Source organism: Pseudomonas sp. yb_2 (genome assembly GCF_043103905.1).
Lineage (GTDB): Bacteria > Pseudomonadota > Gammaproteobacteria > Pseudomonadales > Pseudomonadaceae > Aquipseudomonas > Aquipseudomonas alloputida.
This window is the reverse complement of sequence record NZ_JBICKH010000034.1, coordinates 1-57,671: the sequence shown is the minus strand read 5'-3', so window position 1 is coordinate 57,671 and position 57,671 is coordinate 1. Positions and strand designations below refer to the sequence as shown.

Below are 57,671 nucleotides of genomic sequence, written 5' to 3'. Positions count from 1 at the left end.
AGCTCGCTGTGCCAGCCGATGGAGGCTGACCTTTATGGTTGTTCCGACCCTTGCTGGTGGCCGGCCCAGGTGCCGGACATGATGAGCACCTACCAGGACTGGAACGCCCAGGCGTCCAATTCGGCAGAGGACTGGCGCAACCTCGGCACCGTGTTCCCGAAAGACAAGTGACGGCCCAACAAGAATGACAAGGGGAAACCGCATGAAAGCTGGACGCTGCGCGCCATTGGCGCTCACCATCGCCGCCATGGCTTGTGCCGGGCTGGCACAGGCCGACGATACTGGCCCGGCACTCAAGGCTGGCCACGAATACATGATCGTGACCAACTACCCGAACAACCTGCATGTGGTCGATGTGGCCAGTGACACGGTCTACAAGAGCTGCCGGATGCCCGACAAGTTCGGCCCTGGCACCGCAATGATGGCGCCGGACAACCGCACCGCCTACGTGCTCAACAACCATTACGGCGACATTTACGGCATCGACCTGGACACCTGCAAGAACACCTTCCACGCCAACCTGTCCAGCGTAGCCGGTGAAGTCGGCCGGTCGATCTATTCGTTCGCCATCAGCCCAGACGGCAAAGAGGTGTATGCCACGGTCAACCCGACCCAGAGGCTGAACGACCATTACGTGGTCAAACCACCGCGGCTGGAGGTGTTCAGCACCGCTGATGGCCTTCAGGCCAAGCCCGTACGCACCTTCCCGATGCCGCGCCAGGTGTACCTGATGCGCGCCTCCGACGATGGCAGCCTGTACGTTGCCGGGCCGGACATTTACAAGATGGACTTGAAGACCGGCAAATACTCGGTAGCCCTGCCGCTGCGCAACTGGAACCGCAAAGGCTACAGCGCCCCGGACGTGCTGTACTTCTGGCCGCACCAGAGCCCGCGCCATGAGTTCACCATGCTGTACACCATTGCCAGGTTCAAGGATGACAAGCAGGACCCGGCCACCGCCGAACCGCTGTATGGCTACCTGAGCATCGACCTGAAGACCGGCAAGACCCACACCCAGGAGTTCGCCGACCTGACCGAGCTGTACTTCACCGGCCTGCGCTCGCCCAAAGACCCGAACCAGATCTACGGCGTGCTCAACCGCCTGGCCAAGTACGACATCAAACAGCGCAAGCTGATCAAGGCGGCTAATCTGGAGCACACCTACTACTGCGTGACGTTCGACAAGAAGGGCGACAAGCTTTACCTGGGCGGCACCTTCAATGACCTGGCGGTGTTCAACCCGGATACGCTGGAAAAGGTGAAGAACATCAAGTTGCCGGGTGGTGACATGTCTACCACGACGCCGCAGGTGTTCGTTCGCTAAACCGGTGTGTGCTTCTTCGCGGGTAAACCCGCGCCGACGAAAACCTCCACAGGCCCCAAATGTGGCGCCTCCTGTGTAGGAGCGGGTTCACCCGCGAAGAGGCCAGCACAGAAAACACAAGAACAGCAAGAGAACGCCCATGCCCCAGCCAAGCTACACCCAGGGCACCCAGGACAAGCCCCTGCTGACCCAATGCATCGGCGACGCCTTCGACGCCACCGTAGCCCGCTTCCCCGACCGTGAGGCGCTGGTGGTTCACCATCAGGCCCTGCGCTACACGTGGCGGCAACTGGCCGACGCCGTCGACCAGCACGCCCGCGCGCTGATGGCCCTGGGCGTGCAGCCCGGTGACCGTCTTGGTATCTGGGCGCCCAACTGCGCCGAGTGGTGCATTACCCAGTTCGCCAGCGCCAAGGTCGGCGCGATCCTGGTCAACATCAACCCGGCCTACCGCTCCAGCGAACTGGACTATGCCCTTGGCCAGTCCGGCTGCCGCTGGGTGATCTGTGCCGACGCATTCAAGACGTCCGATTACCACGCCATGCTGCAGGGCCTGCTCCCGGGCCTGGCCAGCAGCCAACCGGGTGCGCTGATCTGCGAGCGGTTCCCCGAACTGCGTGGCGTGGTCAGCCTGGCGCTGTCGCCACCGCCGGGGTTTCTGGCCTGGCACGCATTGCAGGCCCGTGCCGAGGTTGTCAGCGGCGAGGCCCTGGCCGCGCGCCAGGCACAACTGCGTTGCGACGACCCGATCAACATCCAGTACACCTCAGGCACCACCGGTTTCCCCAAGGGGGCCACCCTTAGCCACAGCAATATCCTCAACAACGGGTACATGGTCGGTGAAAGCCTGGGCCTTACCGAGCACGATCGGCTGGTGGTGCCGGTGCCGCTGTACCACTGCTTCGGCATGGTCATGGCCAACCTTGGCTGCATGACACACGGCAGCGCACTGATTTACCCCAGCGATGCCTTCGACCCGCTGGCCACGCTGCGCGCAGTGGCGCAGGAAAAAGCCACTGCGCTGTATGGCGTGCCGACCATGTTCATTGCCGAACTGGACCATCCACAGCGTGGTGAATTCGACCTGTCGAGCCTGCGCACCGGGATCATGGCCGGTGCGACCTGCCCGATCGAGGTGATGCGCCGGGTGATTGGCGAGATGCACATGGCCGAAGTGCAGATTGCCTATGGCATGACCGAGACCAGCCCGGTGTCCTTGCAGACCGGTGCCGCTGACGACCTGGAGCGTCGCGTGACCAGCGTCGGTCGCACCCAGCCCCGGCTGGAGAGCAAGGTGGTGGATGCTGAAGGCAACACTGTCCCGCGTGGCGAGATCGGTGAACTGTGCACCCGCGGCTACAGCGTGATGCTGGGTTACTGGAACAACCCCAAAGCCACCGCCGAGAGCATCGACGCAGAGGGCTGGATGCACACCGGCGACCTGGCGGTGATGGACGAGCAGGGCTATGTGCGTATTGTCGGGCGCAGCAAGGACATGATCATTCGCGGCGGCGAGAACATTTACCCGCGCGAGCTGGAGGAGTTCTTCTTCACCCACCCGGCTGTGGCCGATGTGCAGGTGATTGGCGTGCCCTGCAGCAAGTACGGTGAAGAGATCGTGGCCTGGGTGCGGCTGCACCCGGGGCATGCTGTCAGTGAGGTTGAGTTGCGTGAGTGGGCGAGGGCAAGGATTGCGCACTTCAAGGTGCCCCGGTATTTCCGTTTTGTCGACGAGTTCCCGATGACGGTGACGGGCAAGGTGCAGAAATTCCGGATGCGCGAGATCAGTGTCGAAGAGCTGAAAGCAACGGCCTTGCCCAAGATTTGAACCGCCTGTGCGCTCGCCCGTAGGAGCGGGTTCACCCGCGAAAGGGCCGGCCCTGCTGGCCAGTGAACTACCTGTGTTAACGGTGTCATGCCCTCAGTCCTGCAGCCGCTCCGGGCTGTTGAAGTTGCTTAGCCGGCGATCACTCTCGGCGCACTCCAGCCCTTGCACCGCCTCGCGCAGCAAGGCCTTTTGCAAACTCCGCTCACCCGCTGCCCAGGCCTGCTCCAGCACCGGCAACACCCGCTTGGGCAGTACGCTGAACATCGGCTGCCAGAAACCACCCTGACGCACCATTGCCGCGCTGTTACCGGCCACTGCCAACCGCAGCAGGCCCTCGATCAATTCGCGATCAACCAGCGGCGCATCGCAAGCCAGCACCACCACCCACGCATGACGTGCCACCCTGAGCCCGGCAATCACCCCCGCCAGCGGCCCGGGGAAGTCGGCTTCCGCATCGCCCACCAACCGGTCGCCGTATGCCCGGTAAGCCGCCTGGTTGCGATTGCAGGAAATCACCAGGTCGTCGCTCAGTGGCCGCACCGCTCGATGAACATGTGCAATCAACGGCTCGCCTTGCCAGTCCACCAGGCCCTTGTCACGGCCGCCCATGCGCTGGCCGCGGCCACCGGCGAGAATGAGGATGGAGCAGGGGGGGAGTGCGTCAGGCATGAAAAAGGGTTCCGGGCAGTCATTGCCGAGAACCCTCCCATTTCAGGCGGGGCTTGTCCAGTCAGCTTTCGCGGGGCACGGGTTGCCCGTCGCTGTCATGCGCCTGGCGTCGCCCGGACAGGCGCATCACCACCACGAAGAACACCGGCACGAACACCACCGCCAGGGTGGCGCTGAGCATGCCGCCGATCACCCCGGTGCCAATCGCCTGCTGGCTGGCAGAGCTTGCGCCGCTGGCGATGGCCAGGGGCACCACGCCGAGGATGAACGCCAGCGACGTCATCACGATCGGCCGCAGGCGCAGGCGGGCCGCTTGCACGGCGGCGTCGGCGGCGTCCACGCCCTGGTCAACCAGATGCTTGGCGAACTCGATGATCAGGATGGCGTTCTTCGCCGACAGGCCGATCAGGGTAATCAGGCCAACCTTGAAGAACACGTCGTTGGGCATGCCGCGCAAGGTCACTGCCAGCACCGCACCGAGCACACCGAGCGGAACGACCAGCAGCACCGCAGTCGGGATCGACCAGCTTTCGTACAGCGCTGCCAGGCACAGGAACACCACCAGCAGCGACAGCGCCATCAGCAGGGGGGCCTGGCTACCGGACAGCCGCTCCTGCAGTGACAGGCCGGTCCATTCCAGGCCGGTACCGGCCGGTAGCTGCGCCACCAGCCGCTCGACTTCGGCCATGGCCTCGCCCGAGCTGTAGCCGGCGGCAGGCTCGCCTGAGATCGACACCGCCGGGTAACCGTTGTAGCGGGTCAGTTGCACCGGGCCGCTGACCCACCTGGCCTGCACGAACGCACCCAGTGGCACCATCTTGCCGCTGTCGTTGCGCACGTGAATGTTCAGCAAGTCTTCGACCTGGCTGCGCTGGTCACCTTCGGCCTGCACCACCACCCGCTGCATGCGGCCCTGGTTGGGGAAATCGTTGACGTAGCTGGAGCCCACGGCCACGTCCAGCACCGTGCCGATATCGGCAAACGACACACCCAGTGCATTAGCCTGGCGGCGGTCGATTTCCAGTTGCACCTGCGGGCTTTCCGCCAGCGAGGCTTCGCGCACGTTGGTCAGCACCTTGCTTTTGCTGGCGCTTTCGAGCAGCTGGTCACGGGCTGCCATCAGCTCGGCGTGGCCCATGCCGCCACGGTCCTGAAGGCGAAATTCGAAACCGGTCGACTCACCGAGGCCGTCAATGGGGGGCGGCAGTACCGAATAGGCAATCGCGTCCTTGAGCTGGGTGAAGGCCATGGTCGCGCGGTCGGCGATCGACTGGGCGCTGTCGTCGGCGCCGCGCTCGGACCAGTCCTTGAGGGTGGTGAAGGCCAGCGCCGCGTTCTGCCCGCTACCGGAGAAGCTGAAGCCGAGGATCAAGGTGGTGTTGCCCACGCCCGGTTCTTCGGCGTTGTGCGCCTCGATCTGCGCGGCTACCTGTTCGGTGCGCATGCGGCTGGCGCCCGGCGGCAGCTGAATGTCGGTGATGGTGTAGCCTTGGTCTTCGGTAGGCAGGAACGCCGTAGGCAGCTGGCTGAAACCGTAGCCCAGCACCGCCAGCAGCACCGCGTACACCAGCAGGTAGCGGCCACTGCGCTTGAGCGCCTGCACCACCCAGCGCTGGTAGCCGTTGCTCATGCTTTCGAAGCGGCGATTGAACCAGCCGAAGAAGCCTTTGCGTTCATGGTGCTCGCCCTTGGCCACGGGCTTGAGCAGGGTGGCGCACAATGCCGGGGTCAGGCTGAGGGCGAGAAACGCCGAGAACAGGATCGACACCGCCATCGACAGCGAGAACTGCTGGTAGATCACCCCCACCGAGCCTTGCATGAAGGCCATGGGCAGGAATACCGCCACCAGCACCAGCGTGATGCCGACGATTGCACCGCTGATCTGGCCCATGGCCTTGCGCGTGGCTTGCTTGGGCGGCAAGCCTTCTTCGGCCATGATGCGCTCGACGTTCTCCACCACCACGATGGCATCGTCGACCAGAATACCGATGGCCAGCACCATGCCGAACAGTGTCAGCACATTGACCGAGAAGCCCATGGCCAGCATCACGGCGAAGGTGCCCATCAATGCCACTGGCACGACCAGGGTCGGGATCAGCGTGTAGCGCAGGTTCTGCAGGAACAGGAACATGACTGCGAACACCAGCAGCATGGCCTCGAACAGGGTGTTGATGACCTGCTCGATCGACACCTTGACGAACGGCGAGGTGTCGTAGGGGATGTCGTACTTGACGCCTTCCGGGAAGTAGCGCGCCAGGTCCTGCATCTTCGCCCGTACCAGGGTAGCGGTTTCCATGGCGTTGGCGCCGGGTGACAACTGCACGCTGAAGGCCGTGGCCGGCTTGCCGTTCAGGCGCGTGCCGTACTGGTATTCCTGGGCACCGATTTCAACCCGGGCGACATCCCCGATGGTGACCGTGGAGCCGTCCGGGTTGGCACGCAGGACAATGGCAGCAAACTCTTCGGGGCTGCTCAACTGGCCTTTGACCACCACGTTGGCGGTGATTTCCTGGGTGCTGCGGCTGGGCAGATCGCCGATGCTGCCAGGGGCGACCTGGGCGTTCTGCGCGGCGATGGCTTCGGCCACATCGTTGGGCGTGAGGTTGAAACCGATCAGCTTGCGCGGGTCGATCCAGATGCGCATGGCCCGTTCGGAGCCATACAACTGGGCCTTGCCGACGCCCTTGAGGCGACGGATCTCGTCCATCACGTTACGTGCAAGGATGTCCGACAGCGCGGTTTCATCGAGCTTGCCGTCTTCGGAGGTGAGGGTCGCCAACAGCAGGAAGCCGGTGGACACTTTCTCCACCTGCAGGCCCTGCTGAGTGACCGGGCGCGGCAGGCGCGACTCGACCACCTTCAGGCGGTTCTGCACGTCGACCTGGGCCAGGTCCGGGTGGGTACCCGGGGCGAAGGTGGCGGTGATGGTAGCGCTGCCCAGGCTGCTCTGCGACTCGAAGTACAGCAGGTTGTCGGCGCCGTTGAGCTCCTGTTCGATCAGGCTGACCACGCTTTCGTCCATGGTCGCCGCCGAGGCGCCCGGGTACACGGCGTAGATTTCCACCTGCGGCGGTGCCACGTTGGGGTACTGGGCCACCGGTAGTTGCGGGATGGCCAGCGCGCCGGCCAGCAGGATGAACAGTGCGACCACCCAGGCGAATACCGGGCGATCGATGAAGAATTGCGGCATGAATCAGGCCCTCACTGGCCGGTATGCTGTGCGATGGGTGGGGCAGCGGGCGTGTTGTCGACCTGCACCTGGTCACCGGCCTTGACGTGCTGCAGGCCCTCGACCACCACCCGCTCACCGGCCGCCAGGCCCTCGCTGACGATCCAGCGGTCACCCTGGGCGCTGCCCAGTACAACCTGGCGGTCGCTGACCCGGGCGTGCTGGTCTACCACCAGCACCTTGGGCACACCGGCGCTGTCGCGCAGGATGGCGCGTTGCGGCACGCTCAGGCCCTTGGGTTGCACCGCTTGCTCCAGGCGTACCCGCACGTAGCTGCCAGGCAGCAGGTCGAGGTCCGGGTTGGGGAACTCGCTGCGCAGGGTGATCTGGTTGGTGCTGGGATCGACACTGATGTCGGAGAACAGCAGCTTGCCCGGCAGCGGGTAGGCGCTGCCGTCATCCTGGATCAGCGTGGCGCGTGCCTGGCCGTCGCCCACCTGCTGCAATTCGCCGGCGCGCAGGGCGCGGCGCAGCGCGTTGAGCTCACGGGTAGACTGGGTGACATCGGCATGGATCGGGTCCAGCTGCTGGATGGTCGCCAGCGGGGTGGTTTCGTTTTGCCCGACCAGCGCGCCTTCGGTGACCTGGGCGCGGCCGATACGGCCGGAGATCGGCGCGGTCACGGTGGCATAGCCGAGGTTCAGCCGGGCGCGCTCCAGCGCCGCCCTGGCTTCGGCCACTTCGGCATCGGCCTGCAGGAAACTGGCCTTGGCGTTGTCGTATTCCTGGCGGCTGACGGCTTTGTCGTCGACCAGCTCGCGGTAGCGCTGCTCTTGCAGGCGCGCCTGGTACCGGGTGGCTTCGGCCTTGGCCAGTGTGGCGCGGGCGCTGTCATGGTCGGCCTTGAACGGCGCCGGGTCGATCAGGAACAGTACATCACCCTGCTTGACGTCGCTGCCTTCGCGGTACACCCGCTTGAGCACCACGCCTGCGACCCGCGCACGCACTTCGGCGGTGCGTGGCGCGAGGATACGGCCGCTGAGTTCACTGCTGATGGCCAGTGGCTGCAGTTGCAGGGTTTCTACGCGCACTTGCGCGGTGGGGGCCTGTTCGTCTGGCTCGGCGCTGTCGCTGCAGCCGGCCAGGGACAGGCTCAGCAAGGCCATGAGCGCCAACGGGCGCAGGCACGGGGAGAGGGTAGTAGGCATGCGGATCTTCCGATGATGACCGTGTATATGCTAAGGCAGACGCTGCCTGGGCGGCTGTTAATACCTGTAGGGCGAGTGTGAAAAAGTGTGAAGAATGATCCTGTCGAGTGGTTGGGTTCTATATTCTGCATGGGCCTGTGCTGGCCTCTTCGCGGGTGAACCCGCTCCTACGGGGACCTGCAGCAGCGGGTTTACCCGCGAAGCGCTCGCCACAGGCTTAATTCAACCCAGACGCCAAGCACCTATGCCGAACATTTTCCTGGTCGAAGACGACAGCGCCCTGTCCGAGCTGATCGCCAGCTACCTGCAACGCAACGACTTCCATGTCCAGGTGATCGCCCGGGGCGATCATGTGCTGGACGAGTACCGTCGGCAAAGGCCTGACCTGGTCATCCTTGACCTGATGCTGCCGGGCATCGATGGCCTGCAGCTGTGCCGGCTGCTGCGCCAGGAGTCGCAGACCCTGCCAATCCTCATGCTGACGGCCCGCGACGATAGCCATGACCAGGTGCTAGGCCTGGAAATGGGGGCCGACGACTACGTGACCAAACCCTGTGAGCCACGCGTGCTGCTGGCCCGGGTGCGCACGCTGCTGCGCCGCAGCAGTGTGAACGAACCGCGCCTGGACAACGACCTGATCCTGATTGGTGGCCTGCGTATCGACCTGGCCGAGCGCACGGTGAGTTGGCGCGGCGAGGAGGTGGAGCTGTCCAGCGGTGAGTACAACCTGCTGGTGGTGCTGGCGCGCAATGCTGGTGAGGTGATGAACCGCGACCGTATCCTGCAACAGCTGCGTGGCATCGAGTTCAATGGCACCGATCGCTCCGTTGACGTGGCCATTTCCAAACTGCGGCGCAAGTTCGACGACAACGCCGGCGAAGCGCGCAAGATCAAGACCGTGTGGGGCAAGGGCTACCTGTTCAGCCGTGTCGAGTGGGAGTGCTGATCGGCCATGCTCAAGATCCTGGTGCGGTTGTACCTGGTGATCATCGTCGCCTATGCCGGTGCATTGCTGTTCATCCCTGACACCATCGTCGGCCTGTTCCGCGACCGGTTCATGGCCTACAACCTGGATCAGGCCAAGGGTGTACAAGCGTTGATCGTGCGCCAGTTCCGCCAGGCCCCGCGCGAGCAGTGGCCAGCGGTGGAGCAGGAACTGGCCAGTGATTTCGCGCCACTGGAACTGCAGCTGCTGCGCAGGGATCAGGCCGGTTTGAGCGATGAGGAGCAGGCGCGCCTGGAGCATGGCCTGTACGCAGTGCGCATTGCCGAGTGGGGCTATTACGAGACGGTGCTGGCGCCGCTGGACAAGGAGTGGCTGGTACGCCTGCATTCCCCGCCAGACCCGCTGGACATCAACGTGCTGTCGTGGGGCGTGACCGTATTGATTGGTGCAGCCATGCTGGGTTGCCTGCTGCTGTGGGTTTGGCCGCACTGGCGTGATCTGGAGCGCCTCAAGGAGACCGCTCGGCGCCTGGGCCAGGGGCAGATGGCCGAGCGTACGCACATTTCGCCTCACTCCAACATTGGTGAACTGGCCGGGGTATTCGACACCATGGCCAGTGACCTGGAACGCCACGTCAACCAGCAGCGTGAACTGCTCAATGCGGTATCGCACGAGTTACGCACGCCACTGACCCGGCTGGACTTCGGCCTGGTGCTGCTGTTCGACGAAGTGCCGCCAGCCAGCCGCAAGCGCCTGCTGGAACTGGTCGGGCATGTGCGCGAGCTGGATGAACTGGTGCTGGAGCTGCTGTCCTATAGCCGGTTGTACAACGCCGACCAGGCGCGGGAGCGGGTGGAGGTATCGCTGCTGGAGCTGGTCGACAGTGTGCTTGGGGGCTTTGCCGAGGAACTCGATGGCCGGGGTATCCAGTGGGAAGTGCGGGCCGAGGGTGAGTTGCCGCGCTTTGTACTGGACCCGCGACTGACGGCGCGCGCGGTGCAGAACCTGGTGCGCAATGCCATGCGCTATTGTGATGAAAGCCTGTTGCTGCGCTTGCGCCTGGAAGCCGATGGCGCCTGCCTGCTGACGGTGGAGGATGACGGGATTGGCGTCCCTGTGGAGGAGCGCGAGCGGGTTTTCCAGCCGTTCTACCGTCTGGACCGCAGTCGCGATCGCAACACCGGTGGTTTTGGCCTGGGGTTGGCCATCAGCCGGCGGGCGATCGAGGGGCAGGGTGGCACCTTGACCCTGGCGCAGTCGGCGCTGGGTGGGGCGCAGTTCAGGATTCGTTTGCCCGCCGGCGGATAGGGGCGCTGCAACCGCGAAGAGACGGGCCTGCTAATCCTGCTCTGCCAGCTCGCTGGACCACGACACAAAGCGGTCCTTGCCAGTGTGCTTGGCTTCATATAATGCCTGATCGGCGCGGACCAGCGCGGTGGTCAGGCTCTCTCCCCGGTCGACCTTGGCCAGGCCAATGCTGATGGTGACCGGGTGCTCGCCAGCGTCCTCGCGCACGCGCTGGCACAGCGCGGCCACTCGCTGCTCGGCCCCTTGCTGATCCAGCCCTTCGAAGAAGATCGCAAACTCTTCACCTCCCAGCCGGGCAAACGCCTGATCGGCCATGCTTGTCTTGATATGCAGGGCCACGCGCTTGAGCACTTCGTCGCCCACGTCATGGCCGAAACGGTCATTGACCCGCTTGAAATTGTCGATATCGATCATGGCCAGGTACTGCCCGGACGTCGCCATCCGCAGCTGGCGGTCGGCCTGGGCCATGAACGAGCGGCGGTTGGGAATGTCGGTCAGGGCATCGACGTAGGCTTGCTCCAGCAACACCTTGGACAGGTAGAAATTGTGCAGCTTGGCCTTGCGGATCTGCAGGTAGCTGTAGCTGACCAGGCCGCTGAGAAACACGGCATAGCTGATCAGCATGGCGCCTTCGAGCGCATCGGGCTCGATGCGGGTGTGGTAGAACGGATTAAGCATCACCCAGGTGATGACCATGGCGCAGAAGAATGACCACCGCCGCACCGGTAGCACCGACATGGCATACAGCACGGTGGACACCCCGAGCACCAACCACACCGGGCGCAGGGCTATCGGGATGCCTTCGATCACCAGGCGCATGCCCAGGGTGATGACGGTAATGAACAGCAGGTTGAGCACGTCGAAGTGATGGCTGCGGCGGGTGAAATGCAGCACTACGATCAGGCTGCCGAGCAGGGCGATGAACAGGAAGGACAGCCAGGTGAAGCCTTGGTCGCCGAGGAAGCTGACGATCAGGTCGAAGACCAGCCAGATCAGGACGCTGATCGAGAATACCAGCAGGCAGAACGAGCGCATGGACTCGAATTCGTGCTGGCGGAACTCGGCGCGCAGGGCGGCGGGCGCGACCTGCTGGCGTACGTGGGCTTCGATGGTCTTGAACATCGGTGGGCTCCTGAGGCTACTACCTTTTCAGGCTTGGACCTTTCGCGGGTAAACCCGCTCCTACAGGGACCGTACGGTGTGGGGGACCTGTGGGTTTATCCGCGAAGAGGCCGGCCCTGGTAATTCATTGCTGTGGCAAGATACCCCGGGCCCAGGGCCGGTAGCGCAAGGCAAACACTGCCTCGGCATGGCACCCGCTACCCACCCTGGGCTCGGCGGGCTCCGCCCGAAACGCCTGCTCCGGCGCGCTCACCTGGCGGAACGCCTCGCGCACCACACCCACCCGGCACGGCAACGCCTGCTCGTAACCCTGACGCACCAACGCCGGCAAACGCCCGGTGCCGGCGCCATCCTGCCACCACACAGTCAAGCCCAAGCCGGCCAGTTGATCCAGCCAGACGGCATTGACCCGCGGCGTCAGCTTGCCTGTGCTGAAGGCGCTGATATGCAACGGCTTGTCCAACTGGCGGTTGAAGGCCTGCAACTGGCCGTACAGCGCATCGCGCTGTTCGGTCTCGCGCAGATGCTGGTCGTCCAGCTCCATGGGCAGGTACCAGCCGTCCACTGGCAACTGCCAGGCCTGGCGCAGTTGCTGGTACTGGCTGAGCGAGCGCCCCAGCTGCGCTTTCCAGTAGCTGTTCAGGCCCTCGCCATCCAGCTCGTCGAGGCGCTGGTAGTAGGCCGGGTCCATGTACAGCCCCAGCACCAGCTGCAAGCCCTCGGCACGCGCGGTGCGCAGGCTGTTGGCCAGCCAGCCCTGGGCACCGCCGAAATCGCTGTCGCCATAGGCACTCCATTGCACGATCAGGGTTTTGCCACCTTGGGCCGCGGTGGCTTGCCACAGTTGCTGCCACTGGGCGGGTGTGAGGCTGGCATCGCGGTTAAGGGGTTGGTAGAACAGGCGCTGGTCAGCGGTGGCCGGTAGGCACAGGGCCAGCAGGCAGAAGGCGATGAGCGTACGCATCAGAAGGTCATCTCCGCACCGACCAGCACACCGTTGGCGCGCTCGTAGAGGTTACCGCCCAGCGATTGCTGGTACTCGGCACGCACTTTCAGCGAGCCGCGGTAGGCGTTGTAGCGGTCGTCGTCGAACCACCATTGCCAGCGCACGCCAACCCCGGCGCGGGCATCCTGGCGCCAGTCGTTGCTGGGGTCCTGGCTGGAGAATTCGACAAAGCCGTAGGGCATGAGCGTCTGCGGCGAGCTGCCCGGCAGCTTCCAGGCGTGGCCCTGCTGGTAGCGCGACAGCCAGGCATGGTCGCCGGCGCGGGTCCACCAGGCAGCATCGAGGTAGAGGAACCGTTCGTTCCAGTCGTCCTCATCGATGCGCCAATCGTTGCGCCAGCCTCCCTGGTCGAGGAACGAGGCGGTGGCGCGCAGCAGCAGGTCATTGCTCGATTCGGCGTGGTGGCGCAAATCGCCCCAGTTGCCGCCGACCTTGGCCGGGCTCAGCAACTGGCCAAGGCTGAGGCCGCGATAGTGTGCTTCGTCGATCTGCCGCTGGTGGTAAAGCTCGGCATACAGGTTGAGGTTGGCCTGGCCGAGCGGCTTGTAGCGCAGGCCGACACCGGTTCCCATGCTCTGGGCATAGTCGGTGCGGCTTTGGCCGCCGAACAGTACCCGGCCATACACTGACAGGGTGCTGCCATTGCGGCTGGGCTCCTCGCCCAGGGCATGGTCCCACATGGCCAGTTGCACGTTCTGCGATTGCGCCCGGCGCGAGCTGCCGCTGCGCTGGCCGTTGTCGAGAAACTTGTCGTTGGTCGAGGTGCCGGCCGGCGACCAGGTGCTGGCCAGGGTAATGGTGTCGCGACGTGACAGGCTCTCGTGGGCGCGGCGCTGGCGGTACTTGCGGGCCTCCAGGCTGCCGTACTCGTCATCACCGTCGACCAGGTTCTGCTCTACGTCGAGGATGCGGCGCAGTTCGCGGCGTGCCGCAGCGCTGTCGGCATGTTCGTCGTAGCGCAAGGCGAGTGTTTCGCCAAGGCGGTAGTCCTCGGGGAAGTCGTGAGTGGCGTGTTCAAGGTAGGGGATCGATTGCATGCGCTGAGCCTTGTCTGTCGAGCCAGCCAGGCGCATGCCGTAGTCGGCGCGATAGCGCGGCTGGTTGGGGGCCAGGCGCACGGTTTCGGCCAGCCAGGCGGTGCTCTGCGCACTGTCGCCGGCCAGTTGTGCGGTGCTGGACGCGGCGTAGTAGTGGTCGGGGCGCGGGCTGTGCGCCAGAGCCTGGCGCTGGAAGCCCAGCGCGGTCTGCGGGTCACCTTGGCGCTGGGCGATGGCGGCGCCCAGCGCCCAGTCATCAGCGCTCTGGTGCGCGGCAGCGTCCCAGTAGCGGCGTGCTGCGTCGGCGTCGCCTGCATTCAGCGCGCCGCGGGCAGCGGTGAGGCGGGCATTATCGGTAAAGGCGCTGTCTGGCAGGCTGCGCCAGATCGGCTGGGCGGTTTCGGAGTCGCCGGCCGCTTCGAGTGCGTAGGCCAGCGGTAGACGGTTGCCAGGGTCGCCCAAACGCTCGGCAGCCTGGTAGTAGACCACCGCCGCACCCGGTTGGTCGGGCATGGCGCAACGGCCGAGGGCGCGGTACTGGCCCGGTTCGCTCGGGGTGGCCGGCACTGCCTGGCGCACGGCATCGCACTGGCCGGCCTCGGCCAGCCGCCCGAGCAACTGGGCGCGGGTGTTGGCGTTGACCCGGGGTATCAGGCCGAGCATGCGGCGGCTGTCCAGGGGCCCGTCGTCACGGGCATACAGGTTGGCCAGACGCTGTAGCAGCGATGGGCCGAGGCGGCCCTGGCGGCGGTCGTAGGCTTGCTCCAGCAAGTGCCGTGCGTGATCGCCGTGGCCCTGTTCGGTCAACAGGAAGGTGGTTTGTTCCAGGGCGGCGAGGTCGCCGGTCTGCTGATAGCGTTGTTCCCATTCTGCGGCGGTGCGCGGCTGCGGGGGCGGCGGCGGGGCGCCATACAGGCGCTGCTTGAGCACGGCATAGGCCCGAGGGTCGGCGCTGGCGGAGCAGGCCTTGAACTGTTCCCGGGCCAGGTCCGGGTCTTGATGTGACAGCCAGTCGACCGTTTCAAGGCAGGGGCGCTGCAGGTCGTTGCTCAGGCGCCGCACCAGCGCTGCATCGTCGCCTTCGCGGGCCAGTTGCCAAAGTTGCTGGCGCTGCTCGGGTTGCTGCAGTTGATCAGGCGGTAGCGACTGCAGCCAGCGTTGGGCCTGCTGGTGGTGGCCGACGGCAATGGCGCGGTTGGCCATGGCCAGCCGCGTCTGGTTGGCCGCTGCGGGGGAGGGGGCGTGGGCCAGCAGCGCAGTCAGGCCCTTTTCGTCGACTTGCTGGATATAGGCATTGGCCAGGCGTTGCCAGTCCTGGGCAGGCAACTGGCCTGTGTCGGCCAGCGGCTGCAGTTGCTCGATGGTTTCTTTCCAGTTGCGCAGCTGTTCGGCGAAGGTGGCCCGGGCCAGGCGCAGGACCTGGCCGTCCCCACCGGGCGGTAGTTGGTTGAGCCAGTCCAGCGCTTTGGCGGCGCCACCAAACTTGGCCAGGCTCAGGCTGTAGGCCTGCCACAGCTGTACCCGGTGGTTGCCGTCGCTGGCGGCCAGCCATTGTTCCACCTGGCTGGCCGGTGGCGGGTCCTGCTCGATCCAGGTCAGGCGCAGCTCCAGCAGGGCATCGGCGTATTCGGGGCTGTCGCCTAACTGTTCAGCCAGCGCTTGGGCCTCCTTGTAACGGCGCTGGTGGGCCAGGGCTTCGATCAGCAGGGCGCGGGCTTCGTCGTTGTTCGGTACCCGGCCCAGCACATGGCGGGTCAGGCGCTCGACTTCAGCCCAGTTGTCTTTCCTGGCCTCGCGATAGCTGCGGTCCATGAACGGAAAGCTGGTGAACCGCTGGAAGTCGGTCATCGGCGCCGAAGCGGCAACGGGCAGGGCGGCGGAGCACAGCAGCAGGCCAGTGAAAGCAAGGGAAAAGCGCGGCTTCATGCCACCTCCCGGGTCAGATCAATCGCCACTTGTTGTTCACTGGCCTGTTCGATCAGGGCCTGCTCCAGCACCTGCCTGGTGATGATGCCGCGGGCAATCAGGTGCTCGCCGAGGCTTTGGTGTTCGGGGTCGAAGTCGATCAACGCCTGGTTGAACAGGGTGACAGGGACCATGCCGCGCACCTGCAGCAGCGCGCCTAGCATGACTTGGTGATGGCTGACCCGCTCCAGCAGCGCTTCATCGTCCTGGTGGCGTTCAAGCACAGCCAGCATGTCTCGGGTTTCTTGATGCTGCCAGGGGCTCGGGTAGTGGTAGCGAAGGCCCAGCGTGACCCGGCCCTGGGGGGCCAGGCGTGCCTTGACCGGGCGTTTCAGCTGGCGGCTGATCACACCCAGCGACACCTGGCTGACCGGGCTTTCACTGGCCAGGATCAGGGTGTCGCCGTCTTCGTCCACGGGCAATACGCCGTAATGGGTGGCCAGCTTGCGCGGCAATTTGGCGATCAGTTGCGGGCTGAGCTTGAACGGGTTCAGCGGTGCCCAGGGCAGGTCCAGTTGTTCGGCCAGGGTGGCCACCAACTGCTCACTGTTCAGCCAGCCACGCAGCAGCAACTCGCGGCCCAGGCGCCTGCGAACCGGGCTGGTGATGGCCTGCTGCAACTGTTCGTCGGTGATCAGGCCCTTGGCCACCAGGCGCTGGCCCAGTGGTGTGCGAGCCGGGGTGGCGATGGCAGGGAACTCGTGGGTGGTCTTGTCCCAGGCCACGCGCCGCGAATCGCCCATTTCCATTACCTGGCGCAGTGCACGCAGGTTGGCGAAAAAGTTGACGAAGTTGCTCCACATCATCCGCGGTGCCGACAGCAGGCCCTCGCCGATGCCATAGAAGCGGGTGACGAACCAGGCGCGCTGGAACAGCCGGTTGAGCAGCATCAGGCCGTTCAGCCACAGCAGGGTCGACAGCAACCAGCTGTCGCTGAGGATCGACATGAAGCGCCACGACTCCGGCGCAATGACCGTGACTAGCCACATGGCCAGCAACACCAGCAGTAACAGGTTGACCAGGAAGCTCAGCAGGTAGGCGAACAGCCCGCGGCGGTCACGCCAGAGGAAATAGTTGAGCGCGCCCTTGCGGCTCCAGCCAAGGTTGCTGGTGCCCTGGAACACGATGCCGACGATCCAGCGCGATTTCTGCCGGATGGCATGCTGCCAGTCACGCGGGAAGTGCTCGCGCACACAGATCACCTGGGAGAATTCGCGGCTCATGCCTGGGCGCCAATCCTGCTTCAGGGTCAGTGCCGGGTCGGTGATGGAGTAGCGGGCGAAAATGCACTTCATGCCTTTTTGCTTCAGGCGAAAGCCGATGTCGTAGTCTTCGGTCAAGCTCTGAACGTCAAAGGCAATGCCGTCGCCGTCCTCGAGCAGTGCGCTGATGGCGCGGCGGCTGAAGCAGGTGCCGACGCCGGCACTGGGCACCTGGCCGGTCAGCGCTTCGCGCACGATCACGTCCTTGCCGTGGTTTTCGGCAAACTCGTCGACATAGTGGCCGGCAGTAAAGCCCTTCCACTCCGGTGCGTAGGGATACACCGGGATCTGGATCATGTCCTTGCTCGGCAGCAGGTAGTTGAACAGGCGCAGCTCCATCGGCGAGATCACGTCTTCGGCGTCATGCAGGATGAAACCGGCGAACTCGATGCCGGCGTCCTGCTGGAAGCGCAGCAGCGCGTCGATGATGTTGTTCAGGCAGTCGGCCTTGCTGGTGGGGCCGGGGCGGGCGCAGACCACTTTGTGCACGTTGGGGAAGTGCAGGCACACCGCGTCCACGTCAGCCTGGGTTTGCGGGTCGTTGGGGTAGGTGCCGACAAAGATTTGATAGTTCTCGTAGTCGATGGTCGAAGCGGCCAGGCGCGCCATTTCACCGACCACGCCAACTTCGTTCCAGGCAGGGACCATGATGGCCAAAGGTTTTTCCGGGACTTCGTACAAGCGCTTCTCATCGGCCTTTTCGAACTTGCCGTAGATGCGAAAACGCCGGATCAGCGTGCGCCCCCAATAGCACAGATCGATGAACAGGTCGTCCAGGCCCAGCAGGAACATCAACGAGGCAAGGGTGATCGCCAGAAGCTTCAGGCCGAACAGCAGGTAAGTGAGAAAATCGATAAATACCAGGCTCATGTGTCAGCCACCGGCAGGGCAGAGTGGGCCATCGTCTTATCCTCGCTCGTTCCCTCGACGAAGGTGCAGGAGATGTCACTGTCATGTACGGAATAGATACAAGCAGCCGAACGCGGGATTGTCCAAATTTCGGGCTGTTTCTTGCGGGCTGCATCTTGTAGCTTTACAGGTCGTTCATTCAGGGAGCTGAACATGCAAGGTAAGGCCCGCAAGATCGTCCAGGCCATTCTCTATGAGGCCATCGCCGTCGCCTGTGTGGCGCCCGCACTGGAGCTGGCGTTCGGCGCCGGCATGGCGCAGTCGACCGTGCTGTCGGTGCTGATGTCAGGCATCGCGATGAGCTGGAACATGGGTTACAACTGGGTATTCGAACGTTGGGAAGCGCGCCAGCCCAAACGTGAGCGCACCTTCCTGCGGCGCCTGCTGCATGCGCTGGGCTTCGAGGGTGGGCTGGTGGTGATCCTGTTGCCGCTGGTGGCGTACTGGCTGGACGTGAGCCTGTGGGCCGCACTGCTGACCAATCTGGCGTTGTTCGTGTTCTTCTTCGTTTACGCCTTTGTCTTCCAGTGGGGCTTCGACAAGCTGTTCGATGTGCCGCTTTCGGCGCAGCAGGCCAAGTGTTGACTTTCGGCTGCGAGGCAGGCTAAGTTCCTACCCCATGAATACATTCCCGCACGTGAACGCCATTATTATTACCGCCATTATCAGCTTGGCGGGCTAGCGCGTACGTGCACCGAACCCGCCCTGGAGGCGGGTTTTTTCTCTCTGACTCTTGGGCAACGTAAAAATAGCCAAGGAGTCATCGATGACCAGCTTCAGTGTCCCTCGTACTACCGTCACCCCCCAGCAACTGCTGTCGGAGCAGGTGCGGCGCATTCTTGCCGCGCCGGTGTACGACCTGGCCATTGAAACGCCCCTGCAAGCGGCCCCGGCCTTGTCTGCCGCCCTGGGCAACCAGGTGTTGCTCAAGCGCGAAGACCTGCAGCCTACGTTTTCGTTCAAGATCCGGGGTGCCTACACCCGCCTGTCGCGACTGACCGATGTGCAGCGTGAGCGCGGGGTGATCACCGCTTCGGCGGGCAACCATGCCCAGGGCGTGGCCTTGGCCGCATCGCATCTGGGTATGAAGGCAACCATCGTCATGCCCACCACCACGCCATCGTTGAAAGTGGAAGGCGTGCGTTCGCGCGGCGGGCATGTGGTGCTGCATGGCGAGAGCTTCCCGCATGCGCTGGCCCACGCACTGAAGCTGGCCGACAGCGAAGGCGCGACCTTCGTGCCACCGTTCGATGACCCGGATGTGATCGCCGGGCAGGGTACCGTGGCCATGGAAATCCTCCGTCAGCGCCCTGGGGCGTTGGACGCGATCTTTGTGCCCGTGGGCGGTGGCGGCTTGATCGCCGGGATCGCCGCCTATGTGAAGTACCTGCGCCCTGACGTGAAGGTGATCGGTGTCGAGCCGGCAGATTCCAACTGCCTGCAGGCTGCCATGGCCGTCGGCGAGCGCGTGATCCTGCCGCAGGTGGGCACCTTTGCCGACGGCGTGGCGGTGGCGCAGATCGGCGCCCATTGCTTCGAGCTGTGCCGCCACTTCGTCGACGAGGTGGTGACGGTGAGCAGTGACGAGCTGTGCGCGGCGATCAAGGATATCTACGACGACACCCGTTCGATCACCGAGCCGTCCGGGGCCTTGGCCGTGGCCGGTATCAAGAAGTACGTGGCGCGTGAAGGTGTGCATGGGCAGACCCTGGTGGCCATCGACTCCGGGGCCAACGTCAATTTCGACCGCTTGCGCCATGTGGCCGAGCGGGCCGAGCTGGGTGAGCAGCGCGAGGCGATCATCGCCGTGACGATTCCGGAGCAGCCGGGCAGCTTCCGGGCCTTTTGCCACGCACTGGGCAAGCGGCAGATCACCGAATTCAACTACCGCTTCTACCCCGGGAAGGAGGCGCGCCTGTTCGTGGGCGTGCAGACCCACCCGGTGCACGACCCACGTGAGCAGTTGCTGGCCAGCTTGCGGGAGCAGGGGTACAGCGTGCTGGACCTGACCGACAACGAGCTGGCCAAGCTGCATGTGCGCCATACCGTCGGCGGACATGCCGCGTCAGGGGCTGATGAGCGGGTACTGCGCTTCGAGTTCCCCGAACGGCCAGGGGCGTTGCTGGGGTTTCTGGAGCGGCTGGGCAAACGTTGGAACATCAGCCTGTTCCATTACCGCAACCATGGTGCGGCGCAGGCGCGGGTGTTCGCTGCCTTGGAAGTGCCAGCGGACGAATTGGCGCGCTTGCCGTTGACGCTGGACGAGATGGGGTACCGGTATTGGGACGAGACTGACAACCCGGCGTACAAGCTGTTCCTGGGTTGAGGCACCTGTGCGGCCAATGCACCCTTGTCTAGCCGCTTGCCGCCTGTGTTCGCTGAGTGACCGCCCCGCCCGAAGGGCAGGGCGATCTCCTGCAGGGAACTGCGCGAGTCAATTTCAACGCTCGCGCATGAAAAAGCCCGCAACGAACTTGCGGAACGTTTCCAGGCTTTTGAAGTCGGCGTAGCGCTTGAAGTTCTCGGTATCCGGCTCGGGGCCGATGGGCTGTTCCAGCAGCGACACTGACAACACCCGGTCCTGGTCCGAGGTCAGCACCAGCTCATCCATCACCTGCCCACCGATCACGGGGCGACGCATCTGCACTTTCACCCCTTTACTGGCCATCCAGTCGATCAGCGATACCAATGCCTTGAGCGGCTCGCGCTCTTCATCGCGGTACACCGGGAACAGGTGCGCGCGCGACAGCACGGGCACACTGGCCACATGAATCAGCTCATAGAAATGGCTACCGGCGCTGGTCGGCGAGTAGATCATCAGCGCCAGCAACGGCCCGCTGGTGCGGCTCCCGCCCCAGTACAGGTGATGCCCCTGGAAGTCGAAGCCGTCCTCGCTGCGGTTGTTGAACAACTTGCGCCCTTTTAGCTGGTCGATGCAGTCCAGCAGCAGACCGTGGCGGCGGTGGTTGCCGAACACAGAGGCTTCGCGCAGGCGGGACTTGAGCATCATCATGTGCTTCATGTCCAGGCGGGTTTCCAGGTAGTTGCTGGCGGGCACCCGCTCCAGCAGCGGATAGCGGCTGGCCACGCTGCGCAACTCGGCAAACTGTGTGGTCAGGTCTTTCTTCAGGTGGGTGGCGTAAAGGTTGAGTCCGCTGGTTTCAATCCAGGTCAGCAGCAGTGACAGCAGGCGCTGCTGTTCGCGTCTGTCGTTGCCATCGCCGGCGCCACCGGCCGTGCCAGCACGGAAGTCGCTGATCAGGCGCAAGGGTGTATCGGGTGGCAGCCAGGCGGCGGGTGGGGCGGGGTCGTTTTCACGTTCGGCGGCTTCCCGCTCGTCCTTGGTGAACGGGCAGCCAGGCGCGTGCTCGGCGGTGCCCGGGTTGTTCTTGAGGAAAAGTGTGCCGGTGCTGCCGTTGAGGGTGACATTGAGCACCGGCAAGGCATCGTTGCGGCAGTCGCAAGCCAGCCATTGGTTGGCGTTGCGTACTTTCATCAGTAGCTGGTTGGCCTGTAGCAGGCGCGGGCCGGCGAGGCTGCCGGTGGCAAAGCCGACCAGCAGTTCCTCTTCAGCGGGGGTCAGGCTGCGCACCTGGGTGGCGGTTTTGTCGATGATTCGCATGAAGCAGCTCCAAGCTACGAGCCTCAAGCTTCAAGCAAAGTCGCGCGGCTTTCAACTCGTCGCTTGGCTACCGCCGAACATCTTCGCGGCACGGGCGCGAATCTCGTCGGGGGTCAGGTCCTCTTTGTGGGTGGACACGAACCAGATGTTGCCAAACGGATCTTTCAGGGTGCCGCTGCGGTCACCGTAAAACTGGTCGGTCAAGGGATGTAACTGGATGCCCCCGGCGGCCAGGGCCTGGGCGTAGACCTTGTCGCAGTCCTCAACATACAAGTGCAGGCCAACACCCGCACCGTTGAGCTTCTGGCTGGCGGTGAGGCCGCCTTCCATGTCGCAAGGGTCGCCCAGCATCAGCGACGAATCGCCGATTCTCAGTTCGGCATGGCCAACGCGACCGCCTGGGGCATCGAGGCGGAACATTTCCACCGCACCAAAGGCTTGCTTGTAGAACTCGATGGCCTTGGCGGCGTCGTTGATGGCCAGGTAGGGCGTGATGCTGTGCTGGCCTTCGGGGATGGGTTTGACTGCCATGTTCGACTCTCCTGTGCAATGGGCGCCGAAAGGCGCCCTGTTGCTTAGAGTCGTTCGCCCAGATGGAAAATCGACAGTGACGCTAGATCGATTGTCTATAAGCGCGGCGGTCAGAAGATGTAGTCGGTGGTCAGGAAGCTCGACTGGCGGTTGCGAATGATCTCGCTGATCAGCGCTTTGTTGGCCTCCTGGAAGCGGGTGGCGACCAGCGTCCGGATGGAGAACACACGCAAAGCGTCATCCACCGAGAGCGTGCCCTCGGCGCTGTTCTTGCGGCCGTTGAACGGGTAGGTGTCAGGGCCGCGTTGGCACTGAGCATTGATGTTGATGCGCCCGACCTGGTTGGCGAAGATGTCGACGAGGCTGCCGATGGTGGCCGGGTCGTTGCCGAACAGGCTCAGTTGCTGGCCGTAGTCGGAGTCCAGCACATAGTCGATCACTGTCTGCAGGTCGCGGTAGGGCACCACCGGTACCAGCGGGCCGAACTGCTCTTCGTGGTACACGCGCATTTCCCGGCTGACCGGGTACAGCAAGGCCGGGTAGAAGAATGAGCCGCGGCTATTCCCGCCATTTTCGTTGAGTACGCGCGCGCCCTTTTCCGTCGCATCGGCAACCAGGCCATCGAGGTAGTCGACCTTGCCAGGCTCGGGCAATGGAGTCAGCGCCACGCCAGGTTCCCACGGCATACCGGGCTTGAGCGCCGCCAATTTGTGCTGAAACTTGTCGAGGAAGGCCTCGACCACATCCTCGTGCACGAACAGGATCTTCAGTGCCGTGCAGCGCTGGCCGTTGAACGACAACGCCCCGGTGACGGCCTCTTCGACAGCGTTGTCGAGGTCGACCTGGGGCAGCACGATGCCCGGGTTCTTGGCGTCCAGGCCCAGTGCGGCGCGCAGACGATGCGGGCGTGGGTGCAGTTTCTTCAGGTCGCTGGCGGCCTTGTGGGTGCCGATGAAGGCGAATACATCGACCTTGCCGCTGGCCATCAGCGCGCTCACCGTTTCCCGGCCGCGTCCATAGATGACATTGATCACGCCTGCCGGGAAGCTGTCGCGGAACGCTTCGAGCAAGGGGCGGATCAGCAGTACGCCGAACTTGGCCGGCTTGAACACCACGGTGTTGCCCATGATCAGCGCCGGGATGAGCGTGGTGAAGGTCTCGTTCAGCGGGTAGTTGTAGGGCCCCATGCACAGGGCCACGCCCAGCGGGGCGCGACGGATCTGGCCGAGGGTGCCTTGTTCCAGCTCGAAGCGGCTGGAGCGGCGGTCCAGGTCCTTGAGGGCGTTGATGGTGTCGACGATGTAGTCGCAGGTGCGGTCGAATTCCTTTTCCGAATCCTTCAGGTTCTTGCCGATCTCCCACATCAGCAGCTTGACCACGGCCTGGCGCTGTTCACGCATGCGGGCAAGGAAGGATTCCACATGCTGGATACGCTCGGCCACGCGCATGTTCGGCCAGGCGCCACGGCCTTTGTCATAGGCCTGTACGGCGGCATCGAGGGCGGTAAGCGCGGTCTCGGCATCCAGCAGCGGGGCGCTGCCCAGTATGACCTGATGCTCTTCGTCGCCTTGCTTGAGCCACACCGGGCTGCGCACCGTGGCCAACGGGCCGTCCCAGCGCCTGAGCTCACCGTTGACCAGGTAGTCGCGTTGTTCCAGTGGGGCTCCCAGGCGCCAGGTTTCCGGGATGTTCTCGGCGCTGGGGAAGAGTGAATCGAGCAAACGGTCCATGGGTACTGCACCTCACATCAAAGGGCGGTTTTCAAGTCAGTTGAATCGTTTCAGCTACGAGCATGCACTGGCTGCAGGAAAAACACCAGTCTGGTTCAACATGGCCGCCAATGCCTACCCGGCAAGCAGTCAGCGAACTGAAAGGCGTTGATGCAAAGTAGGCTTTAAAGGTTACTCATTGATAACGAAGTAGCCAGCGGACGCTTGATGGGCATGGTTATAGCAAAAGTTGTGTTGAGCATTGGTCTGATGCGGGGAATTTGACGCCATGAAACTTGATCAAAAGTCAGCCAGAAGCCGCTTGCCAAAGCGTTTGCAGGCATCTTAAATTGTTACTGAATGTGATAGCAAAGTTTCAAGTAAAACAATAAAAATCAAAGTTTTAAGTGTTTTTGCCGGGTTTTTTCTCTTGTTCCGATTGGCCAATAGTGCACTTCAAAGGACGTCGAAGAAGAAATGAAAAAGACCTTGACGACTGTGGCGCGCAAGCTCCTGTCGCCCTCCCTGCGCTACGAAATCAGGCTGCTGGCCAGCAAAGTGCGAGAAATGTTGGCGCGTGCCTGTCTCTGGCGTTGGGAAGTCGCCAGGTTCCGCCCGCAACAGGAGAGCCCGTACGAAATCCTCTACATCGGCCGCAAGCAGCAACGGGAAATGGCCAAGCTGCTGATCGGTGGCAAGGGCCAGGGCAGCGCCTCGATCGTGGACAGTGCAAGTGCCACGGCGGCTGCCAGCCACGTCGTGGTCATCAGCGAAATGCCCACATCGGGGTCGCTGTCAGTGCCGCACTACCTGAGCGCCGTGGTGCCGCTGGGGCGCCCACTGGAAGACATCACTGCCCGCTACGACAGCGAACTGCGGCGCAGCATTCGCAAGAACCGGCCGCTTTATCACATGCGCCAAGCCCTTTCGGACGAAGAAATCGCCATGGCCGACCGGGATCTGCTGCGCCCTTATGCTTCGGCCCGGCAGGGCATTCATGCCGCGCAGTTTCCTACCGAAGAGGTGTTCCGTATTGCCAAGAGTGTCGGCCGGCTTGACTTGATCATGCTGGGCGATGAGGTGATTGGCTGCCACCTGGGGTGTGAAGTGGTACGCAGCGGCAAGCGTTACTGGAGCACGTTGCGCTTTGGCTATTGCGAGGCGGTGTTTTCCGATGCGAAGAAACTGCGCGAGGTGAATTCGATCACCACTTTCATGGCGCTTGAATGGGCACTGGAACAGGGCTTCGATTATTACGACATCGGCCTGTGTCTGGCGCGCCCGGACGACGGCCTGCTGAAGTGGAAACGCCGCCGCGGTGGTGATATCGACTCGCTGGGTAACCATGCGTACCTGTTTGTCCGCCTGCCCAAGACCGGTACGGCAAAGTTCCTGTGGGACACGCCGATGTTCGCGGTCGAAGGCGACAAGCTGACGTTGCATCTGGGGCTCCCCGATGGCCCAAGCGATGAGGAAGTTGCCAGCCGCTATCACGAAATGGTGTTTGGTGGCCTGCACAAGATTTATCTCTACGGAGGCAGCGGGGCAGGCGAACCGTTTGTGGAAACATTGCGCAGCCGTTACGCCAGCTTGCAGTCACCGCCCACCATGGAAAGAGTCACGAGTAGTTGAGTAACTGCCAGGGATGCTTTGATCTGGCGCCGGGCGCCGGGCTCCAGTCTTCGTCATCAGGGGGGGACGCTTCATGGGAAGCGACATCTCGCAGTTCAGTGCATCGCCCGCAGCCAGGCAACACACCTGGACCTTGGCCGCCTACCGATACATGGCGCGCAAACGGCTGGGTGGAAAAACGGCGATCGATCTCAAGAGCGTCGCCACCAAGAGTTGGGACATTGCCCCGGGCGAAGCCACGGTTTCACCGCCGGCCATTTTCCTGCCTGGCCAGCTGGATCGGGTGACGGGCTGGGAAGGCAAGCGGTTTTACCCCTACGTGCACCCGGCGCAGACCATGGCGGGAGGTATCCACACGTTGCAAGGGCCAACCCGTGGCTACCTGATCAAGGATGTATGGCTGGTCGATGGGGCATTGTACAAGGGCAAGGCCAGCCACTGGCTGTCACAGAAGCCGAGTACCTTCCCGACCATCCTCATCGACCATGAAATCGACCGCGCTGCGATCTACTGCACGCTAAACGGTAACGCCTGGTTCGGCACCTGGCTGATGGAAGATTGCCCGACCTATGCGCTGGCCTGCAACGAGGGCATCCCGGTGACCACCGCCCCCTCTGCCAGGTATCCGCTGTTCACCCAGGCACCGGCCTATGAAGACTGGCTGGACATGAAGCCTTTGCGCCTGCGCAGTGCGTTCTTCCGTGAGCTGGTGCTGTTCGATGACCAGAGCAACAACCGCAGCCGGCATGCTCGCTACCGAGCCATGGGTGACAAGCTGCTGTCGCATGTGACGCACACGCAGCACCCGGGGGTTTTCCTGTTGCGGGGCGGTGATGGTGATCTGCGCCTGTTGCGCAACGAGCTGGAGCTTGCCGAACACCTGCGCACGACCCGCGGTTTTCGCATCGTCAACCCGCTGAAGTCCGATGTGCCGAGTATTGTCGCGGCCTGCGCCGGGGCTAAAGTGGTCATCGGGGTGGAGGGTAGCCAGTTGGTGCATGGCGTGAATGTGCTGCAGGCGGGAGGCTGTCTGCTGACTTTGCAGCCGCCGAACCGTTTCGTCAGTTACTACAAATACCTGACGGATCGTGATCACCAGCATTTCGGCTTTGTGGTAGGCCTACCGGAAGGCGATGGTTTCCGGATCGATATTGACGAGGTGGAGCGCACGTTGGATCTGTTCCCTCGATAAATGTGTAGCATCCGTGCATGGATCAGCGGCGGGCAGGGCAGTAGAGGATGATCGAGGTATCACGGTTTTGGCGCGACCCTGCCTTGCCGTTCGTCGAAGCCCGACAGGTAGGGGACGGGCGCAAGGTGTGCTACGCCGCGCACTCTCACGAGAGTTTCTCCATCGGGGTGATCACGGGGGGACGTAGCACTTACATCAACAGTGACCAGTGCGTTGAGGTTGGGGCGGGTACCACGGTGTTGATGAACCCAGGCGTGGTGCACACCTGCAACCCTGTTGCCGGGGAACCCTGGTCTTACCTGATGCTGTTCGTCGATCAGCCTTGGTTGCAAGCAGTGGGTTTTACCCTGCCCACGCAGACCTGGAGCCGCTCGCCTGTGTTGTATCGGCGGCTGTTGCAGGCCTTTGCCGACCTGTTCGATGCCAGGCTGCCTGATCGCGAAGCCCGCCTGGCGGCCCTGTTTCACGAGTTGCCGGGCATGCTTGGCGGTAATGCCAGCGAGGGTGGCGAGGGCAACCCACGGCTGGATGCAGCGGCAGCGTTCATACGCGCCCATCGCAGTGACCCGCTCAGCCTCGAGGACATCTGCGGGGCTTGCGGCCTGTCTCGGTCCTACCTGATTCGTGCCTTTCGCCAACGCTTCGGCCTGACGCCGCATGGCTACCTGCTAGACCAGCGCGTGCAACTGGCCCGGGCGCAGTTGCGCCAGGGCCGCTCAATTGCTGAAGTTGCACAGGAGGCCGGGTTCGCTGATCAGGCACACCTGCAGCGGGCATTCAAACAGCACCTGGCGGCGACACCGGGGCATTACAGAAATGCCGTCGCTAGCCTGGGCGCTCCTGCAGGAGCCGTGCAAGCCTTAAAGGATCAGGTAAACCGCGCTGGCGACCAGTAACACGGCCAGGCTCCGATTGAGCATGCGCAGGTGGCGTGGGTTGTCCAGGTACTGGCGAATCACGCTGCCGGCCCAGGCCCAGCAGGCTACCGAGATGAAACAGATCGGCCCGTAGATCCAGGTAAACAGCCACAGCAAGTGCTGTTCACCGCCGGTGTAGGCACCCACCCCGGCAACGGCTGCCAACCAGGCTTTGGGGTTCAGCCACTGCATCGCTGCGCCGTGCCAGGCTGAAGGGGCTTGGCTAGGCTGTGCGTTGTTCAGGTTACCGTCGTCACTGGCCAGCTTCCACGCCATGTACAGCAGAAACGCTACACCGCCCCAGTGCAACATCAGGCCCAGCAAGGGCCAGCGTAACAGTAGTTGATGCAGGCCCAGCCCGACCAGCACCAGCAACAGGCAGAACCCCAGCGTGGCGCCGGCCACATGGGCAACGCTGGCGCGCAGGCCATGGCGGGCACCGCTGCCAAGGGCGACGATGTTTACCGGGCCGGGGGAGATCGAGGCCGCAAGGGCGAAGGCGGCCATGGACAGGTATAGGCTCATGAGGAAGATCCGCGTGGTTGGGGAGGCCTTATCCTCGCGTGGCTGGCGTTCTGATGTATTGAACAAAAGTACCTGCGCACAACCCGCGCCTGCAGGGCTAATGGCGATGCAGGGTTGTTACAGGTTTTGTAATAGTTTTGCGCTACTACAGAAACCTGCTGTGCTTGTAGTATCGTTCTCCCAATTTGTTATCAAGGTCTATATGAGCACCTTCGCGGAGCCCCCCAGTCTTCGGCCTTTCTGGCCATCCTTCCCCCGTCCTTGTGACGTGTCCCACGTGAGTACCCACTAATGGAATGGCTAGCCGACCCCACGGCCTGGCTAGGCCTGTTGACGCTTATCGTCCTCGAGCTGGTGCTGGGTATCGACAACCTGGTGTTCATCGCCATCCTTGCCGACAAGTTGCCGCCCCATCAGCGCGACCGCGCGCGGGTCATTGGCCTGAGCCTGGCGCTCATCATGCGCCTGGGCCTGTTGGCCAGCATTTCGTGGATGGTCACCCTGACCGCACCGCTGTTCGAAGTGTTCGGCAAGAGCTTCTCTGGCCGTGACCTGATCATGCTGTTCGGTGGTGTGTTCCTGTTGTTCAAGGCCACCATGGAGCTGCACGAACGCCTGGAAGGTCACGTAACCCAGGCCAGTGGCACGCTGCGCCATGCCGCGTTCTGGCCGATCGTTGCCCAGATCGTGGTACTGGACGCGGTATTCTCGCTGGATGCCGTGATCACGGCGGTCGGCATGGTCGATGAGTTGTCCGTGATGATGATCGCGGTGATCTTCTCGATCGGTATCATGATCGTTGCCAGCAAGCCGCTGACCCGCTTCGTCAACGCCCACCCCACGGTGATCATGCTGTGCCTGGGCTTCCTGATGATGATCGGTTTCAGCCTCACCGCCGAAGGCCTGGGCTTCCATATCCCCAAAGGCTACCTGTACGCGGCCATCGGCTTCTCGATCCTGATCGAGCTGTTCAACCAGCTGGCCCGTGCCCGCCGCAAGCGCAGCCTGCAACAGCACAGGCCGTTGCGCGAACGTACTGCCCATGCCGTGCTGCGCCTGCTGGGCGGCCGCCGGGTCGAGGCTGACGAGGTCGGCGAGGAGATTGCCGACCTGGTCGAGGGCGGCGGGGAACAGGTGCTGTTCGACCGCCGTGAGCGGGTCATGATCAGCGGCGTGCTGAACCTGGCCGAGCGGCCTATTCGTACGGTGATGACTGCCCGTGCCGAGGTTGATGTGATCGACCTGGCGCAACCGGCCGACGCCATTGCCCAGGCCCTGGCCAATTCGCCGTACTCGCGCCTGCCGCTGATCCGCGATGGTCGCGTGGACGAGCCCTTGGGCTTTGTGCACAAGAAGGAACTGCTGAAGGAACTGCTCTCGGGCAGCCAGCCCGACCTGGAAAGCATGGCCCGGGCGCCGTTGAACCTGCTGGAGAGCTTCAGCATCCTCAATGCCCTGGAGCAAATGCGCGGTCAGTCGACCCATATTGCCTTCGTGGTCAACGAGTTCGGTGACTTCACCGGGCTGTTGACCATGACCGACATCCTTGAGTCGATTGCCGGTGAGCTGCCGGATGCCAGTGAGGTTGAAGGCCCGGGCATCGTTCAGGAGGGGGAAGGCTTTGTGGTCAGCGGTGCGCTGAACCTCAGCCAGGTGCAGGCGCGTACTGGCTTCAGCGCCCGTGCTACCGAGGATTACCAGACCCTTGCGGGCCTGGTGATGAGCTTGCTGGACCGCCTGCCGATGGTCGGTGACCGGCTAGCCTGGAATGGCTGGATGCTGACCGTGGAGGCGGTTGAAGAGCGACGGGTACGCCAGGTTCGGCTTACACCGAACGGCGACGCTGACGTAGCAGGTGCTTGAAGCCCTCAAGCACCAGCACCAGTACTGCGGCCCAGATTGGCAGGTAGGTCAGCCACTGATCCGGGCCGATGGTTTCGCCCAGCAGCAACGCCACGCCTACCAGCAGCACGGGTTCGACGTAGCTGAGCAGGCCGAACAGGCTGAATGGCAGCATGCGGCTGGCCAGCACGTAGGCGATAAGCGCCGAAGCGCTGATCGCGCCAAGGATCGGTACCAACACGTACAGCCCGGGGTGTGCTTGCAGGTCAGCACTGGACAGTGGGCTCTGGATCACGAAGTACAGCGCCCACGGCAGCAGCAGGCACATGTCACACCACAGGCCGCCCAGGTTGTCGGTGCGGCAGCGTCGGCGCAGCACGAAGTAGACCGGGTAGCCGATCGTTACCAGCAGGGTTTCCCAGGCAAAACTGCCATTTTGGTACAGCTCGTGGCCCACGCCCAGTGCGGCGCAGGCCACGGCTACCGTCTGCAGGCGTGACAGCCGCTCGCCATATACCAGCCGCCCGGTCAGGACCATGGCCAGTGGCAGCAGGAAGTAACCCATCGACACTTCCAGGCTGCGCCCATGCAGGGGCGCCCAGAGAAACAGCCACAGTTGCACCCCCATCAGCCAGGACGTGCCGACCATGCCGAGCAACAGCACCGGCGTGCGTTTTACCCGGCCCATCAGTTCGCCCACCCGCTTCCAGTCTTTCGAGACAAGCATGAACAAGGTGAGGCAGGGCAGTGTCAGCAGGGTGCGCCAGCCAAAGATTTCTTCGCCATCGAGTGGCTTGAGCAGGGAGGTATAGAAGTACATCACAGCGAACAGGCAGGACGCCATGACCGATGAAACAATGCCTTTTGACACGAATGCCTCGAATACGGGAATTGAGCGGGTTGATCAGCCGCGCATGATCTCAGGGGGCGCATCTTGCGGCAACTGCGTTGCGCCCGGGCGAGTGGCCAGGGCTTCGAGGAACTGGGCGGCCGGCATGGGTCTGGCGAACAGGTAACCCTGCTGGAAGTCCACCCCGTGCGCGGCCAGGTAGTCGCGCTGCAGGTCGGTTTCCACACCCTCGGCAACGATGCCCAGGTCCAGCTTGCCCGACAGCTCGATGATGGTCTCGAGTATGTGCACTGACAGCGCATCGGCGCCGATCATGGCAACGAAGCTCTGGTCGATCTTCAGGTAGTCGACCTTGAATTGCCGCAGGTAGTTGAGGCTCGACTGGCCGGTGCCGAAATCGTCGAGGGCAATCATCACGCCCATGGCATGCAGCTTTTCGAACAACTCAAGGGTGACCGGCGTAGGCTCGATCAGCTTGCGCTCTGTCAGTTCCAGGGTCAGCACCACCCGGCCGGGCGGAAAGTGCTGCAGGAACGTGCGGCAGTCATCCAGCAGGCTGAGGTCGCGGCAGTGGTCAGCGGTGATGTTGACACCAATATGGAAGCCGTCTTCCAACAGGCCGGCATAGGGCGCCAGGCTTTGCGCGGTATGTGTCAGCAGCGCACGGGTCATGGCGACAATCTGCCCGCTATGTTCGGCATAGGGGATGAACAGGTCGGGACGAACCAGGCCTTCGCGTGGGTGGTGCCAGCGCATCAGCACTTCCGCACCGGCCCAGCGGTAATCGCCCTTGCGCACCACTGGCTGAAAATACGGCAGGAATTCATCGGCCTGCAGGGCACGGTCCAGTTCGGCACGCGGTGAGGTGGCGCGGCGAATCTGCCAGCGGCATGCCAGCGCCGCCAGGGCACCCAGTATCAGCAGCAGGCTGAGCAGGCCAGGGTAGTGGCTGCGTAACAGTTGGCCTTGCTTGTCGGCACTGTAGCCGCCCTGCACGCTGAAAGGGTAACGCGTCGAGCCTATCAGCACGTTGGCACTGGCGGCGGCAGGGGAGGCGCCTTTGTGGACCACGCCGTCCTTGCCCATCCAGGCGTCGCCCACGCGGATTTGCAATTCTTCATCGGGGCCGATCAGGCGCAGTGCTGTCAGCAGGTGGTCGCCATCCACCGTGGTGATTGCACCGTGGTCGCCGTCGCTGGCACGGTAGACCAGCAGCGGGTGGCCCGGGGTAACCGAGTTGCCGTCCATCAGCCATAACTTGCCGTCGACGTAATCGCCAGGATTGACCGGTTCTTCGAACTCGCCGAACAGCGAGGAGCAATAAAGGTTGTTGTGCCTGAACAGGTTGGTCGAGCGCACGAAGGCATTGCGGGTAACCTGGGCCCGCAGCATGAGCTGGGCCTGCTCGCATGGGCTGTCAGTCAGTGGAAGTAGCGAATTGGCGGCACGGGACAGGTTGTCGAGGATGTGTTCGACGTGCTCCAACGCCTGGCGGGTGGTGGCGTGGCTGCTGGCCTGCATTTCACGTTCGACCTGCCAGTTCATCACGGCCAGGCCGCACATGACCGGCAGCACGCCGACGACCCAGGGCAAGAGCGTGCGCCAGCTGAGTGCGGCGCGGCGTTTGACGGTAAGGGGCATGCTGATCTGACTATCATGGAGTAAAAACGAGAGGATAGCCGTTTGTCGCCGCGTACGAGCAACTAAAACGCGACAAACCATTTTACGCAATGTAGAATCGATTTACGAATACAACAATAAGGTCCTTCACGTCCGAAGGATCAAGCCCGCCGAGATGGGTCCATATGACATACCATGGGTTCAAGCTGATCATAGGTGACTACCTCGCCCGTAGCGTGCGGGGCATTCCGTGCTCACCGCCGTTCCTGTTCCACATCCCACGCAATCAATAATTTTCGCTGCAGATGAGAACACGAACATGGCTGATATCTTTGAAAATCCAATGGGCCTGATGGGCTTCGAATTCATCGAACTGGCTTCGCCGACCCCAGGCGTACTAGAGCCTGTATTCCAGATACTGGGCTTCACCAAAGTGGCCACCCACCGTTCCAAGGATGTGCACCTGTATCGCCAGGGTGGCATCAACCTGATCCTGAACAATGAACCCAAGAGCATCGCTTCGTATTTCGCCGCTGAACACGGCCCGTCGGTATGTGGCATGGCTTTTCGCGTGCGCAATGCCCATGAGGCTTATGCCCGCGCCCTGGAACTGGGCGCTCAGCCGGTAGAAATCGAAACCGGCCCGATGGAATTGCGCCTGCCGGCGATCAAGGGTATCGGGGGGGCACCGCTCTATCTGATCGACCGCTTCGAGGAAGGCAGCTCTATCTACGACATCGACTTCAACTTCATCGAAGGCGTGGATCGCAACCCGGTAGGGGCCGGCCTGAAAATCATCGACCACCTCACCCATAACGTCTACCGTGGGCGTATGGCCTACTGGGCCGGGTTCTACGAGAAGCTGTTCAACTTCCGCGAAATCCGCTACTTCGACATCAAGGGCGAATACACCGGCCTGACCTCCAAGGCCATGACTGCGCCTGATGGCATGATCCGCATCCCGCTCAACGAAGAGTCATCCAAGGGTGCAGGGCAGATCGAAGAGTTCCTGATGCAGTTCAACGGTGAAGGTATCCAGCACGTGGCCTTCCTGACCGATGACCTGCTCAAGACCTGGGATGCGCTGAAGGGGCTGGGCATGCGCTTCATGACCGCGCCACCGCAAACCTACTACGAAATGCTCGAAGAGCGCCTGCCGGGCCATGGTGAGCCGGTCGACCAACTGCAAGCGCGTGGCATCCTGCTCGATGGCGCCTCGCAGCCCGGAGACAAGCGCCTGCTGCTGCAGATTTTCTCGGAAACCCTGCTTGGCCCGGTCTTCTTCGAGTTCATCCAGCGCAAAGGTGACGATGGCTTCGGTGAAGGCAACTTCAAGGCGCTGTTCGAATCCATCGAGCGTGACCAGGTACGCCGCGGCGTGCTGAGCACAGACTGATCGCCCCTGGAGTACCGTCGTCGTCATGTTCGTTCGGCGGCGGTACCCCGCCTGTTGGCACGTGCCCTGAACAGGGCCAGGTAGACGATCGAGCCGGTCACGATCCCCACCAGCATCAGCGAGGGGACGATCTGCAGCACCGACTGGCGTATTTCCTGAGCGGTGAAACCCTCTGGGTAGCCACCTTTGACCGTGTATCCATACTTGGCCGACATGGCGCTTGTAAAGAATTCGGACTGTGAGGGGCGCTCAAGGTCACGGCTGTCACCATTGCTCCATATGTAGCGGTCGCCAAATTCGACCAGCAGTGTCAGCCCATCCAGAAATCCATCCAGTTCATTGCGAATCTGCATGGCATAGGCTGTCACGATGATGCTATGGCTTTTGCCCTTCTGGTGAAAGTCGACCAGCAGCTTCTGGCGCGTGTCAGGAGGGCCGTAGGACAGTGCGACCCGCTGGCCGGACGACGCGAATGATGAATAATGCTCCAGCGAACCTGAAGCCGTGCTGCAGTAGGGTTGATTGTCTTTGAGCAAGGTCAGCGACCTGACCATGGAGCGGATGGCAACCTGGTCCTGCAAGGCGCTTTTGACGTTATCGCAAGATTCCCCTGCAAATGGCAGGGTGCGCAGGGCCGTCTCGTGCATTCTGTCCAGTGCACTGTCGACGCTGAAAACCGCCTCCTGAACTGAAATGCTGGCGTTTTCCGCAAGTTTCGCTTCCAGCTGGAAAGCCATCACCAGCAAACCGGAAACCACAGGCACCAGCGCCACTGCAATGAGCAGCAGCAGCTCCACCATGCTGCGCCCCGCGTGCATGATTTTCGACATAGGCTAATAGTTCTCCGCTCTGAAACTGTCCGAGGTGAACAGCTGAGCCCTGAGCCTATGTATTTGCTGACCGGGCTGCTGTAGTCCGGCTGCAGTTGAAGCGGTAGGAAAGCGAGCGCCTTGATGTAGCTAACTGCCCTTGAGCTTTTTCAGCACTGCCTCGGCCAGCAAGGCGGTGGAAGCGGGGTTCTGCCCGGTGATCAGCCTGTCATCGTCGACCACGTACGGCTTCCACGGCTCATCATGTTTGCTGTACTCACCGCCGCGCGCCCCAAGTTCGTTCTCCGTCAGGAACGGCACTACGTCGTCCAGTTCGGCCAGTTTTTCCTCTATGTTGGAAAAGCCGGTCACCTTGCGGTTTTTGAGTAGCAGGCAGTTGTTACTCAGCTTGATGTTCAGCAGGCCGACTACGCCGTGACAGACTGCTGCGACAATGCCACCTTTTTCGTAGATTTTGCGTGCCAGGTCCTGCAGAGCATGGTTGTCTGCGAAGTCATACATCACCCCATGCCCACCGGTGTAATAGATGACGCTGTATTCGTCAGCCTTCACCTGCCCTGGGGCCAAGGTACTGCCAAGACGCGTCATGAAGCGCTTGTCGTCGTACCACTGCCAGTCCAGGTCCGGGGCCATCTGCAGGCTGTGCGGGTCGACGGGAACGTAACCGCCCTGTGGGCTGACATAGTCGACCGTGTAGCCGGCCTTTTCGACTTTCTCGACAAAGTGAACGGCTTCACCCAGCCACAACCCGGTCGCCCGTTTGAGGGTTGGATACTTCGCTGTATTGGTCAACACCACCAGAATTTTCTTGCTCATGACCCTGCTCCCGTCGGCAACCTGAATGGGCCGGTGCTCCCTGGCCCGAGGGAAAACCTAAATAGCATAGCTGCCACCAGCAAGTCCGCCATGGTGTGCCGGACGTGCTGTGCTAACTTGAATCCATCCACGGGCGAGCGTGCCAGGCTTGGCGGCGCTGTGGTCAACCCTGAGCATTGCTGGAGTCACGATATTGGTCGCTAACGGTAAGCCATGCGAGCCCGCGCCGCAGGTCATCCTGCAGTCGCCTGTTTTGCCATCGATCGAGCCGATGGGGGAGCGGATAGCGCAGTTCGACTGGTGGCGTACCTCGCTTGGGCCATTGTCGCGCTGGCCTGCTTCGTTGCGCATTGCCGTGGACATGATGCATTTGTCACCTTTCCCATGTGCAGTGGTCTGGGGGGCGGACCTGTGTGTGGTGCATAACAATGGCTACCGGGCGTTGCGGGCATTCCCGGATGCGCTGGGCATGGCGTTCGATACCCTGTGGAGTGATATCTGGCCTGCAGTGGGACCCTGGGTGTTCAAGGCACTGGAAGGACACTCGAATTTTGTCGAGGACCCACCCCTGCGTATCGTCCCCAGTGAAGGCGCCGAACCACTATGGTGCGCATTCGGTTATGCCCCTCTGCACGATGAACTCGGTAACGTGGCGGGGTTTCTGCATACGGTGATCGAGACCACGGCCAGCGTCGAGGCCCACCGCCATTGGCGTGAGCAGGTGCAGAGCTTTGAACGCCAGGTTGCGCAGCATGTGGCCGAGCGAGAGCAGTTCTGGTTGCTGTCGCGTGAAGCGATGATGATGCTCACCCCAGAATTGAAACTGCATGCCGCCAACCCTGCCTGGTACCGCATTCTGGGCTGGACACAAGAGCAGGTGCAGGCGATGTCGGTGATGGAGCTGGTGCACCCGACAGAGCGTACCGAAGTACGATTGGCAGTGTCCGGGCTGTTCCAATGCAGCCACGCGGAGCAGCTGGAGATCCGCCTGCGACATCGCGATGGTCACTACCACTGGTTTCGCTGGAGTGCGAGGTTTGACGGCAGCCTGCTGACTGCGGTTGGGCGCGACATCACCGCAGACCGTGAAGAGGCTGCGCGTCAGGCAGAGGCGCTGATGCACAACAGTGAGCGTATGGAGGTGGTGGGCCAGTTGGCGGGCGGCATGGGCCATGAAATGAACAACTTGCTGTCCGGTATCGGCGGCAGCCTCGAACTGCTGCAGCGGCGCCTGCAGGAGGGGCGGCTGGAGCGTGTGGAGGCCTACGTGGACGTTGCGCGCGACTCGGTGCAGCGTGCCATGGACCTGACCCATCGGTTGATCGCATTTTCCCGCCATCAGCCATTGGCCCCTCGGCCACTGGACTTCAATCGGCAGTTACGTCTGAGCGAACCCCTGTTGCTGCGGGCGCTGGGGGCAGAGATGCGTTTGCACTGGCAACTGGACGTTGCACCTTGGGCAGTGAGCCTGGACGTACCCCAGCTAGAGAATGCCTTGATCCACTTGTGTGCCAATGCGCGTGAAGCGTGCCTGGAGCAGGGCAATGTCACCATCAGCAGCGTCAACGAACGGCTGACCGCGTTTTTCCCGGATGAAGGTGGCTTGCCGCCGGGCGACTATGTGGCCTTGCATGTCGAGGATGATGGCCATGGCATAGCCGCGGCGGATATCGCCAGGGCTTTCGAACCGTTTTACACAACCAAACCTCTCGGGCGTGGGGCCGGGCTTGGCCTGTCGATGGTGTATGGCTTCGTCCGACAGTCGGGGGGGTATGCCTGGATCGAGTCGACGCCGGAGCAGGGCACCAGGGTTTCCATGCTTTTCCCGAGGAGCCATGAGCCGGTTCCGGATGAGCCCGCGCCGGTACCGCTTTCGCAGCGCATGGCACGGGGCGAGCGCCTGCTGCTGGTGGACGACGAGCTTGATCTGCGCGCGGTCATGCGCGAATACCTGACTGAGCGTGGGTTTGACGTCACGGATGTGGGCGATGCCAATAGCGCACTGGAGCGCTTTCGCCATGGCGGCCCTTTCGATCTGGTCATCACCGATATCGGTTTGCCGGGTGGGTTCAGTGGCCGGCAAGTGGCCAAGGCCATGCGCATGCAGCTTGCACAGCAGAAAATTCTGTTTATCACCGGTTATGCGGACCAGTCGATTGAAGCGCAATTGCTCGATCAGCCGGGCACGGCATTGTTGAACAAGCCGTTTTCGCTGGCGCATCTTGCCGATGAGGCGCTACGCCTGCTTGACGTGTAAGGCGCTTCAAGGCTTACCTAGAATGTGTGTCACTCGAGCCTGCAACTGCTGCAACTCGAACGGCTTGCAGATCAGGTGCATGTCAGCGCCCAGGAAGCCTTCGCGGGCCATGGCCGTTTCCGCGTAACCGGTGATGAACAGCACCGGTAATCGTGGGCGCAGGCTGCGGGCAATTTCTGCCAGTTGTCGGCCGTTCATGCCGGGCAAGCCCACATCGGTGATGAGCAAATCCACCGGTTGTGCCGAGCGTAGCACCTTCAGTCCCTCATTGGCGTCGGCTGCGCTTTGGCAGGGGAAGCCGTTTTCGCCCAGCGCCTGGCAAAGCAGTTGGCGCACATGGGGATCGTCCTCGACAACCAGCACGTGTCGGCTGCAGCCGTCTTGCCTGGCTGGCACCGGTTCGCTGTATGACAGGGCCTGATCGACATGGCGTGGCAAATACAGCTCCACCTGGGTTCCCTGGCCAATCTCGCTGCTGAGGGTGATATGCCCATGGGACTGCTTGCTGAAGCCGTACACCATCGACAACCCCAGGCCAATGCCCTGGCCGGTCGCCTTGGTGCTGAAGAAGGGTTCGAAGGCGTGCTCCAGCGTGCTTTGCGCCATGCCTTGGCCGCTGTCGGTGATTCGCAGGCGCACATAGTCGCCAGTGCGCAAAGCGCCGTCAGCAGCTTGCTCGGTGGCGATGTGATGATTGTTCGCCTCGATGCGTAGCAGGCCACCGTTGGGCATGGCCTCGCGCGCATTGAGCAGCAGGTTGTCGAGGGCCTCCTGCAACTGCTGGTCATCCGCCTCCACGGGCCACAGGTCTTTGGCCGCGTGCACTTGCAGGGTTATCGACGGGCTCAGGCGAGCGCCCAGGCGTTCTGCCTTGAGCAAGGTATGCAGGTCTATACGTTGGCTGTGCAGCGATTGACGGGAAGAGAAGGCAAGCAAGCGGTGGGTCAGGCGGGCGGCGCGTGAAACGGCCTCGCGGCCCATGCACAGAACGCCATCCAGGCCGTCGCTGCGGCCTTGGCGCAGGCGCCGCTGGATGAGTTCGAAGCTGCCGCTGATGCTGGTGAGCAGGTTGTTGAAGTCATGGGCGACGCCGCCGGCCAGTTGGCCGATGGCCTCCATCTTGCGTGCCTGGCAGCGGGCGAACTCACCGCGGTCCTGCACTTCTTCCGGCGTTGAAGGCCGGCTGTCCAGGCGCTGCTGCATGCCATGGAGTTGATCACGTGTCACGTACTGTCGCCGCCGGTTGCGCAGCGCGGACTGGGTCATGTGCAGCAACTGGGCATTTTCGTAGGGCGTGACCAGCCAGAGAAGATTGCCCACTGGATGATGATTCACCCCAGCGGCCGACCAGGCGCCCTGGGTCAGCAGCACGATGGGCAAATCCGACCAGCTCGGTTGCTGGTCGATGAATGCCTGCAGCAAAGTGCTTGGGCCTTGGCTGAACACCTGCTCGGCAATGATCGCCAACCCTGCGCCCTCGGTCAGACGCGCCTGCAGGTTGGCAAGGTCGACCGCGCAGAGGCTGTTGATGCCGGCGGAAGACAACAGACGTGAGGTATCCGCCGCCAGTTGTGGCGGTGCGAGGATCAAGGCACGTTCATCCAGCGCCAACGAACTGGCCAAAACGACTCTCCTTCAGGGTGGCCTGATACCCACTGGACCCTGGCACAGGCTCAGGGTTCAACTAAGTTCAGGTACTGCCTACAGGCCCTGTTGCAGCACAGGGTCGTCCGGGTTCTGACGCTCCAGCTCGGCGAGCGATACTTGCACGTTCTGCAACTGGCCGGACTCTTTCCAGTACTGAATCAGCAGCACCCGTGCCCGGCGATTGGCTGGCTGCCGATTGAGCACGGTTTCCAGTTGCTTCTGGGCGGCGTCGAGCTGGTCCAGCTCATGCAGGGTGACCGCCAGGGTATAGCGGTAATCGGCGTTGTCCGGGTCCAGTTCGACGGCGCGGGACAGGGCCAGCAAGGCATACTCACGCTGTTCGTGGCGCTTCAGCCAAAGCCCTAGCTCATACTGCAGAAAGGCCGAGTCGGGGCTCAGCGCCAGGGCTTTGCCCAGCACCTGGCGGGAGGCGTCGTGGTGGCCCTGGCGCTCGAGCAGGCGTACCTGAGTCGCCAGGCCATCGAGGTTGCCGGGGGCAACCGCGAGCGCTCGCTGCAGGGCTACAGCGGCGTGCGTGTAGTCGTTTTCGTGCAGGTACAGGCGCGCCAGGTGCACTTGGGCCTCGGCATCTTCAGGCTGTTGCTCCAGGGCTTGCTGGTATTGCTCCAGGGCTGACTGCAGGGGGCCGAAATAGAGGCCGATGGCGTCGGGATCGAGGCCCAGCAGGGCATCCACGGCGGCAAAACGCACGCTTTGCTCACTGTCGTCCAGCAGCGGGCCGAGTACCAGGCTGCGCTGTGCTGGCGGTAACAGGCGGCGGATACTGGCAATGGCCGCTCGACGCACCAGCGGCTCGGCATGTTCCAGGTCCTGGCGGGCCAGTTTCAATGCCTGCGGCGAGGGGTAGTTGGGCAACTCGGCGTACAGCGCCGCACGGCGGATCGCAGGCAGGTCGTTACGTTGCAATTGCTGGTACAACACCCGTGCGGCACCGGGCTGACCGTCGTGGGCCTGGCGCAGCGCCTTGGCGTAGCTGTGTGCTGGCAAGGTCGGCGGGGTTGGCGGGGCGTCGCGCCACAGGTAGCCGAACAGGGCCGATACCAGAATCGACAACAGCAGGGCGATCAGGTAGCGGTTGCGTCTGGGCATCGGACGATCCGTGGCGGCGGGAAGGGCAGAGCTTGGGCCAGCCGGGGGGTAAATGCAACCGAACCGGGCACGCCGTTGGCCAGGCGCCAGGCCTGCGGTGGCATTCCATGCACTGCGTATTGGGGTGAATACGATGGCAAACATAAAAAAGCCCCGCGGGCCATGGCCTGCGGGGCAAACGGTTGGGGGAGGAGCCAACCAAAGGAGTCGTTGAGGCAGTGGAATCAGTGCGCGCTGGCCACCGTCTCCGGTTGCCAGCCGCCACCCAGGGCCTTGTAGATCGAGACGATGCCGCGATAAAGGTCGACTTCACCCTGGGCTTGTGCATCTTCAGCACTTAGCCGCTCACGTTCGGCATCGAGCAGTACCAGGTAGTCCACGGTACCTTCGCGATAGCGAATCGAGGCCAGTTCTGCAGCCTTGCGGCTGGCGTCGCTCTGGCGCATCAGCGACAGCAGACGCTGTTGGGTCTTGTCGTAATCGCTGAAGGCGTTGGCCGACTCTTCCAGTGCCAGCAGCACCTGCTGTTCGTAGTTGGCCAGTGCCCCTTCGGCATCGGCCTTGGCGCCGCGCAGGCGGGCCCGCACGCTGCCCAGGTCGAAGGCCGCCCAGGTAATGCTCGGGCCCAGTGCCCAGGCGTTGGCCGCCGACGAGCCGATCTGCGAGCCGCGGGCGGCGGTAAAGCCGAGGAAGCCACTGAGGCTGACGCGCGGGAACAGGTCGGCGGTGGCCACGCCAACGTTGGCGGTGGCGGCCGCCAGTTGGCGCTCGGCGCTGCGGATGTCCGGGCGGCGGCGCAACAGCTCAGCCGGGTCACCGACCGGCAGCGCCTTGGCGATGGCCGGCAGGGCCTTGGGCGACAGGTCTACGCTGAGCGCGTCAGGGCGCTGGCCGAGCAGGGTGGCGATGCGATGCCGCGCCCGTGCCTGTTCGGCTTGCAGTTGCGGCACGGTGGCTTCGACTCCGGCCAGGCGGGCATCGGCACGCACCACATCGAGGTCATTGCCCACGCCGGCATCGCGCAGGGTTTCGGTGATGGTGCGCGATTCCTGCTGGGTCTTGAGGTTGGCCAGGGCGATCTTCTCGCGCAATTGCGCGCCACGCAGCTGCCCATAAGCATCCACCAGCTCGGCGATCAGGCTGACCTGCAGCTGTTGCAGGTCGGCGGCGGCCACCGCTTCCTGGGCTTCGCTGGCTTCGATCTGGCGCTGGATGCGCCCGAACAGGTCAAGCTCCCAGGCCATGTCCAGGCCCAGGTCGTAGCGCTCGCTATTGACCCGCTCGGTGGTCTGGCCGGGGATCTGGCCTTTGCCGAGATCGCTGCTGGCACGGCTGGTGACCACCGGGAACGGGTCGTTTTCGGCGTCTTCGCGGATCGAGCGGGCAGACTTCAGGCGGGCGAAAGCCACGCGCAAGTCACGGTTGCCGTCCAGCGAAGCCTGCACCAGCTGGTTCAGCACCGGGTCGTCGAACTGCTTCCACCACAGGCTCTCGAAGCGGCTACGGTCGTAGGCCTTGGCCTGCACATCGCTGCCCAATTGTGCAGGTTCGGTGGCTGGCGCCTGGTAGTCCGGGCCTACCGCACAGGCCGCCAGGGCCACTGCCAGCAGGCTTGGGGTCAAGGGTTTGAGCAGGTTCATGCGTGGTTCTCCAGCACTTGAGCGTGTTCAGCCTTGCGGGCCTGGCGACGCTCGACGAAACGGCGGATCAGGAAGAAGAACACCGGGGTCAGGAACAGGCCGAACACCGTTACGCCGATCATCCCGGAGAACACCGCCACACCCATGGCATGGCGCATTTCCGAACCTGCGCCGGAGCTGAACACCAGGGGCACCACACCCATGATGAAGGCGATCGAGGTCATCAGGATCGGCCGCAGACGCAGGCGGCAGGCTTCCAGCACCGCAGCCAGCGGGTCGAGGCCCTTGGCCTGTTCGTCCTTGGCGAACTCGACGATCAGGATCGCGTTCTTGCACGCCAGGCCCACCAGTACGATCAGGCCGATCTGGGTGAAGATGTTGTTGTCGCCACCCGAGACGATCACACCGGTGATGGCCGACAGCAGGGTCATCGGCACGATCAGGATCACCGCCAGCGGCAGGCTCCAGCTTTCGTACTGGGCGGCCAGCACCAGGAACGCCAGCAGTACGCACAGCGGGAACACCAGCAATGCGGTATTGCCCGAGAGGATCTGCTGGTAGGTCAGGTCGGTCCACTCGAAGGTCATGCCGTTGGGCAGTTCCTCTTTCAGCAGCTTCTCGATCGCAGCTTCCGCCTGACCAGAGCTGTAGCCCGGGGCGGCAGCGCCGTTGATCTCGGCAGTGATGAAGCCGTTGTAGTGCATGACCCGGTCCGGCCCGGAGGTGTCGCTGACCTTGAGGAAGGTCGCCAGCGGGATCATCTCGCCAAGGTTGTTGCGCACTTTCAGTTGGCCGATCTGCTCGGCATCAAGGCGGAACTGCTGCTCGGCCTGGACGTTGACCTGGTAAGTGCGGCCAAAGCGGTTGAAGTCGTTGGTGTACAGCGAGCCCAGGTAAACCTGCAGGGTGTCGAAGATGTCGGTAATCGCCACACCGTGGGTCTTGGCCTTTTCCCGGTCGATGGCGGCATCGACTTGTGGCACGTTGACCTGGTAGCTGGTGAACAAACCTGCCAGCTCCGGGACGTTGTGGCTCTTGGCGATGATGTTCTGGGTTTCCTTGTACAGCGCTTCGTAACCCAGGTTGCCACGGTCTTCGATTTGCAGACGGAACCCGCCAATCGTGCCCAGGCCCTGTACCGGCGGCGGTGGGAAGATGGCGATGTAGGCGTCCTGGATGTCGGCGAACTGGGCATTCAGCGCGGCTGCGATGGCTGCCGCCGACTGGCTCGGGTCCTTGCGCTCATCGAATGGTTTGAGCGGGGTGAACACGATGCCGCTGTTGGGGCTGTTGGTGAAACCGTTGATCGACAGGCCCGGGAAGGCTACCGAGTCGGCCACGCCAGGCTGCTTCAGGGCGATTTCGCTCATGCGCTTGATCACCGCTTCGGTACGGTCGAGGCTGGCCGCGTCCGGCAGTTGGGCGAAGGCCACCAGGTACTGCTTGTCCTGGGCCGGCACGAAACCGGTCGGCGTGGACGAGAAGCCGAGGTAGGTCAGGCCCATCAGGCCGGCATACACGAACAGGGCGATGCCGCTGGAGCGGATGACCCGGCGCACGCCACCGACGTAGCTGTGGCTGGCCCGGTCGAAGAACCGGTTGAAAGGGGAGAACAGCCAGCTGCCCAGCAGCTTGTCGAGGAACCGCGAGAAACGGTCCTTGGGTGCGTGATGATCCTTGAGCAGCACCGCGGCCAAGGCTGGCGACAGGGTCAGCGAGTTGAACGCCGAAATGACGGTCGAGATGGCGATGGTCAGGGCGAACTGCTTGTAGAACTGCCCGGTAAGGCCGGAAATGAACGCTGCAGGTACGAACACCGCGCACAGCACCAGGGCGGTGGCGATGATCGGGCCGGTCACTTCGCTCATGGCCTTTTGCGTGGCTTCCAGCGGTTTCAGGCCCAGCCCGATATTACGTTCGACGTTCTCCACCACGACGATGGCATCGTCCACCACGATACCGATGGCGAGCACCAGCCCGAATAACGACAGCGCGTTAAGTGAAAAACCGAACAGGTGCATGACCGCGAAGGTACCGATCAGCGAGACCGGCACCGCCAGCAGCGGGATGATCGAGGCGCGCCAGGTCTGCAGGAACAGGATCACCACCAGCACCACCAGCACCAGGGCTTCGAACAGGGTGTGCACCACCGCTTCGATGGAGCCGCGCACGAAGATGGTCGGGTCATAGACGATGCTGTAGTCCATCCCTTCCGGGAAGTCCTTTTTCAGCTCGGCCATTTTCGCCCGCACTTCGTCGGAGATCTCGATGGCGTTGGAGCCTGGGCGCTGGAAAATCGGGATGGCCACCGCCGGCTGGTTGTTCAGCAGCGAGCGCAGGGCGTACTGGCTGGAGCCGAGTTCGACCCGGGCGATGTCTTTCAGGCGGGTGATCTCGCCATCGGCACCGGCGCGGATGATGATGTTTTCGAACTCTTCCTCGTTGACCAGACGGCCCTGGGTATTGATCGACAGCTGGAAGCTGGTCGAGCCTGGGGCAGGCGGCGCGCCGAGCTGGCCGGCGGCTACCTGGCGGTTCTGCTCGCGGATTGCCGCGACCACATCACTGGCCGTCAGGTTGCGCGAAGCGGTCTTGTTCGGGTCCAGCCAGACGCGCAGCGAGTAGTCGCCCATGCCAAACAGCTGCACGTCGCCTACGCCGCCCAGGCGCGCCAGCTCGTCCTTGATGTTGAGGATGGCGTAGTTGGACAGGTAGAGCATGTCGTAGCGGTTGTCCGGCGAGGTCAGGTGCACGACCATGGTCAGGTCAGGCGAGGCCTTGTCGACGGTGATACCGATACGGGTCACTTCCTCGGGCAGCTTGGGCTGGGTACGGGTCACGCGGTTCTGCACCTGCACCTGGGCGTTGTCCAGGTCGGTACCCAGGGCGAAGGTGATGGTCAGCGTCAGCTTGCCGTCCGCAGTGGACTGGGAGGACATGTACAGCATGTTCTCCACACCGGTAATGGCCTGCTCCAGCGGCGCGGCAACGGTTTCGCCGATGACCTTGGGGTTGGCGCCAGGGAAGTTGGCGCGCACCACCACGGTGGGCGGCACCACTTCGGGGTATTCGCTGATCGGCAGCTGGAACAGCGAGATGGAACCCGCGATGAGCAGCACCAGCGACAGCACCGCGGCGAAGATCGGCCGGGTAATGAAGAATTTCGAGAAGTTCATCGGTAGGGTCCCTTAACCGCGTGGCGCCTGGGCGCTGGCGACTTTCACGTTGTTGCCCGCCACCTTCGGCGCCGGGTTGCTGGCCTCCAGGGCCTGGCGCTGCTGGGCGAGGGCGGCGAGGGTTTGCTCGCTGGCCATCTGCGTTTCTTCCGGGGTTACCGGCGAACCAGGGCGCACGCGCTGCAGGCCCTTGACCACGATGCGGTCGTCCTTGCCCAGGCCGCTGCGCACGATGCGCAAGCCTTCCAGCTTTGGCCCCAGTTCCACGGCGCGATAGGTGGCTTTGTTGTCCTTGTCCATGACCAGCACAAACTTCTTGCCAAGGTCGGTGCCCACGGCTTCGTCGTTGATCAGCATGGCGTCGTACTGGGCGCTGCCGACCAGCTTCAGGCGCGCATACAGGCCCGGGGTGAACTGGCCGTTGCTGTTGTCGAATACCGCGCGGCCGCGGATGGTGCCGGTGCGCGGGTTGACCTGGTTGTCGACGAAGTTCATCTGGCCCAGGTGCGGGTTGCCGCTTTCGTTGGTCAGGCCCAGGTATACCGGGGTGCTCTGGCTACGCTGGCCTTCACGGGCCAGCTGGGTGTACTTGAGGTACACGCGCTCGTCGGCGTCGAAGTAGGCGTAGACCTTGTCGGTGGACACCACACTGGTCAGCGGGGTGACATCGGCGGTGACGATGTTGCCGGCGGTGAACTCGGCGCGGCTGACACGGCCACTGATGGGCGCGGTGACGCGGGTGAAGCTGAGGTTCAGGCGTGCCAGGTCGAGCTGGGCCTGGATCGCATCGACGCCGGCACGGGCTTCGGCGGCGGCACTGCTGCGCGATTCGGCCAGTTCGGCGGAGATGGCGTTGCTGTCACGCAGGCGCTCGCCACGGCGGGCTTCGTTGGCGCTGCGGATGGCGGTGGCCTTGGCCTGTTGCAGCTGGGCTTCAAGGCGGCGGACTTCAGCCTGGAACGGGCGCGGGTCGATCTGGAACAGCAGGTCGCCTTTCTTGACCTGGGCGCCTTCGGTGAAGGCGACCTGGTCGATCTGGCCGGAGACCCGCGGGCGCACTTCGACGGTTTCCGGGGCTTCGAGGCGGCCGGTGAACTCGTCCCATTCGGTGATCGGTTGTTCGATCACCTTGGCCACACTTACCTTCGGCGCGGCGGGAGCCTGCACAGCGTCGGGGGTTCGACCGCAAGCGCTGATCACCACCACTGCCATGGCAGCGAGGGGGAAGCGCAAGGGTTTGAGTGATTGTTCCATGGAGAACTCCGCCAATGTATTAGTAGTGGGCGGAGTGTGAGTGTGTTGCGCGCGAGGCACGAATCGAACGGGACGAAGGTTAATATCACGCTGAATGATAAGTGGGGATCAACTATCGATGGCTGCCAGGATTGGGCGCAGGGCACCGCCTGTGCGGGCACCACGTTACGCGAGAGCCTGGGCCTGGCCATTCAGTGAATACTTGAGGCCAGCTCGAAGATTGGCATGTACATGAGGATCACGATCAGGCCGATCAGCAGGCCGATGAAGGTCATCAGCAGCGGTTCGAACAGTTTGACGAACCATTCCACCCAACGGCCGATTTCCTGGTCATGGAAGTCGGCGCAGCGCTCCAGCATCTCGCCCAGGTTGCCAGACTGCTCGCCTGCGCGCAGCAGGCGCAGGGATACCGGCGTCACCAGGTGCCCGGCCGCCAGAGCATCGGAAAGCGGCAGCCCTTCGCCCACCCGCTGGCTGGCCTGCTCCAGGCCCTGCGCTGCTGCGTTGCCGAGCAGGCCGCGGGCCATGCCCATGGCGGTGAGGATGGGGATGCCGCCTTGCAGCAGAATGCCCAGCGAGCGATAGAAACGCGCCAGCTCGTACATCATCAGGCGCTGGTGCAGTGCGGGCAGGCGCCGCAGCTGGCAGGAGGCCCAGTACCGTACACGCGGGTGCCGGCGCAGCAGCCAAAGCGCCGCGACCCCACCGACGGTGCCCAGCGCCAGTGGCGCTTGCTGGGCATGCAGAAACAGGCCGACCTGCATCAGCACCCGTGACAGCCAGGGTAGCTCGGTGCCCATGCCTTCGAACACCTGGCTGAAACGCGGCACCACATAGCCGAGCAGGAACAGCACCACACCGCCTCCCACCAGCAACAGCAGTAACGGGTAGACCGAGGCACCCACCAGCTTCTGCCGGACCAGGTCCAGGCGCTGGCGATAGCTGATGTAGCGGGTGAGGGCGTCGCCCAGGGCACCGGTGCGTTCGCTGGACTGCACCAGCGCCACATACAACGGCGGGAATACCCGCGGTTGCTGGCCCAGCGCCTGGGACAGCGAGCGGCCCTCGTACAGCTGGCGCACCAGCTCGGCGAGCACCTTGCGCGCTGTCGCTGCCGGGCTTTTCTCCGCCAGGCTTTCCAGTGCGTCGATCAGCGGCAGGCCGGCATTGAGCAAGGTTGACAGTTCCTGGCTGAACAGCACCAGGTCGAATGCCGCTTCACGGCGCCAGGCCATGCCGCGCAGCGCGCCGCCGCTGCTGCTGCGCAGGCTGAGCACACGCAGGCCTTGGTCTTCGGCCTGGCGGCGGGCCTGGTCGGCGTCCTCGGCATCGATCTGCAACTGCACCACGCCCTGCCTACCCAGGGCCTTGAGGCTGTAGCGCATGGCCGCTCTCCTTACTGCCAACTGGTGATTTCGGCGTTTTCCCCATCACCACCCGGCTGGCCGTCCTTGCCCATCGACAGCAGGTCGTACTCACCGCCGTTCTCGCCGGGTTGCCGGTAGATGTAAGGGCGGCCCCACGGGTCTTGCGGCACGGCCTTCTGCAGGTACGGGCCGGTCCAGCGAGCCTCGCCACTGGGGGCGACCACCAGCGCCTGCAAGCCTTGTTCGCTGTTGGGGTAGTGGCCGACCTCCAGGCGATACAAGTCCAGGGCCTTGCTCAGCCCCTCGATCTGCGCCCGCGCTACCTTGGCCTCGGAGCGGCCGAGCTGACTGAAGTACTTGGGCGCGACGATGCCGGCCAGCAGGCCGAGTACTACCAGGACCACCAGGAGTTCAAGCAGAGTGAAGCCACGTTGCGGGTTGGTTCTGCGCTGCATGGTGAAACCCTCCACTGCATGGGGACAAGCGTTGACATGCACCATGCAACAGCCGTGCACGTCTGCCTCGGGGCCTTGCGCCATGCGGCACAGGAAGCGGCACAGTGCTTGCGTCGTGGTGACTGTCCTCGGGTTTTCCGGGGCATTTCCCCCACATCGGGGGCCACGACGAAGAGGCGACCGGCATGCGTGGACTCATTATCGGTTTGATCTGGCTGGCGGCAGGTGCTGCCCAGGCCGATGTGTACATCTCAATCGATGCCAAGGGTGGCTACGTACTGACCAATGTCCATCGACCAGGGCGACACTATGAGAAGGTGATCAGCGAGCCGCTGGCCCAGGGTGGGCCGGTCAACGCGCAGATGATCACCGGCCGCCCTTACGCCGAGGTTGTCGCCACGGCTGCGCGCCTCCACAACCTGCCGCCGGCGCTGCTGCACGCGGTGATCAAGGCCGAGTCCGGCTACAACCCCAAAGCCCGTTCGCGGGCGGGTGCAGTGGGGTTGATGCAACTGATGCCAGACACCGCACGCGAGATGGGGGTGCAAGACCGCCTGGACCCGGAAGACAATGTGCAGGGTGGGGCACGCTACCTCAAGCAGATGCTCACCCTGTTCGACAACGACATCACCTTGGCCGTGGCGGCCTACAACGCCGGCCCGGATGCTGTGCTGCGGCGTGGTGCCGTGCCGCCGTTTGCCGAGACACGGCGCTATGTGCCGACGGTGCTGCGGGAGTATCGAAAGTTGCAAGGGTTGACTGATGATTCGTCGTTGTAACAACTGGCGTGCAGCTCACGCATTCCCGCAGGGGGCCGCGCCACCCTCAGGCTGTTTCGGGTAGGTGAGGAGGGAATAAATACCCTTCGGCGGATGCCATCAATTTAATACTATGGTTTCCCCAAGTCTGGGCTATAACCTTCTGAAGGTGCCCAGCTGAGGAGTCCGTTATGGACGTCGCCCCTCGTTCCGTCACTCTTGAAGTGCCTGCCGGTAGCGAGCTGGCCGCCCCGCGCAAGCCATTCAACCTGCTGCGCTGGTATGCCTGGGTCAGTCTGGCCATCATTCTCTCGGTGGCTGCCGGGCTGGGGCTGATTTCCAGCCGTTTCATCATCGACGAGAGCGTCGAGCGTGATGCGTTACTCACCGCACAGTTCATCACCTCCATTGCCGATGCCGAAGTGCGCCATGTGTCGATCCCCAATGTGCGGACCATGGGCGAACTACTCGATCCGCGCACTGACCGCAATAACTTGCCCGACGTCGACCCGGAAGCCCGGCGCAAGGCCCGCGGCGAGTTCCTTGACCATATCGCTCACCTGCCCGATATGCTGCTGGCCAATATCTATGCTTTGGACCATACAGTGATCTGGTCCACCAACCCGGCACTGATCGGCAAGCTGATTGAAGGCGACGAAGACTTGAATCGGGCTTTCGAGTACAAGATGCGGGTTTCGGCCAGCTACCACAATTTCGAACAGGCCCGCTCCGAGCAGAAGTTCATCATCCCGCCCCGGCAGCTATTGATCGAGAACTATATTCCGCTGTTCGATGCCGATGGCGAGCAGGTCACAGCGATGGTCGAAATCTATAAAGAGCCCCATGACCTGATCGCACGCATCGAGCATGGCCTGGTCCTGATCTGGTTGGCCATCACCGTCGGCGCTGCACTGGTCTATATCGGCCTTTACGGCATCATGCACCGCGCTGCACGGCTGCTGGCGGTGCAGCAGAAACGCCTGATCAGCAGCGAAACCTACGTGGCACTGGGTGAGGTGTCTTCGGCGGTGGCCCATAGCCTGCGCAACCCGCTGGCCAGCATCCGCTCAAGTGCCGAACTGGCCCAGGCGTTCGACGAAGGCCCGGCGCAACGCCAGGTCAACGATATCATCAGCCAGGTCGATCGCATGTCGCAATGGATCCGCCAGATGCTGCAGTCACTGCGCCCGCTGAACGACGAGGTATTGGCAGTGGACTTGCCGCAGGCGTTGCAGGAAAGCCTGCAGACCTACGCTGTGCCGCTGGCGCGCAGCGGGGTAAGCCTGGACCTGCAACCGTTACCGGCCGTGCAGGTGTTGGGGCACCCGGTATTGCTGCGCCAGGTGTTCAGTAGCCTGATCGCCAATGCCCTGGAGTCGATGGAGCAGGGCGGGCGGTTGCGTATCGAGGTGGTACGGCACAACCGGCGCAGCCTGACTTTGCGCCTGTCCGACAATGGCAAGGGCATGAACGAAGAGCAGCAGCGTATGGCTTTTCGACCGTTCTTTACCACCAAACAGGGTGGGCTGGGGGTGGGGCTGGTGCTGGTGAAACGCATCATGGAACGTTTCGGCGGTACGGTCCGGCTCAGCAGCAGTGAAGGCCATGGCACAAGGGTTTCGTTAAGTTTCCGACTGGCGTGAATTCGTTAAATGACATCAAGATTGTTCAGTAAGATTTTGATATGAAAAGGATTTGTGTTTTTTGGGTGATAATCACCCAAATGTGGGGGTTGATCCTCTAATCGATCTTAAAAAGTTCTGGCAACCTACTGAAAAATAGAGTTTTTATTTTGTAATGTTTCTGCTGGCCAAGTTTTTGCAGCGAAGTTTGTGAAGCGCGACACGCGACAAATGGCAGCTGCGACTGCCCAGGTGGATTGCTACCCAGTGGCTGTTGCCATTGGCCTTGATGCAGTTCTGAACGTACGCCCTGCGCGGGAATCACGGGATGCAGATGCTGGAAGACGAAGTGCCCGACAAGGCCAATGCGACCGCCAGCGGACGGCCCGTACCCTTGCGTGAATTCAACCTGCTGCGCTGGTTTTCGGTGATCAGCCTGTTGATCATTACCGCGGTGGCAGGTGGGCTGGGTTACGTTTCGACGCGCTTCGTGGTGCGCGACAGCGTGGAGCGCGATGCCATGCTTACCGCGCAGTTCATTCAGGCAATGGCCCAGGCCGAAGTGCGGCATTCGCAATTGCCGCCTGGCACCACCATGGGCGAGTTGCTGGACCCGCGGCTGGACCTGCAGCACTTGCAGTTCACCCCGGCCTTGGCCGAATCGACCCGCGTCGAGTTCCTCGATCATGTCGAGCACCTGCCGGACACCTTGCTGGCCAACGTCTATGCCCGCGACCGCACCATTGTCTGGTCCACCAACGTAGAGCTGATTGGCAAGCGGATAGAAGTTGATGGCGATCTTGAGCGGGCCTTCCGCTCGCGCAAGGCGGTGTCGGCCAGTTATCACAAGGCCGCCGAGGATCGCGAAGAGCAGAAGTTCCAGCGCGCACCGCGTTACCTGTTCATCGAGAACTACATCCCGCTGTTCGACAGTCAGGGTGAGCAGGTACTGGCCATGGTGGAAATCTACAAGGAGCCGCAAGACCTCATCCGGCGCATCCAGCGCGGCTATGTGCTGATCTGGGCCTCGACACTGGTGGGTGGGGCGTTGATCTACTTCGGCCTGTTCTGGATCGTGCGCCGGGCGGCACATATGCTGCACCTGCAGCAGGACAGGCTGGTGGCAAGCGAAACCTACGTTGCGCTGGGTGAAATGTCGTCGGCAGTGGCTCACAGCATGCGTAACCCGCTGGCCAACATACGCTCCAGCGCCGAACTTGCCCAGGAAACCGCCAACGCTGCTGCGCAGAAGAACATCACTGACATCATCAGCCAGGTCGACCGCATGTCGCGCTGGGTGCGCGATCTGCTGGTGTCGTTGCGCCCGGCCAGTGACGAACCCGAGGCCGTGGACCTGGTGGCGGCCATCGAGGACACCCACCTGGCCTTCGCCCAGCAGATCGAACGCAACGGCGTGCGTTTCCATTTCGAAGGGCCTGACGTGCAGTGGGTGGTCAGCCAGCCGCTGCAGCTTACGCAGATTCTCAACAGCCTGTTTTCCAACGCCCTGGAGGCCATGCCCGCTGGCGGGATGCTCAATGCCCAGGTCAATGTGCAAGAAGGCGTGCGTGCCGAGTTCGTGCTGACCGACACCGGCAAAGGCATGAGCCAACAGCAGGAACGGATGGTGTTCAAACCGTTCTTCACGACCAAGCAGGGTGGCCTCGGTGTGGGCCTGGCCCTGGTCAAACGCATCATGGAACGTTTTGGCGGCTCGGTCAGCCTGAGCAGCCGCGAAGAGGAAGGAACCCGCGTCAGCCTTACATTCAATATTGCAGCGGGAGGGGAACATGGAGCAGAGCATCCTGGTCGTCGAGGATGATGAAATCCTTGCCGACAACATTCGCACCTACCTCAGCCTCAAGGGCTACGAAGTCATCGTGTGCCACAGCGCGGAGCTGGCGTTGGAGCAGATCAAGCGGGCGCAACCTGACGCGGTGCTGACCGACAACTCGTTGCCAGGCATGAGCGGGCACGACCTGCTGCGCACGCTGGTGGCCCAGGCGCCGGACCTGAAAGTGATCATGATGACCGGCTACGGCAATGTCGAAGATGCCGTGCAGGCGATGAAGGAGGGCGCCTTTCATTACCTGACCAAGCCGGTGGTACTGGCCGAGCTCAAACTGACCCTGGACAAGGCCCTGGCTACCGAGCGCATGGAGCGCACGCTGTCGTTCTACCAGGAGCGCGAGGCGCAGAAGTCCGGGTTGCAGGCTTTGATCGGCGAGTCGCCGGTGATGCTCACCCTCAAGCACACCCTGCGCCAGGTGCTCGATGCCGAGCGGCGCATGGCCAGTGACGACCTGCCACCGGTGCTGATCGAAGGCGAGACCGGTACTGGCAAGGAACTGGTGGCCCGTGCCCTGCATTTCGATGGTTCGCGCAGTAAAGGGCCTTTCATCGAGTTCAATTGCGCTTCGATCCCTGCCAACCTGCTTGAGGCCGAACTGTTTGGCCACGAGAAGGGCGCGTTCACCGATGCCAAGGAACGCCGGGTAGGCCTGGTGGAGGCTGCCGATGGCGGTACCTTGTTCCTTGACGAGATCGGCGAAATGGACCTGGTGCTGCAGGCCAAGCTGCTCAAGTTGCTGGAAGACCGCAGCATCCGCCGGATTGGTGCCGTGAAGGAACGCAAGGTGGATCTGCGGGTGATCAGCGCCACCAACTGTAACCTGGAGCAAATGGTGCAGCAGGGCAAATTCAGGCGTGACCTGTTCTTCCGCCTTCGCATTATCGCCCTGAAGGTGCCGCGCCTGTATTCGCGTGGGCAGGACATCCTGCTACTGGCGCGGCATTTCCTTGCCCACCATAGCCGGCGCTATGGCAAGCCGAACCTGCGCTTTTCGGCCGAGGCCGAAAGCCTGCTGCTCGGTTATAGCTGGCCTGGCAATGTGCGTGAATTGCGCAACATGCTGGAGCAGACGGTGTTGCTGGCGCCGAACGAGGTGGTGCAAGCGCATCAGTTGAACCTGTGCATGACCTTGGTTGACGAGCCGTTGGCGCAACAGCCGATGGCGGCCATGTTCGAAATGCCGCGGCACGAGCCAGAACCGGGGACAAGCCTGCCTGACATGGAGCGTGACCTTGTCTGCAAGACCCTGGACCGCACCGACTGGAACGTGACCAAGTCGGCGCGGATGCTTGGGTTGTCGCGGGATATGCTGCGTTACCGGATCGAAAAGCTGGGGCTGACCCGGCCTGACAAGCGTCAGTGGTAGTACAGGCCGTGTCGTCAGGGGTTACCTGTGCCTGAGCTGCCTTCTCCTTGCCGGCCGGTACCTTCCGACCCACTGCCCTCCATACCCGGCAGATCGCGGTTGTCATTCTGCTTGGCTGGCGGGCTTTGCGGTTCGTTGCCCTGTATGCGCGGGTCGGTGGCCCGCGGCAAGGGCTTCTCGATCGGGTTGAGGGTGCTGTCCACGCCGGGCTGTGGCGCCGTATTGTGCGGGTCGTCGGGGTAGGTCGGACCTGTGCCGACAGCAAAGGCCAGCGGCGAGGCGAGCAGGGCAATCGACAGGAAGATCGAGCGGGGCATGGCAGGCTCCTTTGCTGTACGGGTAAGGCTCATACTTCCCTTTGGCCTTACCCGGAACGTCAAGGTGCCATTACCCCGATCAACGGTCACACCACCAGCGACAGCAACATGATGAAAATGATGCCGACGATGGACAGGATCGTCTCCATCATGCTCCAGGTCTTGAAGGTTTCTGCCACGGTCATGTTGAAGTACTGCTTCACCAGCCAGAAACCGGCATCGTTCACATGCGACAGGATCAGCGAGCCGGCACCGGTGGCCAGTACCAACAGCTCACGGTTCACCCCCGGCACCAGGTCGATCACCGGTGCCACGATACCCGCGCCGGTGATGGTGGCGACCGTGGCGGAGCCGGTCGCGATGCGGATCACCGCCGCCACCAGCCATGCCAGCATGATCGGCGAAATTTCTGCCTGCACAGCCATCTGCCCGATCACGTTGCCTACGCCGGTATCCACCAGCATTTGCTTGAAGCCACCGCCAGCGCCGACGATCAGCACGATGGCGGCAGTCGGTGCCAGGCTCTGGTCGAGCATCTTCATGATCTGCTGGCGGTTGAAGCCGCGGGCCGAGCCGAAGGTGTAGAAGGCCAGTAACAGGGCGGCGAGCAGGGCGGTGATCGGGTGACCGATCAGGTCCATCCACTGGCGCACGATGTGCTCGGCAGGCAGCACCACGTCGGCGAACGTTTTCAGCAGCATCAACGCGACCGGCAGCAGTACAGTGATCAGGGTAATGCTGAAGCTTGGCAGGTTGCCCTGATCGGAGTCCTTGGCGATCTGGTCCATCAGCTCCTGGGACGGGTTGCCCGGGATGTAGCGGGAAATGAAGTTACCGAACAGAGGGCCGGCGATGATCGCGGTGGGCAGTGCGATGATCAGGCCGTAGAAGATGGTCTTGCCAATGTCAGCGTGGAAAATGCCGATCGCCAGCAAGGGGCCCGGGTGTGGTGGCACCAGACCGTGCACCACCGACAGGCCGGCCAGCAGCGGAATGCCGATTTTCACCAACGAGACGCCCGAGCGCCGGGCGACGATGAACACCAGGGGAATCAGCAGCACAAAGCCGATTTCGAAGAACAGCGGGATACCCACCAGGAAGGCGGCGAACATCATCGCCCAATGCACGTTCTTCTTGCCGAAGGCGCGGATGAGGGTTTGCGCGATCTGGTCGGCACCACCGGAGTCGGCCATCAGTTTGCCGAGCATGGTGCCCAGGGCGAGCACGATACCGACGAAGCCGAGTACGCCGCCAAAACCGTCCTGGAACGATTTCATGACCTTGGCCACCGGCATGCCGGAAGTCAGGCCCAGGAAGCCGGCCGCGAGGGTGAGGGCGACGAAGGGGTGAACCTTGAAGTGGGTGATCAGCAGGATCAGCCCGACGATGGTAACCAGCGCGTCGAGCAGCAGGAAGGTATCAGTAGCCAGTCCGAACATGGTTTGAAGGCCTCGGTCTTATCGTTGTTTTGGGCGTAGCTTTTTGGAGTCTTTGCCGCGTTTACGGGTTGGGGTAGCGCTGTCTTTGGTGAGACGGAAATGCCGCCGAGGTCAGGCGGTTTGCGCCAGGCCCGGCTCACCGCAGTGCTTTAGCCAGTGGTCCACCGCTTCGGCCAGTGCTTCGATCGGTTGGGTGGCGTCCAGTGCAAGTGTCAGTGGCTCGCCGCGTGGCGATTCCAGGGCCGCGAACTGGCTGTCGATGAGGCTGGCCGGCATGAAGTGCCCTGGGCGAGCCAGCACGCGTTTTTCGGCCTCGGCAGGCGACAGTTCGAGGAACACGAACACCAGCCCGGGCATGGCATCGCGCAGGGTGTCGCGGTAGCGGCGCTTGAGTGCCGAGCAGGTCAGGATCGGGCGTTCACCGGCCTGGGTGGTGGCTTGCAACTCTTCACCAAGGCGGACCAGCCAGCCGGCACGGTCGCTGTCGTCCAGCGGGATGCCAGCGCTCATCTTGCGGATGTTTTCGGCAGGGTGGAAAGCGTCGCCTTCGATCAGGCGGCCGCCGCTTCTGGCAGCGATGGCGGCGCCGATGCAGCTTTTGCCACAACCGGCTACGCCCATCACCACAATGGCGGACAGGGGAGAATTCATCAGTACCTCCTGCGGGTGAGATAGCGCTGTCTCGCCTATGACGAACAGCCACCTCCCCGGTGTTATTGGTCTTGTCCTTACGCAGTATGGACGCCTGGTGGCGAGCGCGTGGTGGCTGCTACCAAAGATTACATTGCCTGCATCCTGAGACAGCGCTACCTTAGTGGCCGTTCCCTCTCCTTGCAAGTAGTAAAATTACAACATTCATGTCCCGCACCGGCTCCCGAACTACAGGTCGTCCCACCCTGGCCGAAGTTGCCAGGCTTTCCGGGGTTTCCCCGATTACCGCTTCGCGCGCCTTGCGTGGGGTCAGCACCGTTGCGCCTGACCTGGTGGAAAAGGTCATCGCCGCAGCGGCGAACCTTGGCTATGTGGCCAACCCGGCCGCCCGGGCGCTGGCCTCGGCACGCAGCCAGTCGGTGGTGGTGTTGATCCCGTCGTTGTCCAACCAACTGTTCATCGACACCCTGGAGGCCATTCACGAGGTCATGCGCCCTCGTGGGCTAGAGGTGCTGATCGGCAACTATCATTACGACCTTGCCGAAGAAGAGAACCTGATCCGCAATTACCTGGCCTATCAGCCCTGCGGCATTTTGCTGACCGGCTTCGAGCGCAGCGATGCTGCCCGGCAGATGCTGGTTGCCAGCGGCGTGCCGTGTGTGCACATGATGGAGCTCAATGGCGAGCCAGGGGCTTTGTCGGTCGGCTTCTCGCAGCATCAGGCCGGGCGTGCTGCTGCACGGCACCTGATCGAGCGCGGGCGCAAGCGCCTTGCATTCATTGCCGCGCAACTGGACCCGAGGGTGATGCAGCGTGCCGAGGGTTTCCGTCAGGCTTTGGCAGAGGCTGGTTTGCAGGCTGCGGAGCTGGAGGTATTGGCCCCGGAGCCATCGTCGATTGCCCTGGGCAGTGTGCTGTTCAGCCAGCTGATGCAGCAGGCGCCGGATGTCGACGGTATCTTCTTCTGTAACGACGACCTGGCTCAGGGCGCGGTGCTGCAGGCCTTGCGTCAAGGGGTGGAGGTGCCACGCCAGGTGGCGATGGTCGGTTTCAACGATCTCCCGGCCTCGGCGCATATGGTGCCACGGCTGACCTCCATTCGCACACCGCGGGCTGCGGTGGGGCGGGGCGCGGCACAGGCGCTGCTGGCGTTGCTGGATGGGAAGCGGGTGACGAATGCGCAGCAGGATCTGGGCTTTGAGCTGATGGTGCGCGAGAGCACCTGAGAGCGACCGTCAAGGCGTCGGCGCGCCCTCAACACAGGCGCTGTAGATTTAGATTCTCTGTTGGCGGTCAAGTTTTTCTGAGGTGTTCCATGCCCGTTTGTGTCAGGGCGGCAAGGTGCCTGCCTTGGTTTTTACGGTGATGCGTAGATCGAGCGCCGCCCGCGCGGCGCATCGCGAGCAAGCTCGCTCCTACATTTGTTTCGGGCCGATTATTCCTGGGGCAGACGCGCACGTCCCGTTGGCGCTCACCTCGGTATCGTGGGGAACAAACAGGGCGGTCGCGTGCGCAGGCACAGGCG

General features: G+C 62.9%; 43 protein-coding genes (1 of these 43 running past the window's edge). 18 read left to right on the top strand and 25 right to left on the bottom strand.

Annotated elements, in window-relative coordinates; all coding sequences use genetic code 11:
* From qhpC to ACF8FB_RS08285, 3 genes are all read left to right on the top strand, one after another.
* Positions 1–171 carry the 3' portion of a quinohemoprotein amine dehydrogenase subunit gamma gene (qhpC, locus tag ACF8FB_RS08295; RefSeq protein ID WP_392511192.1) on the top strand. Its footprint begins 153 nt before the window's first position, so only the last 171 of its 324 coding nucleotides appear in the window; its start codon lies off the left edge, out of view; the stop codon is at positions 169–171.
* Positions 172–202: 31 nt separating this feature from the next.
* Entirely contained in the window at positions 203–1,324 is a 1,122-nt protein-coding gene (gene peaD / locus ACF8FB_RS08290) for a quinohemoprotein amine dehydrogenase subunit beta (RefSeq protein ID WP_392511191.1), read from the top strand.
* 139 nt (positions 1,325–1,463) lie between these two features.
* Positions 1,464–3,152, top strand: a complete 1,689-nt coding sequence (locus ACF8FB_RS08285) for a fatty acid CoA ligase family protein (RefSeq protein ID WP_010954324.1) — start codon at positions 1,464–1,466, stop codon at positions 3,150–3,152.
* Positions 3,153–3,245: 93 nt separating this feature from the next.
* Here the strand turns inward: ACF8FB_RS08285 and mobA are convergent, their stop codons facing one another.
* From mobA to ACF8FB_RS08270, 3 genes are all read right to left on the bottom strand, one after another.
* A complete protein-coding gene (gene mobA / locus ACF8FB_RS08280; RefSeq protein WP_392511190.1) occupies positions 3,246–3,821 on the bottom strand; it encodes a molybdenum cofactor guanylyltransferase MobA in 576 nt (191 codons plus the stop codon).
* A 61-nt stretch (positions 3,822–3,882) separates the two neighbouring features.
* Entirely contained in the window at positions 3,883–7,011 is a 3,129-nt protein-coding gene (locus ACF8FB_RS08275; RefSeq protein WP_198748107.1) for an efflux RND transporter permease subunit, read from the bottom strand.
* Positions 7,012–7,022: 11 nt separating this feature from the next.
* Entirely contained in the window at positions 7,023–8,198 is a 1,176-nt protein-coding gene (locus tag ACF8FB_RS08270; protein WP_010954321.1) for an efflux RND transporter periplasmic adaptor subunit, read from the bottom strand.
* 244 nt (positions 8,199–8,442) lie between these two features.
* Here ACF8FB_RS08270 and ACF8FB_RS08265 point away from each other — a divergent pair, with 244 nt between their 5' ends.
* Both ACF8FB_RS08265 and ACF8FB_RS08260 read left to right on the top strand, forming a co-directional pair.
* Entirely contained in the window at positions 8,443–9,144 is a 702-nt protein-coding gene (locus ACF8FB_RS08265; RefSeq protein ID WP_019437505.1) for a response regulator transcription factor, read from the top strand.
* 6 nt (positions 9,145–9,150) lie between these two features.
* Positions 9,151–10,452 (top strand): ATP-binding protein, encoded by a 1,302-nt coding sequence (locus ACF8FB_RS08260; protein WP_104887717.1) that lies wholly within the window; start codon positions 9,151–9,153, stop codon positions 10,450–10,452.
* A gap of 30 nt (positions 10,453–10,482) precedes the next feature.
* Here the strand turns inward: ACF8FB_RS08260 and ACF8FB_RS08255 are convergent, their stop codons facing one another.
* The 4 genes from ACF8FB_RS08255 to nrfB all read right to left on the bottom strand — a co-directional run bounded on the left by ACF8FB_RS08255 (position 10,483) and on the right by nrfB (position 17,714).
* Positions 10,483–11,574: a diguanylate cyclase domain-containing protein gene (locus ACF8FB_RS08255; protein ID WP_392511189.1), complete on the bottom strand. Its 1,092-nt coding sequence runs from the start codon at positions 11,572–11,574 to the stop codon at positions 10,483–10,485.
* Between the two features lie 124 nt (positions 11,575–11,698).
* Positions 11,699–12,538 (bottom strand): DUF4434 family protein, encoded by an 840-nt coding sequence (locus ACF8FB_RS08250; RefSeq protein WP_392511188.1) that lies wholly within the window; start codon positions 12,536–12,538, stop codon positions 11,699–11,701.
* Complete coding sequence (locus tag ACF8FB_RS08245) at positions 12,538–15,543, bottom strand: phage receptor (protein WP_392511187.1); 3,006 nt, start codon at positions 15,541–15,543, stop codon at positions 12,538–12,540. The genes ACF8FB_RS08250 and ACF8FB_RS08245 overlap by 1 nt, the downstream gene beginning before the upstream one ends.
* A complete protein-coding gene (nrfB, locus tag ACF8FB_RS08240; protein WP_350297960.1) occupies positions 15,540–17,714 on the bottom strand; it encodes a cyclic di-3',5'-guanylate-activated glycosyltransferase NrfB in 2,175 nt (724 codons plus the stop codon). Before nrfB ends, ACF8FB_RS08245 begins: the two co-directional genes overlap by 4 nt.
* 192 nt (positions 17,715–17,906) lie before the next feature.
* Here nrfB and ACF8FB_RS08235 point away from each other — a divergent pair, with 192 nt between their 5' ends.
* Positions 17,907–18,338, top strand: a complete 432-nt coding sequence (locus tag ACF8FB_RS08235) for a PACE efflux transporter (protein ID WP_392511186.1) — start codon at positions 17,907–17,909, stop codon at positions 18,336–18,338.
* Between the two features lie 181 nt (positions 18,339–18,519).
* Positions 18,520–20,079 (top strand): threonine ammonia-lyase, biosynthetic, encoded by a 1,560-nt coding sequence (ilvA, locus tag ACF8FB_RS08230; protein ID WP_392511185.1) that lies wholly within the window; start codon positions 18,520–18,522, stop codon positions 20,077–20,079.
* A gap of 114 nt (positions 20,080–20,193) precedes the next feature.
* On the opposite strand, the gene ACF8FB_RS08225 is transcribed toward ilvA, so the two are convergent.
* The 3 genes from ACF8FB_RS08225 to ACF8FB_RS08215 form a co-directional block, all read right to left on the bottom strand.
* The gene (locus ACF8FB_RS08225; RefSeq protein ID WP_267827555.1) at positions 20,194–21,375 is read right to left on the bottom strand and encodes a hypothetical protein; all 1,182 of its coding nucleotides are present in this window, start codon (positions 21,373–21,375) and stop codon (positions 20,194–20,196) included.
* A gap of 51 nt (positions 21,376–21,426) precedes the next feature.
* Entirely contained in the window at positions 21,427–21,906 is a 480-nt protein-coding gene (locus ACF8FB_RS08220; RefSeq protein WP_010954310.1) for a VOC family protein, read from the bottom strand.
* Between the two features lie 110 nt (positions 21,907–22,016).
* Complete coding sequence (locus ACF8FB_RS08215; protein ID WP_010954309.1) at positions 22,017–23,636, bottom strand: NADP-dependent glyceraldehyde-3-phosphate dehydrogenase; 1,620 nt, start codon at positions 23,634–23,636, stop codon at positions 22,017–22,019.
* Positions 23,637–24,092: 456 nt separating this feature from the next.
* On the opposite strand from ACF8FB_RS08215, the gene ACF8FB_RS08210 reads away from it, so the two are divergent.
* From ACF8FB_RS08210 to ACF8FB_RS08200, 3 genes are all read left to right on the top strand, one after another.
* Positions 24,093–25,247: a hypothetical protein gene (locus ACF8FB_RS08210; protein ID WP_010954307.1), complete on the top strand. Its 1,155-nt coding sequence runs from the start codon at positions 24,093–24,095 to the stop codon at positions 25,245–25,247.
* Positions 25,248–25,320: 73 nt separating this feature from the next.
* On the top strand, positions 25,321–26,439 hold the full coding sequence (locus tag ACF8FB_RS08205) for a glycosyltransferase 61 family protein (protein WP_010954306.1): 1,119 nt from the start codon (positions 25,321–25,323) through the stop codon (positions 26,437–26,439).
* A 47-nt stretch (positions 26,440–26,486) separates the two neighbouring features.
* Positions 26,487–27,335, top strand: a complete 849-nt coding sequence (locus tag ACF8FB_RS08200) for an AraC family transcriptional regulator (RefSeq protein WP_010954305.1) — start codon at positions 26,487–26,489, stop codon at positions 27,333–27,335.
* On the opposite strand, the gene ACF8FB_RS08195 is transcribed toward ACF8FB_RS08200, so the two are convergent.
* A complete protein-coding gene (locus ACF8FB_RS08195) occupies positions 27,300–27,881 on the bottom strand; it encodes a LysE family translocator (RefSeq protein ID WP_010954304.1) in 582 nt (193 codons plus the stop codon). The genes ACF8FB_RS08200 and ACF8FB_RS08195 overlap by 36 nt on opposite strands.
* A 291-nt stretch (positions 27,882–28,172) precedes the next feature.
* Between ACF8FB_RS08195 and ACF8FB_RS08190 the strand changes: the two genes are divergently transcribed.
* Positions 28,173–29,744 carry a TerC family protein gene (locus ACF8FB_RS08190; protein ID WP_010954303.1) on the top strand — a complete coding sequence of 524 codons (1,572 nt, stop codon included), beginning with the start codon at positions 28,173–28,175 and terminating at the stop codon, positions 29,742–29,744.
* Here the strand turns inward: ACF8FB_RS08190 and rarD are convergent.
* Positions 29,707–30,594, bottom strand: coding sequence for an EamA family transporter RarD (rarD, locus tag ACF8FB_RS08185; RefSeq protein ID WP_010954302.1), 888 nt, complete (start codon positions 30,592–30,594; stop codon positions 29,707–29,709). The two genes, ACF8FB_RS08190 and rarD, sit on opposite strands and share 38 nt — an antisense overlap.
* 33 nt (positions 30,595–30,627) lie before the next feature.
* Positions 30,628–32,214: a cyclic diguanylate phosphodiesterase gene (locus ACF8FB_RS08180; protein WP_010954301.1), complete on the bottom strand. Its 1,587-nt coding sequence runs from the start codon at positions 32,212–32,214 to the stop codon at positions 30,628–30,630.
* 298 nt (positions 32,215–32,512) lie between these two features.
* Here ACF8FB_RS08180 and hppD point away from each other — a divergent pair, with 298 nt between their 5' ends.
* Positions 32,513–33,589 carry a 4-hydroxyphenylpyruvate dioxygenase gene (gene hppD, locus ACF8FB_RS08175; protein WP_010954299.1) on the top strand — a complete coding sequence of 359 codons (1,077 nt, stop codon included), beginning with the start codon at positions 32,513–32,515 and terminating at the stop codon, positions 33,587–33,589.
* A gap of 23 nt (positions 33,590–33,612) precedes the next feature.
* Here hppD and ACF8FB_RS08170 read toward each other — a convergent pair whose 3' ends face one another.
* Complete coding sequence (locus ACF8FB_RS08170) at positions 33,613–34,419, bottom strand: CSS-motif domain-containing protein (RefSeq protein ID WP_010954298.1); 807 nt, start codon at positions 34,417–34,419, stop codon at positions 33,613–33,615.
* A 129-nt stretch (positions 34,420–34,548) separates the two neighbouring features.
* Positions 34,549–35,235 (bottom strand): type 1 glutamine amidotransferase domain-containing protein, encoded by a 687-nt coding sequence (locus tag ACF8FB_RS08165; protein WP_010954297.1) that lies wholly within the window; start codon positions 35,233–35,235, stop codon positions 34,549–34,551.
* A 193-nt stretch (positions 35,236–35,428) separates the two neighbouring features.
* On the opposite strand from ACF8FB_RS08165, the gene ACF8FB_RS08160 reads away from it, so the two are divergent.
* Positions 35,429–37,492 (top strand): ATP-binding protein, encoded by a 2,064-nt coding sequence (locus ACF8FB_RS08160; protein ID WP_392511184.1) that lies wholly within the window; start codon positions 35,429–35,431, stop codon positions 37,490–37,492.
* Positions 37,493–37,498: 6 nt separating this feature from the next.
* Here ACF8FB_RS08160 and ACF8FB_RS08155 read toward each other — a convergent pair whose 3' ends face one another.
* The 7 genes from ACF8FB_RS08155 to gspG form a co-directional block, all read right to left on the bottom strand.
* Positions 37,499–39,115, bottom strand: coding sequence for a response regulator (locus tag ACF8FB_RS08155; protein WP_010954295.1), 1,617 nt, complete (start codon positions 39,113–39,115; stop codon positions 37,499–37,501).
* 78 nt (positions 39,116–39,193) lie between these two features.
* Complete coding sequence (locus ACF8FB_RS08150) at positions 39,194–40,249, bottom strand: tetratricopeptide repeat protein (protein ID WP_392509731.1); 1,056 nt, start codon at positions 40,247–40,249, stop codon at positions 39,194–39,196.
* A gap of 224 nt (positions 40,250–40,473) precedes the next feature.
* Positions 40,474–41,889 (bottom strand): efflux transporter outer membrane subunit, encoded by a 1,416-nt coding sequence (locus tag ACF8FB_RS08145; protein ID WP_392509730.1) that lies wholly within the window; start codon positions 41,887–41,889, stop codon positions 40,474–40,476.
* Positions 41,886–45,065, bottom strand: coding sequence for an efflux RND transporter permease subunit (locus ACF8FB_RS08140; protein ID WP_003253849.1), 3,180 nt, complete (start codon positions 45,063–45,065; stop codon positions 41,886–41,888). Before ACF8FB_RS08140 ends, ACF8FB_RS08145 begins: the two co-directional genes overlap by 4 nt.
* Positions 45,066–45,077: 12 nt before the next feature.
* Positions 45,078–46,319 (bottom strand): multidrug efflux RND transporter periplasmic adaptor subunit MexE, encoded by a 1,242-nt coding sequence (mexE, locus tag ACF8FB_RS08135; RefSeq protein WP_392511183.1) that lies wholly within the window; start codon positions 46,317–46,319, stop codon positions 45,078–45,080.
* 191 nt (positions 46,320–46,510) lie between these two features.
* Positions 46,511–47,704 (bottom strand): type II secretion system F family protein, encoded by a 1,194-nt coding sequence (locus ACF8FB_RS08130; protein ID WP_392509728.1) that lies wholly within the window; start codon positions 47,702–47,704, stop codon positions 46,511–46,513.
* A gap of 11 nt (positions 47,705–47,715) precedes the next feature.
* The gene (gene gspG / locus ACF8FB_RS08125; RefSeq protein WP_003253843.1) at positions 47,716–48,141 is read right to left on the bottom strand and encodes a type II secretion system major pseudopilin GspG; all 426 of its coding nucleotides are present in this window, start codon (positions 48,139–48,141) and stop codon (positions 47,716–47,718) included.
* Between the two features lie 185 nt (positions 48,142–48,326).
* Here gspG and ACF8FB_RS08120 point away from each other — a divergent pair, with 185 nt between their 5' ends.
* From ACF8FB_RS08120 to ACF8FB_RS08105, 4 genes are all read left to right on the top strand, one after another.
* Positions 48,327–48,920 (top strand): lytic transglycosylase domain-containing protein, encoded by a 594-nt coding sequence (locus tag ACF8FB_RS08120; protein WP_392509727.1) that lies wholly within the window; start codon positions 48,327–48,329, stop codon positions 48,918–48,920.
* 170 nt (positions 48,921–49,090) lie between these two features.
* The gene (locus ACF8FB_RS08115; protein WP_392509726.1) at positions 49,091–50,542 is read left to right on the top strand and encodes a sensor histidine kinase; all 1,452 of its coding nucleotides are present in this window, start codon (positions 49,091–49,093) and stop codon (positions 50,540–50,542) included.
* 307 nt (positions 50,543–50,849) lie between these two features.
* Positions 50,850–52,343, top strand: coding sequence for a sensor histidine kinase (locus tag ACF8FB_RS08110; protein ID WP_392509725.1), 1,494 nt, complete (start codon positions 50,850–50,852; stop codon positions 52,341–52,343).
* A complete protein-coding gene (locus tag ACF8FB_RS08105; RefSeq protein WP_392509724.1) occupies positions 52,312–53,739 on the top strand; it encodes a sigma-54-dependent transcriptional regulator in 1,428 nt (475 codons plus the stop codon). Before ACF8FB_RS08110 ends, ACF8FB_RS08105 begins: the two co-directional genes overlap by 32 nt.
* 14 nt (positions 53,740–53,753) lie before the next feature.
* On the opposite strand, the gene ACF8FB_RS08100 is transcribed toward ACF8FB_RS08105, so the two are convergent.
* The 3 genes from ACF8FB_RS08100 to ACF8FB_RS08090 form a co-directional block, all read right to left on the bottom strand.
* Positions 53,754–54,056 carry a hypothetical protein gene (locus tag ACF8FB_RS08100; RefSeq protein ID WP_020192721.1) on the bottom strand — a complete coding sequence of 101 codons (303 nt, stop codon included), beginning with the start codon at positions 54,054–54,056 and terminating at the stop codon, positions 53,754–53,756.
* A gap of 86 nt (positions 54,057–54,142) precedes the next feature.
* Positions 54,143–55,495, bottom strand: a complete 1,353-nt coding sequence (locus tag ACF8FB_RS08095; RefSeq protein WP_392511182.1) for a GntP family permease — start codon at positions 55,493–55,495, stop codon at positions 54,143–54,145.
* A gap of 111 nt (positions 55,496–55,606) precedes the next feature.
* Positions 55,607–56,146 (bottom strand): gluconokinase, encoded by a 540-nt coding sequence (locus ACF8FB_RS08090; RefSeq protein ID WP_010954284.1) that lies wholly within the window; start codon positions 56,144–56,146, stop codon positions 55,607–55,609.
* A gap of 206 nt (positions 56,147–56,352) precedes the next feature.
* Between ACF8FB_RS08090 and ACF8FB_RS08085 the strand changes: the two genes are divergently transcribed.
* Positions 56,353–57,372: a LacI family DNA-binding transcriptional regulator gene (locus ACF8FB_RS08085; protein ID WP_010954283.1), complete on the top strand. Its 1,020-nt coding sequence runs from the start codon at positions 56,353–56,355 to the stop codon at positions 57,370–57,372.
* Positions 57,373–57,671 lie beyond the last annotated feature (299 nt).

What these genes read in the sequence shown, in the direction of transcription:
- peaD (WP_392511191.1), top strand. Translation starts at nt 203, where the DNA reads ATGAAAGCTGGACGCTGCGCGCCATTGGCGCTCACCATCGCCGCCATG.
- ACF8FB_RS08285 (WP_010954324.1), top strand. Translation starts at nt 1,464, where the DNA reads ATGCCCCAGCCAAGCTACACCCAGGGCACCCAGGACAAGCCCCTGCTG.
- mobA (WP_392511190.1), bottom strand. Translation starts at nt 3,821, where the DNA reads ATGCCTGACGCACTCCCCCCCTGCTCCATCCTCATTCTCGCCGGTGGC.
- ACF8FB_RS08275 (WP_198748107.1), bottom strand. Translation starts at nt 7,011, where the DNA reads ATGCCGCAATTCTTCATCGATCGCCCGGTATTCGCCTGGGTGGTCGCA.
- ACF8FB_RS08270 (WP_010954321.1), bottom strand. Translation starts at nt 8,198, where the DNA reads ATGCCTACTACCCTCTCCCCGTGCCTGCGCCCGTTGGCGCTCATGGCC.
- ACF8FB_RS08265 (WP_019437505.1), top strand. Translation starts at nt 8,443, where the DNA reads ATGCCGAACATTTTCCTGGTCGAAGACGACAGCGCCCTGTCCGAGCTG.
- ACF8FB_RS08260 (WP_104887717.1), top strand. Translation starts at nt 9,151, where the DNA reads ATGCTCAAGATCCTGGTGCGGTTGTACCTGGTGATCATCGTCGCCTAT.
- ACF8FB_RS08255 (WP_392511189.1), bottom strand. Translation starts at nt 11,574, where the DNA reads ATGTTCAAGACCATCGAAGCCCACGTACGCCAGCAGGTCGCGCCCGCC.
- ACF8FB_RS08250 (WP_392511188.1), bottom strand. Translation starts at nt 12,538, where the DNA reads ATGCGTACGCTCATCGCCTTCTGCCTGCTGGCCCTGTGCCTACCGGCC.
- ACF8FB_RS08245 (WP_392511187.1), bottom strand. Translation starts at nt 15,543, where the DNA reads ATGAAGCCGCGCTTTTCCCTTGCTTTCACTGGCCTGCTGCTGTGCTCC.
- nrfB (WP_350297960.1), bottom strand. Translation starts at nt 17,714, where the DNA reads ATGAGCCTGGTATTTATCGATTTTCTCACTTACCTGCTGTTCGGCCTG.
- ACF8FB_RS08235 (WP_392511186.1), top strand. Translation starts at nt 17,907, where the DNA reads ATGCAAGGTAAGGCCCGCAAGATCGTCCAGGCCATTCTCTATGAGGCC.
- ilvA (WP_392511185.1), top strand. Translation starts at nt 18,520, where the DNA reads ATGACCAGCTTCAGTGTCCCTCGTACTACCGTCACCCCCCAGCAACTG.
- ACF8FB_RS08225 (WP_267827555.1), bottom strand. Translation starts at nt 21,375, where the DNA reads ATGCGAATCATCGACAAAACCGCCACCCAGGTGCGCAGCCTGACCCCC.
- ACF8FB_RS08220 (WP_010954310.1), bottom strand. Translation starts at nt 21,906, where the DNA reads ATGGCAGTCAAACCCATCCCCGAAGGCCAGCACAGCATCACGCCCTAC.
- ACF8FB_RS08215 (WP_010954309.1), bottom strand. Translation starts at nt 23,636, where the DNA reads ATGGACCGTTTGCTCGATTCACTCTTCCCCAGCGCCGAGAACATCCCG.
- ACF8FB_RS08210 (WP_010954307.1), top strand. Translation starts at nt 24,093, where the DNA reads ATGAAAAAGACCTTGACGACTGTGGCGCGCAAGCTCCTGTCGCCCTCC.
- ACF8FB_RS08205 (WP_010954306.1), top strand. Translation starts at nt 25,321, where the DNA reads ATGGGAAGCGACATCTCGCAGTTCAGTGCATCGCCCGCAGCCAGGCAA.
- ACF8FB_RS08200 (WP_010954305.1), top strand. Translation starts at nt 26,487, where the DNA reads ATGATCGAGGTATCACGGTTTTGGCGCGACCCTGCCTTGCCGTTCGTC.
- ACF8FB_RS08195 (WP_010954304.1), bottom strand. Translation starts at nt 27,881, where the DNA reads ATGAGCCTATACCTGTCCATGGCCGCCTTCGCCCTTGCGGCCTCGATC.
- ACF8FB_RS08190 (WP_010954303.1), top strand. Translation starts at nt 28,173, where the DNA reads ATGGAATGGCTAGCCGACCCCACGGCCTGGCTAGGCCTGTTGACGCTT.
- ACF8FB_RS08180 (WP_010954301.1), bottom strand. Translation starts at nt 32,214, where the DNA reads ATGCCCCTTACCGTCAAACGCCGCGCCGCACTCAGCTGGCGCACGCTC.
- hppD (WP_010954299.1), top strand. Translation starts at nt 32,513, where the DNA reads ATGGCTGATATCTTTGAAAATCCAATGGGCCTGATGGGCTTCGAATTC.
- ACF8FB_RS08170 (WP_010954298.1), bottom strand. Translation starts at nt 34,419, where the DNA reads ATGTCGAAAATCATGCACGCGGGGCGCAGCATGGTGGAGCTGCTGCTG.
- ACF8FB_RS08165 (WP_010954297.1), bottom strand. Translation starts at nt 35,235, where the DNA reads ATGAGCAAGAAAATTCTGGTGGTGTTGACCAATACAGCGAAGTATCCA.
- ACF8FB_RS08150 (WP_392509731.1), bottom strand. Translation starts at nt 40,249, where the DNA reads ATGCCCAGACGCAACCGCTACCTGATCGCCCTGCTGTTGTCGATTCTG.
- ACF8FB_RS08145 (WP_392509730.1), bottom strand. Translation starts at nt 41,889, where the DNA reads ATGAACCTGCTCAAACCCTTGACCCCAAGCCTGCTGGCAGTGGCCCTG.
- ACF8FB_RS08140 (WP_003253849.1), bottom strand. Translation starts at nt 45,065, where the DNA reads ATGAACTTCTCGAAATTCTTCATTACCCGGCCGATCTTCGCCGCGGTG.
- mexE (WP_392511183.1), bottom strand. Translation starts at nt 46,319, where the DNA reads ATGGAACAATCACTCAAACCCTTGCGCTTCCCCCTCGCTGCCATGGCA.
- ACF8FB_RS08130 (WP_392509728.1), bottom strand. Translation starts at nt 47,704, where the DNA reads ATGCGCTACAGCCTCAAGGCCCTGGGTAGGCAGGGCGTGGTGCAGTTG.
- gspG (WP_003253843.1), bottom strand. Translation starts at nt 48,141, where the DNA reads ATGCAGCGCAGAACCAACCCGCAACGTGGCTTCACTCTGCTTGAACTC.
- ACF8FB_RS08120 (WP_392509727.1), top strand. Translation starts at nt 48,327, where the DNA reads ATGCGTGGACTCATTATCGGTTTGATCTGGCTGGCGGCAGGTGCTGCC.
- ACF8FB_RS08115 (WP_392509726.1), top strand. Translation starts at nt 49,091, where the DNA reads ATGGACGTCGCCCCTCGTTCCGTCACTCTTGAAGTGCCTGCCGGTAGC.
- ACF8FB_RS08110 (WP_392509725.1), top strand. Translation starts at nt 50,850, where the DNA reads ATGCAGATGCTGGAAGACGAAGTGCCCGACAAGGCCAATGCGACCGCC.
- ACF8FB_RS08105 (WP_392509724.1), top strand. Translation starts at nt 52,312, where the DNA reads ATGGAGCAGAGCATCCTGGTCGTCGAGGATGATGAAATCCTTGCCGAC.
- ACF8FB_RS08100 (WP_020192721.1), bottom strand. Translation starts at nt 54,056, where the DNA reads ATGCCCCGCTCGATCTTCCTGTCGATTGCCCTGCTCGCCTCGCCGCTG.
- ACF8FB_RS08095 (WP_392511182.1), bottom strand. Translation starts at nt 55,495, where the DNA reads ATGTTCGGACTGGCTACTGATACCTTCCTGCTGCTCGACGCGCTGGTT.
- ACF8FB_RS08090 (WP_010954284.1), bottom strand. Translation starts at nt 56,146, where the DNA reads ATGAATTCTCCCCTGTCCGCCATTGTGGTGATGGGCGTAGCCGGTTGT.
- ACF8FB_RS08085 (WP_010954283.1), top strand. Translation starts at nt 56,353, where the DNA reads ATGTCCCGCACCGGCTCCCGAACTACAGGTCGTCCCACCCTGGCCGAA.